The organism is Gammaproteobacteria bacterium (genome assembly GCA_016716465.1).
Lineage (GTDB): Bacteria > Pseudomonadota > Gammaproteobacteria > SZUA-140 > SZUA-140 > JADJWH01.
In genome coordinates this window covers 224,716-282,386 of record JADJWH010000001.1, presented here as the reverse complement: position 1 = coordinate 282,386, position 57,671 = coordinate 224,716, and the positions used below count along the sequence as shown (strand labels likewise).

Here is a 57,671-nt window from a genome sequence, read left to right as displayed (position 1 = left end):
TTGTCCTTACCCAGCAATGGCGGCAATTCCAGCCCGAAAAACGGAATGGGGTTACCCTTCGCACTGAGCACGAGCCAACCCACGATGGGCATGCCGATCATCAGGACATAAAGCGCGATATGCAGGATACCGGCGATGCGCTGCTGCCAGCGCGGCGGTGCCGGTTCGATACGCGGGGCGGGGCCGCTCCCCAGGCGTGCCGCCAGGCGCAATGACACCAGCGCGAGCACGGACAGCCCCAGCATGAAATGCCAGGCCTTCAACGCCTCACGGGGATCGCTACCCTTGGGGAAGAACTCGTGCAATTCGATGCACGCGTACACCGCGACAAGCTGCACCAGCATCAGCCAGTGCAGCGCTATGATCATCGATCCGTAACGGTCCCCGGTATTGCGCCAGCCCATGAAATCCCCCCATGCGTGATTATTCACGAGAAACAGTATATGGTCGTATGCTTATGGCAGCCTTATGTTCAGGCCCCCGTTCCGTACTGGCAGTGTACGGCCCATAAGTATAAATTAAGCCTGTTCCGGTAGCCTACAGATCATCACCGTCATCGACCCGCCTGACAGACGCACATATCCCGGCGCAATTCTGAACAACCCTGCTTCCGGCTCACCGCACGCCCCGCAATGATTCGACAATGAAAAAATCACTGGTATCCTGCGCCCTTTGCCTGTTATTCCTGCCTGCGGCGGCCCAGGCGGAGACGCCCCCCGGCGAGTCCTCCTACTACATGAGCGATCTTGGCGAATATCTGAGCGCTCCTCTGCGCTGGGACAAACAGGACTGGCTGGAACTCGGGGCGATCGCCGGCGGCCTCGTGATCATCTCCGAGACCGTCGATGACAACTGGAAGCAGGAGATGATCTCCGAAGATCACCCGACCTATTATAACCGCCTGACGAGCATCGGCAACAACTGGGGCACCTTGACGCTGGCGGGCCCATTCATGCTGGGTGTCTACGGGTATGGTTACTTCAACAACGACAGCGAGTACCTCAACGCCGCCTACAACATGTTTCAGGCCGGCTCGTACGCGGCGATCTCCACCACCGCGCTGAAGCTGGCGTTCCATCGCGACCGCCCCAACGGGGCCATCGACGAGGCCGGCTGGTTCCAGGACGGCAAATCGTTTCCCTCCGGACACACCAGTTTCGCCTTCGCGATCTCACGGTCCTTCCTCAATTCACTCGACCATCCCTCCCTGGCAACCAAGACGCTGTTCTACGGATTGGCCACGTCGACCGCCTTCGCGCGGACCAAGGACAACAAGCATTGGGTATCGGACGTCGTGGCCGGCGCGCTGCTCGGCATCTACACCGCCGATTTCGTCGAGGCGCAGCACGAAAAGCGCCGCAACAACGGTGTCGTGTACGCCCCCTATACCGACGGTGAAACCGTGGGAATTCTGGCGCGCTGGTAGTACGTCGCGGCGGCGCTCATGCCGCCGCCGGTTCGATCCCCGGCATCCGGATCATGTCCATCACGCCGAAATCGTGACCCAGCCGACTGATCAGGGCGGTCGCCTGCCCCCTGTGATGCGTCTGGTGATTGAACAGATGCGCCAGCACGACCCCGCGCGGCAGGGCGCTCGACCGCCCGCTGCTGATGCTGGTGTAGCGCACCATACCGGATAATTCCTCCGGCGCGAGGCCATGCACGTGGTCGGCGAGCAGGGCATCGGTCTCGGCGCGCTGTGCGCGCAGTTCGGCGAAATCGGCGTACAGCTCCTGGCCAAGCGAGATGACCGGAAACGGCCGTCCCTTCAGGCGCCCCAGCCACACGCAATCCGCCAGCAGGATATGGTTCAAGGTGCCGTGGAGCGAGCGGAAGAAGGCGCCGAGATCGCGTCTGCGCTCGATGTCGTCGATACCCGCGCACACCGCGTAGAGCCGCCCGTTGATCCAGCGGTTGTAATCCGCCTGCAGGCGGAACACATCGATTGCGCCCATGTCCTCTCCCCTCCTGTCGAATAATTCAGCATGATCCCGTCGATACTTCCCATCCTGCTCCGGCGCCCGCGCGTTCATCCCATCTCCCCCTGCACCAGCGCGCGGAAATTCCGTTCCAGCCGGCGATAGACCGGGCCGGGACAGACCGACATGCGGCGGCCGTCGATTTCCGCCACCGGGACCAGTTCCAGCGCCGTGCCGGTCAGGAAGCATTCGTCCGCCGTGTACAAATCGTAGGGCGCGAGCGGAGACTCCATGGCCTCGATCCCGGCCGCGCGCGCCAGCTCCAGCACGACGCCGCGCGTCACGCCCTCGAGTGCGCCCTCCACCGCCGGCGGCGTGAGGATGCGCCCCCTGCGCACCACGAACACATTGTCCGCCGTACCCTCCGCCACCCGGCCGGCCGCATTGAGCAGGATCGCCTCGTCGGCGCCGGCTCGGCTCGCCTCGATGCGCGCGAGCACATGGTTGAGATAGTTGAGACTCTTGATGCGCGGATCGAGCCCGTCCGGCGGCAGGCGCCGCGTCGCGGCGATGATCGCGCGCACGCCGTCGCGCCGCTTCGAGTCCTCCGTCAGCCGCAGTTGCAGCGCGATGATGAACAGCGTCGGTTCCGCGCAGCCGCGCGGGTCGAGGCCCATCGATCCGGCGCCCCGCGTGATCACCACCCGCAGGTAGCCGTCGTCACATCCGCTCGCGGCGATGGTCGCGCGTACCGCGTCGGCCAGTTCTGACTGTGTGTATGGCAGCTCCAGCGCGATCGCGCGCGCGGACAGGGCGAGGCGCTCCAGGTGTTCGTCCAGCCGGAAGGCGACACGCCGGTAATAGCGGATGCCCTCGAACACCCCGTCGCCGTACAGCAGTCCGTGATCGAACACCGACACCGTGGCCTCCGCCGCCGGCACGATCCGCCCGTTCAGCCAGCACACCGCCTGATTCGACATCACATCCCCCGCTCGTCGTGGAAGTGGAAACCGTGGCTTGACTTTATCCGGCGACCGGGGGACAGTACAGATCCAGAAATTACATATTGAACCGGTACAGATATAAAACATCATCATCTGTACCGCACGTCGGGGCGCGCTTCTGTACCGGAGGGGGTCGTGGACACTTTATATAGCGCGCTGGCGCGCGAGATCGTCGAACGGATCGAACAGGGCCTGTACCGGCCCGGCGACCGCATGCCCGGGGTACGTGTCGTCAGCACGCAGCGCGGCGTCAGCATCGCCACCGCCGTCGCGGCCTACCGCCGGCTGGAGGACGACGGCTACATCGAGGCGCGGCAGCGCTCCGGCTTCTATGTGCGCGCCCGCCCGCATCCCCGCGCCGCGGAGCCCGGTACCTCGGCCCCGCGCGTGCGCCCGAGCCCCGTCACCGGGCAGGAACTGGTGCTGCGGCTGGTCAAGGCCACGAACGACCCCGGCATCATCCAGCTCGGCGCCGCCGTGCCCGATCCCGCCTACCTGCCCACGCGCGCCATCGAGCGCGCGCTCACCCGTGCCGCGCGCCAGCGCCTGCGCACCATGGCCTATGAATTCCCGCCCGGCGCGCCGGAGCTGCGCCGGCAGATCGCGCGCCGCATGGCCGAGATCGGCTGCCCGGTCGATCCGGACGAGGTGGTGATCACCAACGGCTGCCAGGAGGCGCTGATACTCGCCCTACGTGCGGTGACGAAACCGGGCGACGTGGTGGCCATCGAATCGCCGACCTTCTACGGCATGCTGCAGGCGCTCGACTCCCTCGGGCTGGAGGCATTGGAGATTCCGACGCATCCGCGCACGGGCATGTCGCTGGAGGCGCTGGAACTCGCGCTCGAGCGCTGGCCGGTCAAGGCCTGCGTCGCGGTCCCGAACTACAGCAACCCGCTCGGCTACTGCATGCCGGACGAGCACAAGCGGCGTCTCACGGCGCTGCTCAAGGCGCGCGACATCCCGCTGATCGAGGACGACGTCTACGGCGATCTCGGCTTCGCGCAGCGCCGACCGTCGATCTGCCGCGCCCTCCCCGGCGCCGACGTGCTGTACTGCGCCTCCTTCTCCAAGACGCTCTCCTCCGGCCTGCGCATCGGCTGGATCGCGCCGGGGAAGCATCTGGAGCGCGTCGAATACCTCAAGTACGTGAACAACCTCGCGACTGCGACCGTGCCGCAGCTCGCCATCGCCGACCTGCTGGAGAGCGGCGGCTACGAGCGCTACCTGCGTCAGGTGCGCGGCGACTACGCGCGCGCCGTCACCCGCATGGTGGACGCCGTGACGCGCCACTTCCCGGACGGCACGAAGATCACCCAGCCGGAAGGCGGCTTCGTGATCTGGATCGAGCTGCCCAAGGACATGGACAGCTTCGCACTCGCCCGCCGCGCGCTGGCGGAGAAGATCAGCATCGCGCCGGGCCCGATCTTCTCGGCGACGCAGAAGTACCGGAACTGTATCCGCATCTCATGCGCCTGCGCGTGGGACACGCGGGTCGAGACCGCGCTGGCGGCGCTGGGCCGGATGATTCGCGATGCGCCGGGCGGCTGAACATGTTTCCGGGCGTGAGGGAACCGCCCCAGATGCGCCGCCGCCCTTTCCATCGATCTCCGACTATTCGCGCAGGGGAGATCACTTGTTACACTAACGCGCATCCCAGGCCACATGCGCCGCCACACCGGACAGGTACGCCCCCGCCGCCAAGATGACCAGACATAAATTCCACTACGCCTATCATTTTGCGGTCTACCTGTTCGTATTCTTCTGCCTGAGGGCGGTGCAATGGGTCGAGATGAAGTTCGGCCCCCTGACCGTCGACCAGATCTTCTTTCACCTGAACTTCGGCGGCGAGATGCTCCTCAAGGTCGATCACTCGCTCGTCATCAGCGCGATCAGGAATGTGCTGCTGCTTCCGCTGGTGCTGGCCTTGCTCGCCCTCGCGCTCGACATCAGGCTCTCCCGTCGCGCCAGGCGTGCCGGCGCACGCCAGTCGCCTGCGCCGGAGGATGCGCCGCCCCACCCCGCCATGCGGTTCATCCGGTTTCTTGCCGCGCGCCGCGCGCCCCTGCTCATCCTGGCGGGCAGCACCTTCCTGTTGTACAGCATCTCGGCGTTCTCCTACCTGCGTGCGCGCTATTCCGACGACGATTATCTGGGAAAGCATTATCTCGATCCGGGGAGCGTCCCGGTCCAGGCGGAACGACCCAGGAACCTAGTGCTCGTCTACGTGGAAAGCCTGGAGGAAACCTATGCCGACAGCACCCTCTTCGGGGACGATCTGCTGAAGAGTCTGCATGGACTCGGCGGCACGAGCTTCGCGCATTACCGCCAGATGCCGGGCACCGGCTGGACCATGGCGGGCATCGTCGGAACCCAGTGCGGCATACCGCTGAAGGACATCCTGGGCGGAGACCGCAACAAGGACGAAGATGCGCCGGACAACCACGCCTTCAATCGTCGCGTGGGACCGAGCCTCAGATCCTTCCTCCCCGGCGCCGTCTGCCTAGGCGACATTCTGAAGGAACAGGGATACACCAATGTCTTCATCGGCGGCGCCTCGCTCCGGTTCGCCGGCAAGGGCACCTTCTTCCTCGGTCATCACTATGATCAGGCCTGGGGCCTGGATGAGCTGGGCCAGGCGGGATTGCATCTCGACGACGCGAACGGCTGGGGCTACCTCGATCATCAGGTCCTGGCCGAGGCCCGCGCCAGGGTCAGGGAACTGCACGACTCCGGCCGGCCGTTCAACCTGACGGTATTGACGCTCGACACCCACGGACCCGACGGGCTGCTCTCGCGGGAATGTCGCGCGCGCGGCGCCGGGGATTACGCCGGCATCGTGCGCTGCACGGCGGACCAGGTCGCGGAGTTCGTGCAATTCATCCGGGACAACGGCTATCTGCGGGACACCCGCGTGGTGATTCTCGGCGACCACCTGGCCATGCGCAATCCGCTGTATGAACGACTGACGCAGGCCGGGAGCCGCGACATATTCAATCTGTTCATCGCCGACACACCGATCCGCATGAACCGCGACACGATCGTTCACTTCGACCTGCTGCCGACGCTGCTCGAATTCCTCGGCTTCCAGGTGACGGGCGGCCGGCTGGGACTGGGCTACTCCGGGATCACCGAACCAGCGAGCGCCATTCCCGACGATCGCATCGAGCGTATGCTGGCCGAGCTTCCGAACCGTTCGGACCGGTACTGGTCCTTCTGGAAGGCGCCGGCATCCGCCGAAGGTCCGCCGGCCACGACGGTACACTAACCCCCGCCCGGCTCCTCGCCGATCACACGCGTCCGGTCCCGCCGGACAATGCCGGAGTCCGTGCGCGTTCAATTGCGGAAAAATTTGGTACGCAGAACTCGCCTGCAACTTCGCGATCAATACCCTAACGCGCTTCCCGATGGATCGGGGTGCGGGGCGCCGGTATACTTCCCCGGGTCAGCGCGATGCCCCTCCCGGCGATTGTCAGAACCCGGCGGCGCGATCCACCACATCCGACTCACCAACCCGCAAACAGGGAGAGAACGCATGCAAATGGCAATCTGGCGCGGACGCATCGAAAAGCTGACCGGGCCCGATCAACGCGGTGCCTCCGAGTGTCGCGTCGGCAGCATGACGGTCCACCTGCCTTCCGACCTGAGCGGAAACCTGTCGAATGACGATATGGTGCTGGTGGCCGGAAACACCGCGAACGAGGTATTGCGGGCGATGGCCGTCCACAACCTGACCCGCGAGAAAATGAGCCAGATCGATCCGACCAACCAGGTGCTGCTCACCGGCCTGTTCGGCTTCATCGGCCTGATGTCGCTGGCCATCGGCTGGCAGTACCCGATGAGCGTGCCGTTCATCGTCCTGAACGCACTCGCGGTCATCGCCGCCGCCGGCGCCCTGCGCAGCATCGCCCGGCTCTTCCGCGTCGCCCGGGCCGCGAGCTGGATCCGATACCCCGACCTCGCCTGATCGCCGGCGGCGTGGTCAGTCGGCCTCGATCCAGCGCAGCGCTTCGGCGAACCCGGCGTTCGGAAACAGACGCACCGGACACGGCACCGCAAACCGGAACAGCCGCACGGCGCCGGCCACCCACTCGGCATCGGTGACCACGGCGATCTTTTCCCAGGCCTTCAGGTGCGCCGCACCCACTTTCAGGTCGTCCCAGAGCGCGCCCGCGGAATAGCCGGTGAACTCCGGACCCAAGTGGTACAACACGCGGATCCGGCCGAAGGCGGAAAGCCGCGCCTCGATGGCCGGAACGAGCACCGTCTCGTAATCCTTCGCCGTCACGACCCCCGAGGCATGCATGCCCACGACTCGGGCGGGTAAATCCGGTATCAGTTCAAGCATGGCGTCATCCTCCCTGCGACTCTCGGGCCGACATCCGGCAAAACACCGGACGAACCCGTACCTCCTTAGGCAGGCCGCCCCGTATTTCGTTCCGCCGGCCGCGACCACGCCGGGCGATTGATAAATTTCAATGCGGCCGATGTCGCGCACGCCGATGCTCATCCGCACCAGCAAACAGGCGAGACACGCATGACGGAATTCCACGACAAACTGAAACGCGTCGAGCAGAAGGCCTGGTTCTATACCAGGCGCACGCTGATCGGCGTCGCCTCAGTGCTGGTCATACTGCTGATGCTGCTGATCGCCTTTTCCGCGGCGCCGTGACCGATGCTGAATAATTCGGGCCGGGACGGAGGGATGTTGCGGTCATCCCCCCGCCCCGTCACCGCATCATTCGACCAGGCTGATCCCGGAACCGCCCATCTCCTTCGGCAGGTCCAGCAGCTTCGGCAGTCCGTCGTGGATGTGAAGCTTCGTTTCCTGATAATTGACGTGCACGCCGGCGTCGTACGGAAACTCCGGGATCACCGCCGCGTAAACGTCGATCAGACTCCAGTGCGGATGGTCGGTGAACAGATGACCGCCGCAGGACTTGCACCACTTCCGGTAACTGCGCGTCGTCTTGTTGTAGGTGCCGATGAGATCCGCGCCCTTCGTGACGCGCACCGCCTCCGGCTTCCACAAGGTGAAGGCATTGACCGGCCCCGCCGACCAGCGCCGGCACGACTCGCAGTGGCAGTACCCCATCGCCGCCGGTTCCCCGCTGACGGTGAACTGGACGGCGCCGCAGAAACAGCTCCCTTTGTAAACGTTTTCTGTATTCATGGTGTCCTCCTGATTATTCACAGAAGCCCCGATTTATCCGTCATTCCCGCGAAGGCGGGAATCCAGTAACTCAAAGACCTGGATGCCCGCCTTCGCGGGCATGACAACCATAGAGTTTCCTCAGAATTGTTTCATCGATGAGCCCTGTCTTAGGCTCGCTCAATTCCGTTGGTTATCACTTCTTCACGATGACGACCTCGAGGTACTCGCCCGGGACCACCAGAAAATCCGGTCCCGCGATGTTCCACCGGTCGAGCAGGGCCGTGATGTCCTTCTCCAGCGCCTGTTGTCCGGCCGCATCGAGCGCCTTGAACGCCATGTGCAGCGGCCCGTAGAAATCGCGGAACACCTGGATCCAGTGCGCCGCCGAGCGGTAACGGAAATTGAAATTCCGGCGCGTCGTGCGGATGTCCACGGCGTCCTTGCCGAACAGCTCGACGATGTGCGGCTCGGTCCCCCACAGTGCGGGCGACTTCAGCCCGGCCGGCGGCGGGATGTATGCCCCCACCACCTTGAACAACTGGCCGATGAATCCCTCCGGCGTCCAGTTCGCCAGCCCGATGCGTCCGCCGCCGCGCACCACGCGCAGCATCTCGCGCGCGGGCCGCGCATGGTCCGGCGTGAACATGGCGCCGAAGGTGGAGAGCGCCACATCGAAACTGTCGTTGGCGAACGGCAGGTCTTCGGCGTCGGCCGGCAGATAATTCACCTCCAGTCCCTCGGCCAGTGCACGGATCCGCCCCTTCTCAAGCAGATCGTCCACATAATCCGTGGAGGTAACCCGCGCAAAGCGGCGCGCGGCGGCGAGGGTCGCATTGCCGTTGCCGGCCGCGACGTCGAGCACACGCTCGCCGGCATTCACCCCGGCGGCCTCGGCCAGTGACTCGCCGACGATCTGCAGGGTGACGCCGATGACGGCGAAGTCGCCGCTGGACCAGGTCGTCTGCTGGCGCTGCTTGATCTTCGCGAGATCACGTGCCATGGGTTGTTCCACCTTGGATACCGCTACGGTGTTCATATCATTAACTCCTCCATTGTCAGGGTTTGTCCGGATACTTCGACGAAGGGAGTATCGGATGGGCGTGCGCTTGACACTTGCCCGGGCGTCGTTCAAATTTGACCTCGCGTCCGGATTTCCCGACTGCCTTGATCGAGCGTCCGCCGCACTTGCCCCACAGTCCGGGAACCCAGACCATGGCCACCGACACGCTGTCCGATGTACTGCGTTCCGTGCGCCTGCGCGGCGCGGTGTTTTATGACCTGAGCTTCGGGAACGACTGGGCGGCCGAAGCGCCGGCCGCGAAGGAGATCGCGGAGGCCGTCATCCCCGGCGCCGAGCATGTGATGGAATATCACGTCATCACGCGGGGCAGCGGCTGGGCGGCGATCGTCGGTGAGCCGCCGATCCGTCTCGAGACCGGCGACATCGTCATGTTCCCGCAGGGCGACGCGCACGTGATCTCGAGCGCACCCGGGATCCGGCCGGTGCGCATGACCGCCTCCTGGGTCCACTCGACTCGCAACGAGCCGAAGCCGATTCCCGTCGTGTTCCACACACCGAACGAGTTCACGCACCAAGCCGCCGCACCGGAGCTGCCGAGCCAGATTGCCTGCGGCTTCCTTGGCTGCGACCTGCGGCCCTTCAACCCGTTGATCGCGACGCTGCCACGCATGCTGCACCTGCCCGCGGCCGGCGACGGCGCCTGGATCAGCCAGGTCATGCAGCAGGCGGTCAACGCCTCGCGCGACCAGCGCCCGGGTGGCCAGGCCGTGCTGGAGCGCATCAGCGAGATGATGTTCGCCGACGCGATCCGGCGTTACGTGGAGACATTGCCCGAACAGAGCACCGGCTGGCTCGCGGGCCTGCGCGACCGCAGCGTGGGACGCGCGCTGGCGCTGATCCACGGCCAGCCCGCCCGCGCCTGGACGGTGGAGGAACTCGCCGCCGAGGCCGCCCTGTCCCGCTCGGCATTCTTCGAACGCTTCGTCCAGGTGATCGGGCAGCCGCCGATGCAATATCTCACGCAGTGGCGCATGCAGGTGGCGTCGAATCTATTGCGGAACAGCCGGGCGCCGATCGTCTCGATCGCGCTGGAGGTGGGTTACGAATCCGAGGCGGCGTTTACGCGGGCGTTTAAGCGATTGGTAGGCGTGCCTCCTGGAGTATGGCGGAAAAATCAAGGTAAAGCGCCGGAGAAATCAGGCTTAGGCGAGGAAGTTTGAATTATAAAAGGGTACTAACCCCGTTTCTCCACGAGACGCGCTCTAGCCAGTTTCTACTCTGACCATAAATATCTGCACGACTAAGCTTCCGACCACGACTTAAAAATATCTTCGATTTCATTAAAAACCCCATGCCCTGCAGCGGAGTTTTTCGCAATATACAGCGCCTTGAGCCGTCCAATCGGTATGCTTGCCGCACCCGCGAAACTGCTGAGCACGGGTTTACCTGGAATTTTTTCCTTCCACGTACCGTCTCGCAATGATGCCTCAAGTTCATTATAGGTAGTTCGCACTAACGTCTCTGTGGCTTGATCATCCATAGCTCCGTTTATCCGTTGACGCTCGCAGGCTTGGATAGCCTTGAACATGAGCGAAAGCTCTTCAGAAGATTTGTTGACACAGCCCTTTGGCATGAGACTGACATTGCCTACGGACAGCCGTACATGTTTCGAAACAATCAGGGAGGTGGCATAACTGAGATACGTGACTGCAATCTCTGACAGCCTAGCCTCAATCGCAGTCTCATCACGCAACCAAGAGCCCGCGGGCTCCTGATCCTCGAAACAAGCCGCCAAGACCTTTGCATTAAGAAAGTAGTTCTCTAGGTGATATCGCTGAAGGACGCGAAACTTGTCACCTGATCTTTGGCGCATCTCTTGCTCTGTAACGTTGATTGGCGCCGCGTCCCGATCAGCTAGCATGTAGAAATCAACCCCCCAAATCGTGCGCCTTAAAATGTTATCAAGGATAGCATCGAAGGATATCAGTTGATCCTTTCCGCCGACCGGCTGTAGAACTATATTGGTATATCTATTCTCTAGAATCTGACCATAAGTCTGCTTATCTAAGCTTGCATCATTACCTTCCACTAGCGCAATTTTATGGCCCAAAGCCACGATCCCGATCGACTGACCTAGCTTATGAAGCGCATTTGAGGTCAAGTCATCCGGCTTCACGACGACCGCTTGATTGGATTCATCAACCTTGGGCGGGGTCAAGAACACAACCGAGTCTTCCAGTGAAGCTGAGATGACAGAAGGTGAATGTGAAATCAGAAAGAATTGATTGTTTGTTCCTACGGAACGCAGGGTAGTTATTAGCTTATGAAGAAGCTCTGGATGAAGGTGAAGCTCAGGCTCATCGAAGAAAACAACGCAATCTGCTGGCTTCCTCAAGAGAAAATCAAAAATTATGTTCAAAACCTCTCGCTCTCCGCTACTCAGGGATGTTATGTCGTCTGTGCGCGCCCCATCAGAGTAGATAAGCTGCTGCTTCTGAACTTCAGCTCCGATCAGTCTCTTAGGGCCAAGCAGCTTTTCGAATGCGGTGCGGAAAGGGTCAAGGGGGTCCGTGAACTCCAAGTTCATTGACGTATGCCCCTCGCCCTTGAGTTGAATTGCTCTAGCAGCGATGGCATTCTTTTGGCTCTGAATTTTTTTAAATATCGCGTGAATAGTATCTTGCCACCGACTCTTAAGCGGGTTGAACGAGATATCTTTACCTATACTCTCCTCCCATGGATCAGCAAATTCCCATTGGAATTTTAACGGCTGTACATTTTGAATACTTCTATCGCTCTCGTAGTAAATAACTGAACTCTTTAAGTTTCTCCGCCTTTGATTCTTTTCGAGCGTCTGACGAAGCTTTTGGGCATCTGAAGCAATCGTAGTGACTAGTCGACTTTTGCCCCAAGAATCCAATTCCTCCTTACATGTCGCGACGACTTCAAAGGAAGTTTGCGGTTGGCTGAATGTGCGAAAGTAGTTCAGGATCGCACTGATTAAGCGGGTCTTGCCAACCCCATTTGGCCCAGCGATAACAACCAAGTCGGAAAGCGCTTCAACTTCGAACACTTTGACAGGTGGAACATTCTTCGAAGTAATCTTTTCTATTCTCATTGCATTCCCTGCTAGTAATGCCGTGGTGAATAACAGTCAATTAGACGAAATCGTTGATATTGATGAAGTGCATTAGGGGACAGACCACGATTATGTCTCCCTCCCCTAGTGAGGGAGACATAATCCCTATTACCCAACCTACACCTGATCATTTTGATTTCAGAGGAAACCGCTCCGGATCTTGGATGATCTCCGGCGTAAGATCGACGTCGAGATCCGGCCAGTAGAAATGGTTGGGCGACGGCTCCTGTACATTTAAGACCTTCCCCACTGGAGCATCCCGAAACCATGGGAAGTCGTCATAAGACATGAACAGCTCTTTACCATGCGCCAGCAGCCAGATGCCATGGCTGGAGACATGCGTGACCTCAACTGCCGAAGTAAGCTTTCCACGCGGACCTGAACTCATCGCGATGCGCCCCGATTATCTGTTCAATCTCCCACAACTGCACGCGGGACAATCCGAAATTCTTGACCAGCTCGACAGCAGGTTCGAGCCAGAACTTGGCCTCCCCATTCCCGTAATGCACGTGAAAAGGATACTGCGAGAAAGGGGTGTGCGCTACCGATGGTCCGGGCATGTAGCCCGGATGACGGCGCGAAGCGCCGTCATCCGGGGATATAAGAATGAATCCCCGGATTCCGCTGCGCTGCATCCGGGCTACGGGCTGGATTCCCGCCTGCGCGGGAATGACGCTACCAGAATGGATTAGCCAGAACGGCCAAGGCTGCTAATAAACAGCACCGTTATTTCCCAAGCAACCCCGCCACCGTCTTCCCCAGTTCCGCCGGCGAGCGCGTCGTCACGACGCCCGCCGCTTCCAGCGCGGCGTACTTCTCCGCCGCCGTGCCCTTGCCGCCGCTGATGATGGCGCCGGCGTGGCCCATGCGCTTGCCCTTGGGGGCGGTGACGCCGGCGATGTAGGCGGCGACCGGTTTGGTAACGTGACTTTTGATGTAGTCGGCGGCCTCTTCCTCGGCGCTGCCGCCGATCTCGCCGACCATCAGGATGGCCTCGGTCTGCGGGTCCTGCTCGAACAGTTGCAGGCAGTCGATGAAGTTCATGCCGGGGATGGGGTCGCCGCCGATGCCGATGCAGGTGCTCTGGCCGAGCCCGAGTTCGGTGGTCTGCTTGACCGCTTCGTAGGTGAGGGTGCCGGAGCGCGACACGATGCCGACGCGGCCGGGCAGGTGGATGTGGCCGGGCATGATGCCGATCTTGCACGCGCCGGGGGTGATGATGCCGGGGCAGTTCGGCCCGATCAGGCGCGCGCCGGCCTCGCGCACGCAGCGCACGGCCTCCAGCATGTCGAAGGTCGGAATGCCCTCGGTGATGCAGACGATCAGTTGGATGCCAGCGTCGACCGCCTCGAGGATGGCATCGAGCCCGAACGGCGCCGGCACGTAGATGACGCTGGCGTCGGCCTGCGTGGCCTTCACCGCGTCGCGCACGGTGTCGAACACCGGCAGGCCGAGATGCGTCTGCCCGCCCTTGCCGGGCGTGACACCGCCGACCATGCGCGTGCCGTAGGCCAGCGCCTGCTCGGTGTGGAAGGTGCCCTGCTTGCCGGTGAAGCCCTGGCAGATGACGCGCGTGTTCTTGTCGACCAGTACGCTCATGATCCGCCCTTCTTCACCGCCGCGACGATCTTCTGCGCCGCGTCGTCGAGGCCCTCGGCGGCGATAATGGTCAGCCCGCTCCTGCGCAGGATGTCGCGCCCGAGTTCGGCGTTGGTGCCTTCGAGGCGCACGACGACCGGCACCTTGATGCCGACCTCCGCCACCGCGCCAACCACGCCATCGGCGATGATGTCGCAGCGGACGATGCCGCCGAAGATATTGACCAGCACGCCCTTCACGTTTTTATCGTCAAGGATGATCTTGAACGCCTCAGCCACGCGCTCCTTGGTGGCAGTGCCGCCGACGTCGAGGAAGTTCGCCGGCCGGCCGCCGTGGAGCTGCACCAGGTCCATGGTCGCCATCGCGAGCCCGGCGCCGTTGACCATGCAGCCGATCGCGCCGTCGAGCGCGATGTAGCTCAGGTCCCACTGCTTGGCGCGCACCTCGCGCGCGTCCTCCTGACGCAGGTCGCGCTGCGCGGCGAGCGGCTTCTGGCGGTAGAGCGCGTTGTCGTCGACGTTGATCTTGGCGTCGAGGCACAGCAGGTCGCCGGTGTCAGTGACGGCGAGCGGGTTGATCTCGAGCAGCGAGAGGTCGCGCTCGCGGAACATCCGCGCGAGGCCCATCGCGATCGCCTGGAACTGCTTCATCTGTTCGCCGGTGAGCCCGAGCCCGAAGGCGAGTTCGCGGCACTGGTAGGGCTGCAGGCCGACCAGCGGGTGGATGGCCGCGCGCAGGATCTTGTCCGGGGATTTCGCCGCGACGGTCTCGATGTCGACGCCGCCCTCGGTCGAGGCCATCAGCACCGCCTTGCGCTGCGCGCGGTCGATGACCATGCCGAGGTACAGCTCGCGCGCGATGTTCGAGGGCTTCTCGATCAGGATCTCGTTGACCGGCTGGCCGTCGGCGCCGGTCTGGTAGGTGACGAGGCGCGTGCCGAGCAGCGCACGGACCGCGCTCAGCGCCGCGGTACGCCCCAGCACGCGCTTGACGCCGCCCGCCTTGCCGCGTCCGCCGGCATGCACCTGCGCCTTGACGACCCAGTCCTCCCCGCCCAGCGCATCGAGCGCGGCGGTGGTCTCGTCCGCATTCGTGACGACGCGATGCGCCGGCACGGCGACGCCGTACTCGGTCAGCAGGGCCTTGGCCTGAAATTCGTGGAGATTCATGCGATCCGGAGCCTGATCATAAAGGCCGTACGATAGCATAAAAAATCGGCGGGGCGCAGATGCATGAATACCTAAGGGGACGGACTTGAAGTCCGTCCCCTTATGTCCCATGTAGCCCGGATAAAGCGAAGCGGCATCCGGGAACGGAATCGGACCGCGCCCCCCGGATTCCGGCGCTGCGCGCCTGCATCCAGGCTACATTTAGATGCCGTAGCGGTTTCGAACGCGGGGACGGATTGGAAAATCCGTCCCCTCTTGCAGTGGGAATCCATGCATGGGGACAGATTTATAAATCTGTCCCCGGCTCTCCGAATCCGTCCCCTATTGACGTGGATGGGGACGGACTTAAGTCCGCCCCCTTTGGTAGATGGGGTCGGGGACAGACTTGAAATCTGTCCCCTTCTTATGTTTATTGGACGCCCGGTGGATGGCCCGGCCGCCGGCGTCGAGCGCGGCCTCGTGCAGGGCCTCGGACAGGGTCGGGTGGGCGAACATGGTGGCGGCGAGGTCTTCGCTGCTGGCGCCGAATTCGAGCGCGAGCACGGCGCCGGCGATCAGCTCGGAGCAGTGCGCGCCGATCATGTGGACGCCGAGCACGCGGTCGGTCTCCGCGTCGGCCAGTATCTTGATGAAACCGCCGGTCTCGCCCAGCGCGCGGGCGCGGCCGTTGGCGGCGAAGGGGAACGCGCCGCTGCGATAGGGCCGGTCGACCGCCTTCAGCGCCTGCTCGGTCATGCCGGCCCAGGCGATCTCGGGGCGGGTGTAGATGACGGACGGGATGGCGTCGTAATTAACGCGCGCCGTGTGACCGGCGATCCGCTCGGCGACCATGACGCCCTCCTCCGAACCCTTGTGCGCCAGCATCGGCCCGCGCACCAGGTCGCCGATGGCGTAGACGCCCGGCAGGCTGGTGCGGCAGTGCGCGTCGACGTGGATGAAACCGCCGCTGTCGATCACCGGCTCGGCATCGGGCGCGCACAGGCCGTCGCTGTTGGGCCGGCGGCCGACGGCGACGATCAGGCGGTCCACCGTTTCAGAGTGCTCGCCCGCGTCGTCCTGATAGGCGATCCCGACCCGGCCGCCTTCCACCGTACAACCGGTGACGCGCGCGCCGAGGCGGATGTCGAGGCCCTGTTTGCGATACTGGCGCAGCGCCTCCTGCGCGACCTGGCGGTCGCACATCGACAGGAATTCCGCTTGCGCCTCCAGCAGCACGACCTCGGCGCCGAGGCGCTTCCAGACCGCGCCGAGTTCCAGCCCGATGACGCCGGCGCCGATGATGCCCAGGCGCCTCGGCACGGCGTCGAAGGCGAGCGCGCCGGTGGAATCGACGATGAGATCTTCATGCAGCGGCGCGACGGCGAGCCGCACGGGCGATGAACCCGTCGCGAGGATGACGTGCCCGGCCTCGAGGATTTGCGGCGCCTGCGATTGATCTGAAGTGATTTCCACACGGCGGCCGGACAAGAGCCGGCCGCGCCCGGTGATGCGTTGGACGCCGTTGGCCTCGAACAGGCCGGCGATGCCGCGCGTCAGCTCGGACACGACGCGGTCCTTGCGCGCCATCATGGCCGCGAGATCGAGCCCGACGCCGTCCACGCTGACACCGTACTCGGCGAATTCATGGCGTGCCTTGTCGTAGAGTTCGGATGCCTCCAGCAGCACCTTGGACGGGATGCAGCCGGCATTGAGGCAGGTGCCGCCAAGCGAATGCCCGCCCGCCGCATCGGTCCAGTCGTCGACGCAGGCCACCGACAGCCCGAGCTGCGCGGCGCGGATCGCCGCCACATACCCCGCCGGCCCGGCCCCGATCACGATGACGTCATAACGGTCGTTCATATTTCTCCGTTGCATGGGGCGAAGTAAGGGGACAGATTTATAAATCTGTCCCCGTTCAACCCAAACAGGGGACGGATTTAGGTAAAGGGGACAGATTTCAAATCTGTCCCCGCCTGCCCACAAAGGGGACGGATTTCAAATCCGTCCCCATTCCCGCTCGATCAGATCTCCAGCAGCATCCGCGCCGGGTCTTCCAGCGACTCCTTGACGGCGACGAGGAACTGCACGGCGTCGCGGCCGTCGATCAGGCGGTGGTCGTAGGACAGGGCGAGGTACATCATCGGGCGCGCGACGACGGCGCCCTCCTCGACCACCGCGCGGTCCTGGATCTTGTGCATGCCGAGGATCGCGCTCTGCGGCGGGTTGATGATCGGCGTGGACAGCAGCGAGCCGAATACGCCGCCGTTGGTGATGGTGAAGGTGCCGCCGCTGATCTCCTCCAGCGCCAGCGTGCCGGTTTCGCCTTGTCGGCATAGGCGGCGATGCGGCGCTCGATCTCGGCCATGCCGATGCGGTCGGCGTCGCGGATGATCGGCACCACCAACCCGCGCGGCGAGGACACGGCGACACCGATGTCGTAATAGCCGTGGTGGACGATGTCCCGGCCGTCGATCGCGGCATTGATTATTGGAAACTTCTTCAGGCCCTCGACCACGGCCTTGATGAAGAACGACATGAAGCCGAGCTTGACCCCATGCTCCTTCTCGAAACGCTCGCGGTAACGCTGACGGAGGTCCATCACCGGCCGCATGTTGACCTCGTTGAAGGTGCTGAGGATCGCCGCCGTCTGCTGCGCCTCGATCAGGCGCTCGGCGATGCGCGCGCGCAGACGGGTCATCGGCACACGCTGTTCGGGACGCCCGTCAGGGTTCCCGGCGGCAAGCGCGATGGCTTGCGCGACAGGCTCCGGCTGCGCATCGGCTTCTGTCGTGCGCGAGACCGGCGCGACTGAGCGTGCTTCGAGCGCGCGCTGCACATCTTCCTTCAGCACCCGGCCGCCCTTGCCGCTGCCCTGAATGGCCTCCGCCGCCAGGCCATGCTCCTCGATCATCCGGCGCGCGGCCGGCATGACGATCGGGGTCACGGGCCGCTCCTCGCCGTTGACGCGCGCGGGCGCCGCGGCTGCCGGCGCCTCCGTGGCCGGCACGATATGTCCCAGCGCCTGGCCCACCCGCACGGTCGCGCCCTCCGGCTGCAGGATCTCGCCGAGGATACCGTCCTGCGGCGCCGGCACTTCGAACATCACCTTGTCGGTCTCGATGTCCACCAGCGACTCGTCGCGCCTCACCCGTTCGCCCGGCTTCTTGTGCCAGGCGGCGACGGTGCCGTCGGTGATGGATTCGGGAAAGCCCGGTACCTTGATCTCGGTATTCATGCGATGTCCTTATGCAGCGGAATCACGTCCCCGCCAGCCGGCGACCCGAAGGCCGCGTCCACCAGCGCGCACAATTGCTTGATGTGGAGCAAGGGATAGCCGACCGCCGGCGCGGCCGAGGCCGGGCGGCCGGCGTAGAGCAGCGGCAACTCGCCCCTGGCCTCGCGCAGGTGGTGTTCGATCGCGTACCACGCGCCCTGGTTCATCGGTTCCTCCTGGCACCACACACAGTCGCGCGCCCGGTCGTAGCGCGCGATCACCGCCGCCAGTTCGCCCTGCGGAAACGGATAGAGCTGCTCGACGCGCACCAGCGCGACGTCGGCGCGGCTGTCGCCGCGCTTCTTCTCCAACAGGTCGTAATAGACCTTGCCGCTGCACAGCACGATCCGCCGCACCCCGGCCGGATCGGGCGTGTCCACGTCGTCGATGACGCGCTGGAAGCCGGCCTGCGTCAGGTCCTCGAGCGCGCTGACCGCGAGCTTGTGGCGCAGCAGGCTCTTCGGCGTCATGACGACCAGCGGCTTGCGGCAGTCGAGCAGCATCTGGCGGCGCAGCAGGTGGAACATCTGCGCCGGCGTGGTCGGCACGCAGACCTGGATGTTGTGTTCGGCGCACAGCTGCAGGTAACGCTCGAGCCGCGCCGAGGAGTGTTCCGGGCCCTGCCCCTCATAGCCGTGCGGCAGGAACATGACCAGGCCGCTCAGGCGGTTCCATTTCTGTTCGCCGGCGACGATGAACTGGTCAATCACCACCTGCGCGTTGTTGGCGAAGTCGCCGAACTGCGCCTCCCAGATCACCAGCGTCTTCGGGTCGGTGGTGGAATAGCCGTACTCGAAGGCGAGCACCGCCTCCTCCGACAGCAGGGAATTGGTGACCAGGAAGTTGCCCTGCGTGTCCGACAGGTTGCGCAGCGGGATATAGGCGGAATCGTCCTTCTGGCAGTACACCACCGCGTGACGGTGGAAGAAGGTGCCGCGCCCGCTGTCCTGGCCGGACAGGCGCACGCCGAAGCCGGCCTCGACCAGCGTCGCGTAGGCCAGGATCTCGGCGCCGCCCCAGTCGATCGGCAGGGCCCCGGCGGCCATCTTGCGCCGGTTGTCGAAGATCTTCGCCACGCCGGGATGCAGCTCGAAACCGGTGGGCAGGTGACCGAGCCGTGCGCTGAGGTCGCGGATCGTCTCCAGCGTGACGCGGGTGTCCACGTCCACGGCGCAGTCGCCGCGCACGAAGGGCTCCCAGTCGATGCTGCCGTGGACGACGATGTCCGTGTCCCGGCTCAGATACGGCACCACGCAGGCGCCGGCGTCGAGCGCGGCGCGATACGCCTCGATCATGGCGCCGTCCGCGGCCGGGTCGAGCACCGCCACATCGATCAGCCGTTGCGCGTAGCGCTCGCGCGTGGTGGGATGGGCGCGGATGCGCTGGTACATCAGGGGCTGGGTCACGGCGGGCTCGTCCGCCTCGCTGTGGCCGTGGCGCCGGTAGCACACCAGGTCGATGACGATGTCCTTGCGGAATTCCATGCGGTAGTCGAGCGCGAGGCGCGCGGCGGCGAGCACGGCCTCCGGGTCGTCGCCGTTGACGTGAAGGATGGGCGCGTTGACCATCTTGGCGACGTCGGTGCAGTACAGCGTCGAGCGCGCGTCCTTCTGGTTGCTGGTGGTGAAACCGATCTGGTTGTTGATGACGATGTGGAGCGTGCCCTTGGTGGAGTAGCCGCGTGACTGCGACATGTTGAAGGTCTCCATCAGCACGCCCTGCCCGGAGAAGGCGGCGTCGCCGTGGATCAGCACGCAGGCCACCTGCGAACCGTCCCGGTCGCGGCGTCGCTCCTGGCGCGCGCGTACCGAGCCCTCCACCACCGGGCAGACGATCTCCAGGTGCGAGGGATTGAAGGCCAGCGCGACGTGCACCGGTCCGCCCGGCGTGTCCATATTGGACGAGAAACCCATGTGGTATTTGACGTCGCCGGAACCGACGCCGTTGTGCGCGGTCTTGCCCTCAAACTCCAGGAACAGGTCGGCGGGCGCCTTGCCCATGATGTTGACCAGCACATTGAGGCGGCCGCGGTGCGCCATCCCGATGGCGATCTCCTGCAGGCCCGCCGCGCCGCCGCGCTGGATCAGTTCGTCGAGGAGCGGGATCAGGGCCTCCGCGCCTTCCAGCGAGAAGCGCTTCTGTCCGACGTACCTGTTGTGCAGATAGCGTTCCAGCGCCTCGGCGGCGGTGAGGCGCTGCAGCAGATGCCGGCGCGTCGCCGCCGGACAGTCCCGGCGGTAGTCCGCGCCCTCCAGGCGCGCGCGTATCCAGTGCATCTCGCGGGTGTCGGCCACGTGGGCATACTCGCTCGCGAGCGGGCCGCAGTAGACCGTGCGCGCCATCTCGATGATCTCGGCCAGGGTCGCCCGCTCGCGCCCGCCGAGACCCTGGCAGGCGAACGCGGCGCCGAGATCGGCGTCGCCCAGGCCGTGGTGCGCATGGTCGAGTTCGGGAACCGGCGGGATCTCGCGCAGCCCGAGCGGATCGCAGGCGGCTGCGAGGTGGCCATGCTGGCGATAGGCGTCGAGCAGCGCGTAGACGCGGGACTGCTTGTTGGCGTAGACGTAATCCTGTGGTGACGCCGACAGCGGCGTCTCGGTCCGGGGGCGGGTTTCATCGCGGGCGGGACCGCGAACGGCGGCGGGGTACGGCGCGACCTCCGGTCCGCCATTGGTGTGCGCGAAAGCGTCGAAATACTGACGCCAGTCGGGCTCCAGTGCGGCGGGATCTTCCAGATAGCGCTGGTACAACAGCTCCAGATAGACGGCATTGCCGGCGCTGAGCGGAGAAAGCGCTCCCCAATCAGGCTTTTTTTTGGATTTTGCCAGATCGCCCATGCAATATCGCCCCACTCCGTCGGGCCGTCTCGGCCCACGGTGCGGCTATCGTCAGGCAATATTGATGCCATGCCCGGGCGCACTCCCGGGTGGTGCGCCGTCACGGCGCGGGGAAAGGGGTGTGAGTACTCGCGGAGGACTCAGTGGGTCATGCGGGCGCGGACCTGCTCGGCCCGGGCGTGATCGCCGCGGCCCTCGTAGATCTTGACCAGCATCTTCAGCACGCGCTGGTTGCCCTCGTCATGGCGCAGGATCTGCTCGCAGCTGCGCAGGGCGTCGTCGTAATGCTTCTGGCACAGATGCAGATTGGCCAGACCGAGCAGCGCGTACTGGTCGTAACCGATGTCGAGCGCCTTCTGGTAATAGAATCGCGACTGGTCGACATCCCCGAGCGTCAACAGGGCGTCGCCCACGCGGGTGTAGAGGTTCTGGTTGTGTGGCTCCTGGCGCAGCACGCGCTGCCACAGCGCGATGGCCTCCTCGAGCTGGGACAGGCCGCGCTTGCAGTTGCCGAGTCCGTACAGGGCGAAGGCGTTCTCCGGGTCCGATTCGAGCGCGCGCTCGAAAAAGCCGGCGGCGCGATGGAACTCCTTGCGGCGCTGGTAGATGTTGCCGATCATCGTCAGCACGGCCACGTTGCCGGAGTCGAATTTGAGGAACTTCTCCAGGTAGATCAGCGCCTGATCGTCGTCGCCGGCCTTGTAATACAGATTGCCGAGTCCGAGCAAGGAGAACTTGTCGTTGCCGCCGTTCTTCAGCGCGATGAGGTACAGCTCCTTCGCCCGCTCCGTCTTGTCCAGCTTGCGCAGCGAGTCGGCCAGCCGCACCATGACGTGGGAATCGTTGGGATTGCACTTGAGGTAGCGCTCCCAGAACAGGATGGCCTGCTCGGGGGACTGCAGGCCGCGGTAGGCGTTGCCCATGCCGCGGAGGGCGAAGACGTTGTTGGGATCGATCTCGAGGATCTGCTGGTAATAGCCGATCGCGTCTTCGAATTTTTTCAGCTTGCGGCAGACGTCGCCCAGCCCCACCAGCACGTAGGCGTTGCCGTTGTCCATCTCGTAGGCCTCGAGAAACGCCTTCTCCGCCTCGCGATACCGGCGCCGCTCCAGCAGAAAATAGGCGCGCTTGGACAGCGATATCAGGTTTTTGACTGTTCCTGTCATCGAAGTCTTCTCATCCATAGAGACCGGGCTGTGCACGGGGATCATCTCACACAATTATCATGAAGTGGAACGGTTTGCCGCATGATTCCCTGTATCGGCTGACCGCCGCAGTGTATTAAGGAATTTTCCGCGGCGGCGGAAACTCGCAACGGCCCGGCCCGATGCGAAGCGGTTCACATTTCCCGCTGAATTTCATGGACATACCCATGCATCCCTGATCCAGCGGCCACCCCCGGGCCTGACTCTACGCAGACCGCGCCGCGCTGTAAATCACCCATAGCGATGAGCTGCGCCGGAGAAGCGCCCGCGAGCGCGACGCGATGCCGGACGCGCACCTGTTTGGATCGCCGGCGCGCGACAGGAACCTAAAGCGGGACATCCGGTCTAATGAAATGTCAGGAGATCAGTCGCGACAGGCGCTTGCAGGCGCTGATATTCCGGCACTCGGCTCTTTATCCTCTGTGCGAATTCACCGGCGGGCGACTCGGGATGTTCCATACTGGAGCAGAAATGCCGCGCGCAAGCGTGTATCGTGTAGAAAATCCCCTCCGGACAGTGAATGCGCGCGGCCGGTCCCGGCGGATCGGGGGATGCAGGCGGTAATACGTCGCGCCCGGAGGATATGGCATAGGCGTTGCATTCTCCTGTTTGCGGGAGATGATGAACAGACGGCAGGATCAACCCTTACACGGTGCGATAGAATAAGACATTGAATTCAAGGTGAGGCAATCGTTACGGGTGCTCCATTCTAGAAGCAGCGAAGTACAGTTTCAGAGAGGGCATTGCTATGACTATCTTCAACCACTACCAGTCCCGTTTCGAAGATTCCAGGGAAGAGGAGTACAGCCTTCAGGAGTACCTCGAGCTGTGCAAGTCCGACCCCTCCGCCTACGCCAGCGCCGCCGAGCGCATGCTGATGGCGATCGGGGAACCGCGGCTGGTGGACACCAAGAAGGATCCGCAGCTCAGCCGCATCTTCTCCAACAAGATCATCAAGATCTATCCCGCGTTCAAGGATTTCTACGGGATGGAGGAGACCATCGAGAAGATCGTCTCCTTCTTCAAGCACGCGGCGCAGGGCCTCGAAGAGCGCAAGCAGATCCTCTACCTGCTCGGCCCGGTCGGCGGCGGCAAGTCCTCGCTCGCCGAGAAGCTGAAGTCGCTGATGGAGAAGCAGCCGTTCTACGCCATCAAGGGCTCGCCGGTGAACGAATCCCCGCTCGGTCTGTTCTCGCGCGATGAGGACGGCCCGATCCTCGAGGACGACTACGGCATCAGCCGGCGTTACCTCAACAGCATCATGTCGCCGTGGGCGGTGAAGCGCCTGCGCGAGTTCAACGGCGACATCAGCAAGTTCCGCGTCGTCAAGATGCGGCCGTCGATCCTGAACCAGATCGGCATCGCCAAGACCGAGCCCGGCGACGAGAACAACCAGGACATCTCCTCGCTGGTCGGCAAGGTCGACATCCGCAAGCTGGAGCAGTACTCGCAGGACGACCCCGACGCCTATTCCTATTCCGGCGGGCTGTGCCTCGCCAACCAGGGACTGCTCGAGTTCGTCGAGATGTTCAAGGCGCCGATCAAGGTGCTGCACCCGCTGCTCACCGCCACCCAGGAAGGCAACTTCAACGGCACCGAGGGCATGGGCGCGATCCCGTTCGACGGCATCATCCTCGCGCACTCCAACGAGTCCGAGTGGCTGAGCTTCAAGAACAACCGCAACAACGAGGCCTTCCTCGACCGCATCTACATCGTCAAGGTGCCCTACTGCCTGCGCACCTCCGAGGAGGTCAAGATCTACGAGAAGCTGATCAAGCACAGCTCGCTCAGCGACGCGCCGTGCGCGCCCGACACCCTGGACATGATGGCGCAGTTCGCCGTGCTGTCACGCCTGAAGGAGCCGGAGAATTCCAGCATCTTCTCCAAGATGCGCGTCTACGACGGCGAGAACCTCAAGGACATCGACCCCAAGGCCAAGTCCTACCAGGAGTACCGCGACTTCGCCGGCGTCGACGAGGGCATGGCCGGCCTGTCCACCCGTTTCGCCTTCAAGATCCTCTCGAAGGTGTTCAACTATGACCACAGCGAGGTGGCGGCCAATCCGGTGCACCTGCTCTACGTCCTCGAACAGCAGATCGAGCAGGAGCAGTACGCCCCCGAGATCGAGGAGAAGTACCTGTCCTACATCAAGGGCTTCCTGGCGCCGCAGTACGTCGACTTCATCGGCAAGGAGATCCAGACCGCCTATCTTGAGTCGTATTCGGAATACGGCCAGAACATCTTCGACCGCTACGTGGTGTACGCCGACTACTGGATCCAGGACGAGGATTACCACGACGCCGACACCGGCGAGAACTTCGACCGCGCGGCGCTGAACGAGGAACTGGAGAAGATCGAGAAGCCCGCCGGCATCAGCAATCCGAAGGACTTCCGCAACGAGATCGTCAACTTCGTGCTGCGCGCCCGCGCGCAGAACAACGGCAAGAATCCGCCGTGGACCAGCTACGAGAAGCTGCGCGAGGTGATCGAGAAGAAGATGTTCTCCAACACCGAGGATCTGCTCCCGGTCATCTCGTTCAACCCGAAGTCCTCCGAGGAGGACATGACCAAGCACCAGAATTTCGTCCAGCGCATGATGAACAAGGGCTACACCGAGAAGCAGGTGCGCCTGTTGACCGAATGGTACCTGCGCGTGCGCAAGTCGAGCTGACTGTGAGGGCGAGTGAACCGGGTTATTGACAGGAGGCTGAACGGAAAGAACAAGAGCGCGGTCAACCGGCGCAGGTTCATCCGGCGTTTTCGCCAGCAGATCCGCGAGGCCGTGGCCGATGCGATCACCGAGCGCAGCATCACCGACATCGACTCGGGCGAGAAGATCAACATCCCGGCGCGCGACATCAGCGAGCCGACCTTCCGCCACGGCTCCGGCGGCGAACGCGAGGCCGTCTATCCCGGCAACACCGAGTATGTCGCCGGCGACAAGATCAAGCGCCCGCAGGAGGGCGGCGGCGCCGGCAGCCAGGCCAGCAACAGCGGCGAAGGCGTCGACGACTTCGCCTTCAACCTGTCGCGCGAGGAGTTCCTCGAATTCTTCTTCGACGATCTCGCCCTGCCCGATCTGGTCAAGACCCAGCTCGCCACCCAGGTCGAGTTCAAGAAGGTCCGCGCCGGCTATTCACGCACCGGCATCCCGGCCAACATCAACGTCATCCGCTCGCTGAAAGGCGCGCTGTCGCGCCGCATCGCGCTGCGCGCGCCGCAGGAGCGGCGGCTGCAGGAACTGGAGCAGGAACTGGAACGGCTGCGGGCGGAGGGCGGCGCCGCCCCGGCGCGCATCGCCGAACTGGAGGAGGAGATCCGCCGCGTCAGCGCGCGGATCAACGTCATCCCGTTCATCGACACCTTCGACCTGCGCTACAACAACCGCATCCGCCTGCCGCGGCCGACCACCCAGGCGGTGATGTTCTGCCTGATGGACGTCTCCGGCTCGATGGACGAGGAGCGCAAGGACATCGCCAAGCGCTTCTTCATCCTGCTCTACCTGTTCCTGACGCGCACCTACGAGCGCATCAAGGTGGTCTTCATCCGCCACCACACCACCGCCAAGGAGGTCGACGAGGAGGAATTCTTCCACTCGCGCGAGACCGGCGGCACGGTGGTGTCGAGCGCGCTGGAGCTGATGCACAAGGTCATCGCCGAGCGCTATCCGACCGCGCTGTGGAACATCTACGCCGCGCAGGCCTCCGACGGCGACAACTGGAACGACGACTCCCCGCTCTGCCGCAACCTGCTGGTCGAGAAGATCATGCCGCTGCTGCAGTATTTCGCCTACATCGAGATCAAGCCGGACGAGCACCAGAGCCTGTGGCGCGAGTACCTGCACGTCAAGACGCGCTGCGCGAACTTCGCCATGCAGCGCATCGACGGCCTGCCCGACATCTACCCGGTCTTCCGCAAGCTGTTCAAGAAGAAGGCGGCCGCATGAGCCGGTATCTGTCCGAGGGGTCCGAATGGACCTTCGACCTGATCGACCGCTATACGCAGGAGATCGGCCGCATCGCGGGCCAGTTCGGGCTCGACACCTACCCCAATCAGATCGAGGTCATCAGCGCCGAGCAGATGATGGACGCCTACTCCTCGGTCGGCATGCCGGTCGGCTACCACCATTGGTCCTACGGCAAGCAGTTCCTCAGCGTGGAACAGCGCTACCGCCGCGGCTACATGGGGCTGGCCTACGAGATCGTCATCAACTCCAACCCCTGCATCGCCTACCTGATGGAAGAGAACACGATGGCGATGCAGGCGCTGGTGATCGCCCACGCCAGCTACGGCCACAATTCCTTCTTCAAGGGCAACTACCTGTTCCGCACCTGGACCAGCGCGGACGCGATCATCGATTACCTGCTGTTCGCGCGCAACTACGTCTCCGAGTGCGAGCAGCGCCATGGCGAGGAAGCGGTGGAGCTGATCCTGGATTCCTGCCACGCCCTGATGAACTACGGCGTCGACCGCTACAAGCGGCCCTCGCCGCTGTCGGCGCGGGAGGAACTGCAGCGCCAGCGCGAGCGCGAGGACTACCTGCAGTCGCAGGTCAACGACCTGTGGCGCACCATCCCGAAGAAGGGCGGCCGCGAGGACGGGCCCGCCCAGCGGCTGTATCCGGCCGAACCGCAGGAAAACCTGCTGTATTTCATCGAGAAGAACGCGCCGCTGCTGCAGCCGTGGCAGCGCGAGCTGGTGCGCATCGTGCGCAAGATCGCGCAGTACTTCTACCCGCAGCGCCAGACCCAGGTCATGAACGAGGGCTGGGCCACGTTCTGGCACTACACCCTGCTGAACCGGCTCTACGACGAGGGACTGGTGAACGAGGGTTTCATGCTGGAAATCCTCCAGACGCACACCAACGTGATCTATCAGCCGCCCTACAACAGCACGCATTTCGGCGGCATCAATCCCTACGCGCTGGGTTTCGCCATGATGAGCGACATCCGCCGCATGTGCGAGGCGCCCACCGACGAGGACCGCCGCTGGTTCCCCGGCATCGCCGGCTCGGAGTGGCTGAAGACCCTGGATTTCGCCATGCGCAACTTCAAGGACGAGAGCTTCATCGCGCAATACCTGTCACCGAAGCTGATGCGCGAAATGAAGCTGTTCACGGTACTGGACGACGACCGCCGCCGCCGGCTCGAGATCACCGCGATCCACAATGACGACGGCTACCGCCACGTGCGGCAGACCCTGGCCGCCCAGTACAACATCGGCGACCGCGAACCGAACATCCAGGTCTACAACGTGAACCGCGAAGGCGACCGCTCACTGACGCTGCGCCACCTGCAGCACCGCCGCCGCCCGCTCGACGCGGACACGGCGGACGAGGTGCTGAAGCACCTGGTTCGTCTGTGGGGGTTCACGGTGCGCATCGAGACCGTCGAGGCCGACGGCCGGGTGGTCAAGACGCAGGAATGCCGGGCGCCGCAGGCCTGAGGCCGGGCACTCAGCCCCTGCACGAGAGGGAGAAGACCGCGTCCTTGTGGCGGGCGTAGCAGCGCGGACAGATGTGCTTGTTGTTCGACGTCACGATCCAGCCGGAGTCCGCGATCTCATCCGGCTCGCCCTCGACCCAGCTGTAATTGTCGGTAAAGCGCCGTCCGGCCGCCGCGCCGCCTTCCCGCCCCTGTTCGCGGCGATCCACCTGATGGATGCACAGGGGGTTGCACAGATCGCAGAATACAAATGTTTTCAGGCTCATATGTGCGCGCCGTGTCTGGTGGCGGGACCTCGGACTCAACTCTGAGCCGGGCGCCGCCTCGTCTACAACGGCCGCCGCGCGCAATCCTGCACCCTGAGAACGGAACTGGGTGGCGAATTTGCGGTAAAATCCCGCGCCGGGTTTCGCGGTATAACGATTGCCGAATCAGCGCGCAAGACCTGTCGTTCGTGTATTCGCGAAAGCACCCCTGAATACTGCTGCGCTTATATGGCAATCGCGTCGGGCCCAGCCCGATCCGCGCTCCCAGTCATCCACAGCGGCGGAAAACCCTGTAATTGCTCCCATAACCGTATGAGCTGCCGATAACGATGCAAGGGTTGTTGCCAGCCTCCCAAGGTTCAGGCCAGGGAGGTCCAGGGTTGTCCACCTCTATTTCAACAGGAGATCGATTCGGATGAAAACACGATTGATGCTGGCGGGCGCGGCCGCCGCGATGGTCCTGGCCTCCACGTCTCATGCCGACGGCTTCGGAGTGGACGCAAAGATTGGAACTCTCGGTTATGGTGTGGAGATCGGTTATCGCTTCAACGACTATCTCGGCCTGCATACGGGGATCAACACCGGCAGCTATGACTTCGACAAAGAGGATGCCGGCATCGATTACAGCTATGGCATGGACTTCGACACCCTGCCGATCCTGATCGACTGGTACGTGTTCGGTGGCGGCTTCCGCCTCACCGGCGGCGTCGTCAGCAACGACAACAAACTCTCCGGCAAGGCTTCCGGCGCTCTCGATATCGGTGACGGGACCTACAACACCACCGCGACCAGCGACATCAGCTTCGACAAGTCGTCCACCTATGTCGGGCTTGGCTGGGGCGGCGTGCCTTCCTCAAGGAATGGATTCGGCATGAGCCTCGATCTCGGCGTGATGATACACGGCTCGCCGAAGGCGACGCTGTCCGCCCCGGGAGTGTCGCCCGACGACCTGGCGCAGGAGCAGGCCAGCCTCAACGACGATCTCAAGGACTTCAAGTACTGGCCGGTGATATCGCTGGGAATCGGCTATACGTTCTGAGGTCCGGCGCGTCACGCCGGGTGCGGCCTGAGATCGCGCTGGCGGTTGGCCACCCGGGCCAGATCCACCAGCTCGCCGGACAGCAGTTCGAGCAGGTCGTCCAGCGTGAGAATCCCGACCAGGGCGCCCTGTTCGTCGATCACCGGCACGCGACGCACCGCGTTCACGCGCATGCGCTGCAGGGTGTCCCACAGGCTGTCTTCCTCGTACGCGGTGATGAGCTCGAAGCTCATGATATCGCCGACGCTGAGCGCGTCGGGCGCCACGCCGGCGGCGATGACTTCCGTCACCACGTCACGGTCGGTCACGATCCCGACCGGCGTCCGCACCCCGTCGCGATCCTCGACCACCACCACGTCGCCGACATGATATTCCCGCATCAGCTGCGCGAGGGAGTGGATGGAATCCTCCGCCCGCGTCACGACGACATCCCGGTTGCAAATCCTCCCGACGGTCATGGGGTATCCTCCCTGGGATTCGCCGGCGCGACGCCGCTGTCCGCCGGCGCATACGTCCGTCACTATAACGCCAAACGTCGCGGCGTCCAACGCGGGGGCTGACGGATTCTCCCGCCGCGGCGTCAGGCATCCGCCCGGCGGCGGGCGATCAGCTTGCGGATCTCCTCCAGCCACAGCACCAGGCTGGCGCAGGCCGCGATGAGCAGCAGATCGGCCGGCGGGATCGGCACGGTGTGGAACGACTCGTTCAGCGGCGGGGCGTAAATCACCGCGAACTGCAACAGGATACCCAGGGCGAGGCCGCCCATCAGCCAGCGGTTGCGCAGCACGCCGAGACGCAGCGTCGAGCGGGTCTCGGACTCGCAGTTGAGCACGTTGAACCACTGGCACATGGCCAGCACGGTAAAGGTCTCGGTCTGCACCAGTTCGAACGGGGCACCGGTCGACAGGCGCCAGACGAAAAAGCCGAAGGTCGACAGCGCCATCGCGGGCGTCATCAGCGCCACCCGCCGCAACAGCCGGCGGCCGAGCAGCGGCTCGGCGAGCGACATCGGCCGCCGCCGCATCTCGTCGCCCTCCGGCGGCTCCATGATCAGGTTCACCGTCACGGTGCCCTCGGTGACGATATTGATCCACAGGATCTGCACCGCCGCGAGCGGCAGCGGGTAGCCCAGCAGCAGGGCGCACATCAGCACCGCGATCTCGGCCATCGAGGTGGCGAACAGATAGAGGATGACCTTCTTCAGGTTGCGATAGACGAGACGCCCCTCCTCCACCGCCTTGACGATGGTGGCGAAGTTGTCGTCGGTGATGATGATCTTGGCGGCGCCCTTGGCGACGTCGGTGCCGGTGAGGCCCATCGCGACGCCGACGTCGGCGCGCGCCAGCGCGGGCGCGTCGTTCACGCCGTCGCCGGTCATGGCCACCACGTTGCCTCGCGCCTGGAAGGCCTCGATGATGCGCAGCTTCTGCGCCGGGTGCACGCGGGCGAACACCGCGATGCGCTCCAGCCCGTCGCGCAGCTCCGGCTCGGGCATGCGCTCCAGTTCGCGGCCGTCGACGGCATGGTCACCCGCGCGCGCGATGCCGAGCAGGCGGGCGATGGCAAGCCCGGTGGCCTTGTGGTCGCCGGTCACCATCACCGGACGGATGCCGGCCGCCTGGCATTCCGCGACCGCCGACTTCACCTCCTCGCGCGGCGGATCCATCTGTCCCACCAGGCCCAGCAGGACGGCGCGTCCGCGGAACTGCGCGAAGCCGCCGCCGTCATCCAGCCCGGAATCAGCCACATCAGCCACGGCCAGCACACGCAAGGCCCGGCCAGCCATCGCCTCGGCCGCCGCAAGCGCCTGCGCCCGGTCTTCGGCGTTCAGGGGCATGGCGCCCGTCCCTTGCCGACCCAGCCCGCACAACTCCAGCACCGCCTCCGGCGCCCCCTTGATGAGCACCCGGCGATGGCCTGCCACGTGACCGTGTCCGGTGGCCATCATCTTGACGCCGGAATCGAAGGGCAACTCGCCCCAGCGCGGCCAGTCGCGGTTCAGCGCCTCCGGATCGACCGCGCCCTTCAGCGCCAGGGTCAGCAGCGCCACCTCGGTGGGATCGCCGAGCGGACGCCAGCGGGAATCCTCGCTGTCCGGCGGCACCAGGCGGGCATCGTTGCACAGGACCACGGCCTCGAGCAGGGCCGTCACCGCGGGATCCTCCGCGCGCATGGCGCGCCCGTCCTCCCGCAGCAGGCCTTCGGGCTGATAGCCGACGCCGTCGACCGTGATATTCCGCTCGCCGGGCAACCACAGCGCGGTCACGGTCATCTCGTTGCGCGTCAGCGTCCCGGTCTTGTCGCTGCAGATCACCGAGGTGGACCCCAGCGTCTCCACCGCCGCCAGCCGGCGCACGATGGCGCCGCGCGCGGCCATGCGCTGCATGCCGACGGCCAGCGCGATGGTCATCGCCACCGGCAGGCCCTCCGGCACCATGGAGACCATCTGGCTGATCGCCACCATGAAGATATCGATGAAGGACAGCCCGCGTGCGAGCCCCAGGCCCAGCACCAGCACGAACATGCCCAGCGCGGCGGCGACCAGATAACGGCCGAACTGAGCGATGCGCAGCTCCAGCGGCGTCTTGGGCTCCTCGGCCGTCGCGGTCAGGCGCGCGATCTTGCCCACCTCGGTCGCGGGTCCCGTGGCCACCACCACCGCGCGCGCACGGCCGGCGGTGACGTGGGTGCCGGAATAGACCATGTTGACGCGGTCGGCGAGCAGGGTGTCCTCCGGCAGCGCGCCCGCCTGCTTGGCCACCGGCAGCGATTCGCCGGTCAGGGCCGCCTCGCCGATCTCCAGCGCGGCGGCCTCGACCAGGCGCGCGTCCGCCCCGACGGCATCGCCCGCGGCGAGCAGCAGCACATCGCCCGGCACCAGATCGCGCGCCTCGATCAGTCGCTCCGCGCCGTCGCGCAGCACGCGCGCGCGCAGCGTGGACAGGCGGTGCAGCGCCGCCATCGAACGCTCCGCGCGCCCTTCCTGGAGGCTCCCGATCAGGGCGTTGACCGCCACCACGATCAGGATCACCACCGCGTCGCCCTGCTTGCCCAGGAACATGGCCAGCAGCGCGGCGATGAACAGGATGTAGATCAGCGGGCTCTGGAACTGGCGCAGTACCAGCCGGATCACCGAACGCCGCTCCGCCTCCGGCAGCGCGTTCGGCCCGCACTCGGCGCGACGCCGGGCCAGATCCTCCGCGCCGAGCCCCCGTTCCGCGGCGACGGCCTGCCGCCGCAGGGCCTCCTCCGCCGTCAGCGCGTGCCAAGCCATCGCCCCGGAACCCGCCGGGCGTACGTCATCCCCCGCTTCAGCTTCCATAGAGATAGAGCGCGTAGCTGTTGACCAGATAGACCGCCAGCAGGAACAGGCTGGCCCAGCCCACCGTCCGGAAGACGCGCCGCCGCGGCCGGTAGAACAGGCCGACGATCGCGATGCCGCTCATCATCATGGCGGACAGGGCCGAGACCGCGTGCACCGGGGAGACTCCCGACAGCAGCGGACCCGGCAGGAAGGCGATGTCGTCGACGGCCAGGATGGCCATGTTGAACAGATTGCTGCCGAACAGGTTGCCCATGGCCATGTCCAGCGCGCCGAGGCGCACGGCGGCGATGGAGACCGCCGCCTCGGGCAGCGAGGTGACGGCGGCGATGAACAGTGTGCCGACGAAGCTCTCCCCCCAGCCCATCGTCTCCGCGATGGCCTTGCCCACGAACGGCAGCCAGACGCCGGCCGCCACCACCACGACCGAGGCCAGCGTGTAGCCGGCCACCGCATGCCGGAGCGTGGTATTCCGGTACCGCCTGTCCTTCTCGTCGACCACCGGCAGATCCTGGATCTGCTCGTAACGGAAGACGGTGCGCATGGCGAGGGCGTAGATCAGCAGGATGGCCGGCGTGTACAGTCCGACATGCCCGAGGGCGGGCTCGATGCCATTGTGCGCCAGCAGCAGGTTGATACCCGCGAACCCGATCAGGATGACGCCGAAGCCGGCCGAGAGCACGTGACCGACGCGCGCGCGGGTATAGACCGACTCCTCCCGATGCAGGAAGTCCAGGATGACGATCAGCAGCAGGTTGAAGACGCAGGAGCCGAGCACATCGCCGGCGGCGATGTCCGGCACGCCGGCGACGGTGACCGCGCTCAGGCCGGTCACCAGCTCGGGCAGCGAGGTGACCGAGGCCACCATCACCACGCCGACCCAGGACCGGGACAGGTTCAGCTTTTCTCCGATCATGTCCCCGTACAGGGACAGGCGATGTCCGGCGACCGCGATCAGGACCAGACAGAGCGCGAATTGAAGCCACACGGTCATCGTCGAGCACATCCCTGCAGTTGAAAAGCCTCAAGGCCGGGACCACGCCCGACCATCGGCGTCTTCCGGGATGGGGAAACCTTAGCCGAGTTCCGGGATTCATTCAAACGGTATCTTCGCGCGCAACCCGATTGCAACGCGGTGGGATTTCTTGACACACTGACGAAGCCCGGCCCAACTCCGACGGGGAACAGCCCATGAGCGAACATACCATGCTTCTGATCGCGGGCATCGGCGTGCTCGCGCTGCTGTGTCAGACGCTGGCATGGTGGCTCAGGCTGCCGGCCATCCTGTTCCTGCTGCTCGCCGGCATGGCGGCGGGTCCGCTGCTGCACTGGATCGATCCGGCTGCCCTGTTCGGCGACCTGCTGTTCCCCTTCGTCAGCCTCGCGGTTGCCGTCATCCTGTTCGAGGGCAGTCTGACGCTCAGGTTCGAGGAGATCCGTGGCACCGAGAACGTCGTGCGCCGCATGGTCACGGTGGGCGTGCTGGTGACCTGGGGCGTGACCGCCGTCGCCGCCCACACGGTGGTCGGGTTCTCCTGGCCGATGGCCTTCCTGTTCGGCGCGATCATGGTCGTCACCGGGCCCACCGTGATCGTACCGATGCTGCGTACCGTGCGCCCCAAGGCCGACATCGCCAATATCCTGCGCTGGGAAGGTATCCTCATTGATCCGATCGGCGCCCTGCTCGCCGTGCTGGTATTCGAATTCATCATCTCCGGCAGCGGCGGTACCGCGATCGGGAACACCCTGTTCGTGTTCGGGAAGACCGTGGCCACCGGGCTGGCCCTGGGGGCGGCCGGGGGATATTTCCTCGGGGTCATCCTGCGTCGGCGGCTGCTGCCGGAATACCTGCACAACATCGCCACGCTCGCCATCCTGCTCGGTCTGTACGCGATATCCAATCTGCTGGCGGAGGAATCCGGCCTGCTCACGGTCACCGTAATGGGCATCTGGCTCGCCAACATGAAGAACGTCCCGGTCGACGAGATCCTGGACTTCAAGGAGACGCTGAGCCTGCTGCTGATCTCCGTGCTCTTCATCCTCCTCGCCGCCCGCATCGAATTTTCCCAGTTCGAACAACTCGGCTGGTCGGCCATCTGGGTCTTCCTGGTCATGCAGTTCGTCGCCCGCCCGCTCAAGGTGCTGATTTCCACCTGGGGTTCCACGCTCGACTGGCGCGCGCGGGCGCTGCTGGCGTGGATCGCGCCGCGCGGTATTGTCGCGGCCGCGGTATCCGCCCTGTTCGCCCTCCGCCTGGAGCAACACGGCAGCGCCCAGGCGGCCCTGCTGGTGCCGCTCACTTTCCTGGTGATCATCGGCACCGTCGTCCTGCAGAGCGCGACGGCACGCCCCCTCGCGCGCCTGCTCGGGGTGGCGGAACCGGAACCGCGCGGCTATCTCATCGTGGGCGTGAATCAGGTCGCCCGTGCCATTGCACAGGGCCTGAAGGAAGCGGGTCTGCGCGTGCTGCTGATCGGCACGAACTGGAACAACATCCGCGCCGCCCGTATGGACAACCTGGAAACCTTCTACGGCAACCCGGTATCGGAATACGCCGATCGCCACCTCGACCTGGTCGGCATCGGGGGTCTGCTCGCCTTGTCCTCGCGCGACGAGATCAACGCCCTGGCGGCCTTGCGCTACCGACCGGAATTCGGCCCCGCGCATATCTTCGGATTGGCGCCGTATGCCTCCGGCGCCAAGAGCGGCGCCGAGGGAAAACACACCGTGGGCAGATTCAGCCGAACCCTGTTCAGTACCGACATGGACTACACCAGGCTGTCCGCCCTCATCGCCGGCGGCGCGGTGATCCGGCGCACGCCGCTGACGGAGAAATTCGGGTACACCGCCCTGCATGAACAGTACGGCGGGAACTTCCTGCCGCTGTTCGCGCTGGATGCGCGCGAAAACATCCATCTGTTCACCACCGACGACGAGGTGAAACCCTCTGCCGGCTGGACCATCTTCAGCCTCGCCCAGCCCGACGCCACAGCACAGGAAAAGTCCGCGGATGGCGATTCAGAAAAGCGGCCCCAGGGGATAGAATAGACCCTATCGCCTCCACGAGGGAACGTCATGAACGCCAAACTCGCCGTCAGCCTGGCCCTGATCCTTATCGTCGTCGTCTTCATCGTCCAGAACACCGCCGTGACCGAGCTCCGTTTCCTGTTCTGGACGCTGGCGATGTCGCGCTCCCTCATGATGTTCCTGCTGCTCGGCATCGGCATCACGGCCGGCTGGTTCCTGCACGCCTATTTTGCGAACAGGAAGGCCCGCTGAACCGCCACTACTCCGACGTTTGCACGCCATGTCAGGCCGCCGCCATCTCATCCTCGGCATATTGCTACTGTTGTCCACCGCCGCCATGGCGGCCGAAACGCCACGGCTCGAGATCGAGATCACCGGCGTGGCCGGCGATCCGCTCGAAAACGTGCGCGCCAACCTCGAACTGTATCAGCAGCGCGAGCACCCGCTGCTCGGCGACGCCCTGATCCGGCGCCTGCACCAGCGCGCCGATGGCGAGATCCGGCAGGCGCTGGAGCCGTTCGGCTATTACCGCGCCCGCGTCGACAGCAGCCTGACCCGAACCGAACAGGGCTGGCACGCGCGCTACGCGATCGATCCGGGCGAGCCCATCCGGCTGGACGAGGTCACCATCACCCTCTCTGGCGCGGGCGCCTCCGATCCGGAGCTGCAACGCTGGCGCGACAACTATCCGCTGCGCGAAAACAATATCCCGCTGCACAAGGAGTATGAAGACGCCAAGCAGGAACTGCTGAGGCTCGCGCGCGAGCGCGGCTTTATCGAGGGAAAGCTGCTAGAACACCGCATTCTCATTGATCTCGAACACTATCGCGCCTCGATCGTCGTAAATTACGAAACAGGACCGCGCTATGTCTTCGGCGACATCAGCTTCGTGCAGCAGGACTTCGACGAGTCCCTGCTGCGCGGCTACCTGCCCTTCGACAGCGGAGACCCGTACGATGCCGCCAAGCTGCTCGAGCTGCGCCGCGCTCTCGCCAACAGCGACTATTTCGAGGACGCCGAGGTCGTCAGCCTGACCGATCAGGCGGCGGAACACCGCATCCCGATCCGCATCGAACTGACTGCGCGCAAGCCCGCGCGCTACTCCGCCGGTATCGGCTACGCCACCGACACCGGGGCACGCGGCATGCTCGGCTACGAGAAGCGTCGCGCGAACTCCTCCGGTCATCGTTATGACTTCGTCCTGCGCCGGTCGGAAATCGACGCCAGCGCGACCGCGCGTTACCGGATACCGCTGCAGCGGCCGGCGACAGACTCCCTCGCCTACCATGTCTCCTGGATCGAGGAAAACACCGACACGGTGCAGCGCTTCACGACATCGACCGGCGTCGACCTGACCGAGCAGAAGGGGCACTGGCTGCGCGGCGTCGGCCTCAGTTACGAGCTCGAGCGTTACCGCCTCGGAAACGAGGACGATTCCACCCTGCTCATCCCGCGCGTCAGCTGGGAACGCGCGAGCACCGCGGACCGCATCCAGGCGCGCGAAGGCTGGCTGTTCAGCATCGAATTCCGCGGCGCCTACGATGAGCTGTTCTCCGACACCTCGTTCCTGCAGACACGCAGCGACGCCAAATACATCCATGCCCTCCGCGAGCACTCGCGCCTGCTCCTGCGCGGCACGGCCGGCGGGACGCTCACGCCGGAATTCACCGACCTGCCCGCCTCGCAGCGCTTCCTCGCGGGCGGCGACCAGAGCATCCGCGGCTACGCCTACAATTCGCTCGGACCGACCAACGCGGAAGGCGAGGTCATCGGCGGCAAGCACCTGCTGGTCGGCAGCGTCGAGGTGGAGCAGGAAATCCGCGGCAATTTCGGTCTCGCTGTCTTTCTGGACGCCGGCAACGCCTTCGACATCGGCGACTTCAACGTCGAGCGCGGCGCCGGCTTCGGTCTGCGCTGGCGCTCGCCGATCGGCGCCATCCGCGTCGATCTCGCCCAGGCGCTCGACAAGGCGGGCAATCCGTGGCGCCTCCACCTGACCGTGGGACCGGACCTGTGAGGCGCGTGCTGCCGGCGATCATTACGCTCGCGCTGATCGCCGTGCTGGCGACGGGGGCGATCGTGCTGCTGTATACCGGGTCCGGACTGCGCTGGACCTTCGATCAGATCCAGCGGCTGACGCCGGGCCAGTTGACGGTGGACGCGTTCGACGGCCGGCTCGCCGGTCCCCTGACGCTGACGGGACTGCGCTATGAAAACGCCGCCATCCGCCTGCACATCGATCGCATCACCTTGCGCTGGAGGCCCGGGCGCCTGTTCGACGGCCGCCTCGTCATCGACGCGCTCGAATTCGGGACGATCGAAGCCACGGTCAAACCCGGCCCCGACACCACGGACCCGCGCGGCGCATTCGACATCCGGGTACCCGTGCCGGTCGAAATCAAACGGCTCACCAGCGGTCGCGTGACGCTGTCGCTGCCGGAGCGGGAAGCGATCGCCATCGACAGCCTGGAGACCGTCCTCCATGCCGAGGGTCCCGGTGTGCGCCTGTCCGGTCTGCGCATCGCGGCACCGCAACTGCATCTGCAACTCGACGGGGAACTGCCGCTCAATACGCGCGCGCCCCTGCGCCTGTCCGCGCAGGGAGAGGCCGCCATCCAGGACCTTACCGTGGCGGGCGACGCCACGCTCGGGGGGACCTGGCGCCAGATCAACGCCGAACTCCACCTGACAGAACCGCTCGACCTCGGCGCCTCCGCGCGCATCGACACCGGTCTCGGCGAAGGCGCCGCCCCGCACTGGCAGGTGCGCGCGACCGCCGAACCGTTCACGCCATCCGCATTGCAGCCACGGGCGCCGCCCGGCCGGATCGACGGGCTCACCGTACAGGCGGAGGGCGACGCGGAAACGCTCAAGGCCGACGGCGAATTCACCTGGCGCGATGCCCGATACGGGAACTGGGCGCTCAACCTGGAACTGGCGCGACAGGGTGAGCGGTGGGAATTCCCCCGCTTCCGCATCACAGCGCTCGAGGGTACGGCGGAACTGGACGGCAACGCGGCACTCCGCCTCGCGGACGGCGCGCCGGGTGATTTCACCCTCGATGCGCGCTGGCGCAACCTCGCCTGGCCGCCGGCGGGTGATCGTACCCTCGTCTCCAGTCCACGCGGCACGCTGCACGCCGCCGGCACACCGGATGACTACGCCTTCACCCTGAACGGCGCGCTGGTCCCGCCGCAGGTGCCGGCGCTCGACATCATGCTCGCCGGCCGCGGGGACCGCGCCGGCGTCAACGTCACGGATCTCTCCGGTGCCTGGCTGGACGGCGCCTGGACCGGACACGGCGCACTGGCGTGGTCACCCGCATTGGGCTGGGATGCCGCGCTCACGGGCAAGGACGTCAATCCGGCCGCCTATCGGGCGGGCTTCGACGGCCGACTCGATGTCGAGGCACAGGTACGCGGTGAAAGCGCCGCCGGCGGATTGACGGTCGGACTCGATATCGACAGCATTAATGGCACGCTGCGTGGCTACCCGCTCGCGCTGAACGGCCGCCTGACCGTACGCGGGGGTGAACTGTTCGTCGACGATCTGCGCCTGCGCTCCGGCGACGCGACGCTCGACGCCAATGCCCGTCTCGGGTCGCAATGGCAACTGGAATGGAAGCTGCGCGCGCCGACCCTGGCCGCGCTCCATCCCGACCTCGACGGCGCCCTGAGCACGGAGGGAAGCCTCAGCGGCCCGCCCGACGCGCTGCGCACACGCATCGCCCTCACCGGTCAGCGGCTGTCCTACCGCGGCGTACGCGCGGACGACCTGCAGATCGATGCCGACATCGACCTGGCGCCCGCCGGACGCTGGAATCTGCGTGCGCGGGCCACCGGCGCAGGCGCGCGTGAATGGTCCGGCGGCCGTATCACGCTCGATGCCGACGGCGGCACGCGTGATCACACCCTGCGCCTGACGGCGGAACGCGCCGGCTACCGGATCGAACAGATCCTGGACGGAACGTTGCGGGAAGAAGGCTGGCAGGCGCGTCTGCACGACGGGCGCGTCACCCTCGGCAGACTGGGGACCTACACCCAGGAGACCGCGACCGACCTGACGCTCTCGCCGGAGTCCTTTGCCATGCAGGACTGGTGCTGGCGCCGGGATGCGGCGCGGCTCTGCCTGTCGGGCTCGGGCGTCCCCGCCGGAGACCGGCTGCAGGGCGAACTGAACTGGCGCGACCTGGATCTCGCGGAGCTCTCCCCGCTGCTGCCCTCCGCCGGCGCGCAACTGGGCGGCAGTGCCACAGGGAAGCTGCAACTGGACTATGCCGAGGGACGCGTGCGCACGCTGGAGGCGCACGCCGGGATCTCCGGCGGCACACTGAGGTATTCCCTGCCGGATGAAGCACCCGGTGAGCCGCAGCATACCCTGGCCTATCGGACGGCGGCGCTCGACATCGGCCGTGAAGGCGACGACCTGGGCGCCCGGCTGCGCATCGACGTGACCGACGGCACCCATGTCGAGGCGACCGCGCGCGTGCCGGAGTGGTACATCGCCGAAACGCCGTTCTCGCCGGCGCAACCCTTTACCGGCCGCGTCGAGCTCGCCCTGAACGACCTGAGTCCGATCACGCTGCTGATGCCCGACCTGCTGCCGGGCCAGGGCCATGTGCAGGCGGGCATCACGCTGTCGGGCACCCTCGAGGATCCGCGCATCGATGGAGAGATCGATGCCGAACTCGCGACGCTCGCCGTCGCCCGTCTCGGCCTCAGGCTGCGCGATCTGAATCTGCGCCTGCAGGCGGCGCAGAACCGCTGGCAGCTCGATGGCGCGCTGACCTCGGGCGAGGGAAAACTCCGGATCGAGGGCAACGGCACGGTGCATGACCGCGCTTCATGGGACGGCATGCTCACCTTGAATGGCGAACACGTCGAGATCGTGCGGCTGCCGTCGGCGGAGGTCACCGCCTCGCCCGCCCTCACGCTGCGCGCAACGCCCGGCGACCTCGCCTTCAGCGGGACGCTCACCATTCCCGCGGCGCGCATCGAACCTTTCATGACGGAACCCGCGACACAGGTCTCCGACGACGTGGTCATCGTCGGCCGGGAGGATTCCGGGACGTCAGCGGGCCCGCGCGTGCATGGCGAACTCCTCGTCATCCTCGGCGATGACGTGAAGGTCTCGGGCAAGGGCCTGGAGGGCCGCCTGGCCGGACGCCTGCACGTGCTGATGAACGCGCCGAACGACATCAACGGCCAGGGCGAGATCCACTTCGTCGAGGGCCGCTACCGCGCCTACGGCCAGAACCTGAACATCGAACAGGGACGCGCGCTGTATGCCGGCGGTCCGATCGACAATCCGGGGCTCGACATCATTGCCGCGCGCCAGCGCGGCGATGACATCAAGGTCGGCGTGCGCGTGACGGGAACGGCGGAACAGCCGCTGGTGCGCCTGTTCTCCGATCCCGCGATGGACGACGGCGACGTGCTGTCGTATCTCGTCCTCGGTCGCCCGCTCGACCAGGCCTCAACAACGGAGGGACGCGCGCTGTACCAGGCGGCGACCTCGCTCGCACTGGTCGGCGGCGAGGCGCTCGCGACCCGCCTCGGCGGCCTGTTCGATCTGAGCGAGGTCAGCATCGAGGCCGGCGAGACCTCCACCGACACCGCGCTGGTGCTGGGAAAATCGCTGTCGCCGCGGCTGTACGTGCGCTACATCCAGGGACTGGTGGAAAACACCGCGGCCTTCCAGGTTAGGTACAAGCTGAGCGAAAAGTGGACCCTGGAAACCGAAAGCGGGACGCGCTCGGGCGCGGGCGCCGACCTGATCTACAGCTTCGAGCGCTGAAGCGGGCCCGACGCGGGGTCGGGACGGCCTAGAGGTTCTGCTGGTGCCGCACGTCGGTGCCGCGCACGATGTAAACGACGTACTCGGCCAGGTTGCGCGCGTGGTCACCGATGCGCTCGAGCGCCTTCATGACGAGCACGGCGTCGATCGCCTGCGCGACCGTGCGGGTGTCGCCCTGCGCCAGGCTGGCCAGCCGGCGCAGGCCGGTCTCGAACTCGCGCTGCAGGCGGCCCTGGTCCGCCAGTATTGCATCGGCGTGTTCGGCGTCCAGGGTGTCGATCAGGCCGAGCGCATCGGACAGCAACTGTTCCGCGCCCCGCCCCATGGCGTAGGCATCGGACAGCAGCGTGTTGTCGTCGAGCTTCACCCCGGTCTGGTACAGGCGGAGGCACAGGTCGGCGATGCGCATCGCCTCGTCACCGATGCGCTCCAGGTGGGTCACCATCTTGGAAAACGAGATGATGATGCGCAGGTCGAGCGCGAGCGGCGCGCGCCGCGCCAGCATCGCCACGATCTGTTCGTCGACCTTGACCTCCAGCGTGTCGACGTCGCGTTCACGCCGCATGACCTTGCGCGCGGCCTCGAGGTCGCGGTCGTGCAGCGCGCGCAGGGCCAGTCGCGCCTGGTCCATCACCAGGCCGGCGATCTCCAGCACCTGGGTGTGGAGGCTGTTGAGTTCGCCGTCGAAACGGCGCACCGAATGTCCTTCCAGCGATTGCACCATGACGTGCCTCCGTTCCATTACCGGTCGATCATCCGCGCGGCGACGGCCATCAGCCGAAACGGCCCGTGATGTAATCCTCAGTGAGCTTGTGCACCGGGTTGGTGAAGATCTGCGTGGTCTCGCCCACCTCGATCAGGTTGCCCAGATGGAAATAGGCGGTGCGCTGCGAAACGCGCGCGGCCTGCTGCATCGAGTGGGTGACGATGACGATGGAATAGAGTTCGCGCAACTCGTCGATCAGGTCCTCGATCACCGCGGTCGCGATCGGGTCGAGCGCCGAACAGGGCTCGTCCATCAGGATCACCTCGGGATTGACCGCGATGGTGCGCGCGATGCAGAGGCGCTGCTGCTGACCGCCGGACAGGCCCGTGCCGGGCTGTTCGAGCCGGTCCTTCACCTCCTCCCACAGACCGGCGCGCTGCAGGCTGGTGACCACCATCTCCTCGAGTTCGGCCTTGTTCTGCGCGAGCCCGTGGATACGCGGCCCGAAGGCCACGTTTTCCCAGATCGACTTCGGAAACGGATTCGGCTTCTGGAACACCATGCCGACCGTCGCCCGCAGCGGCACGACGTCGATCCCGGTGGCATTGATGTCCTGTTCGTCCATGAAGATCTGGCCGGTGACGCGGCAGCCCACGATGGTGTCGTTCATGCGGTTGAGGCAACGCAGGAAGGTCGACTTCCCGCACCCCGAGGGGCCGATCATCGCGATCACCTCATTGCGGCCGATGTCGAGATTGACGCCCATGACGGCATGCTTCTCGCCGTAGTAGACGTTGATGTCGTTGCAGCGGACGCGCGGATCCTCCACCCGCACTTCGCCGACGGTCTCCCGCTGTTCCCGCTTCGTAGTCAGTGAATCCATGCCCTTCGCCGCTTTTCTTACGTTGACCCGCTCCAATTGTACCGCTTCCTCGACCGTATCCACAGATGACATAGCCCAGCCCCCTTGCAGGTAAACATGATCACCATCTGCGCTCGAACCGCTTGCGCAGGACGACGGCGATAGCGTTCATCACAATCAGAAACGCGAGCAGCACCATGATGGCCGCCGAGGTGCGCTCGACGAAGCCTCGCTCGGGGCTGTCGGCCCAGAGAAAGATCTGTACCGGAAGTACCGTGGCGGGATCGAATATGCCGCCCGGGATGGTCACGATGAAGGCCACCATGCCGATCATCAGCAGCGGCGCGGTCTCGCCCAGCGCCTGCGCCATGCCGATGATGGTGCCGGTCAGCATGCCGGGCATGGCGAGCGGCAGCACGTGATAGAACATGGCCTGCATCGGCGAGGCGCCCACGCCCAGCGCCGCCTCCCGGATCGAGGGTGGCACCGACTTCAGCGCGGCGCGACTGGCGATGATGATGGTCGGGAGCGTCATCAGCGTGAGCACGAGGGCGCCGACCACCGGCGCCGAGCGCGGCAGGCCGAAGAAATTGATGAATACCGCCAGACCGAGCAGGCCGAACACGATGGAAGGCACGGCCGCGAGGTTGTTGATATTGACCTCGATCAGATCGGTGAGTCTGTTGCGCGGGGCGAATTCCTCCAGGTACACCGCCGCGGCCACCCCGATCGGGAAGGACAGCAGCAGGGTCAGAAGCAGGGTATAGAAAGAGCCGACGAGCGCCCCGCGGATGCCGGCCAGCTCCGGATCGCGCGAATCGCCCGCGAGGAAGAAATTGGTATTGAAGCGCTTCTCCACGCGGCCTTCCGCGGCGAGCTGGTCGACCCAGGCGATCTGGTCGTCCTTGATGCGCCGGTCGAGTTCGGGAAGCGAGCGGTCGACGTGCCCTTTGATCAGCATGTCGATCTCGTCGTCGGCCACCAGCCAGACCTCCTGCCGCGTCCCGATCAGCCCGGGATCGCCCAGCACCATGTCGCGCAGCTCGAAGCCGGCGCCGTTGCTGATGATGCTGTAGAGCGCGCGGCGTTCGCCGCGCTCGGTCACGGCGGGAAACATCTCGCGCAGCGAGGTCTTGACCAGACCGGCGTAATCGGCGCCGCCCAGCACCTCGGGATCGTGCGTCCCTTCGGGATCGATCACGGCGGAATCGAAATTCACCGGCAGCTTGATGTAGGTCTGCGCGAATGCGGTGTAGCCGTTGCCGACGATGCTGACGAACAGCACCGACAGAAACACCAGCCCGAGCACGATTGCCGCCACTCCGTACAGCCGGAAGCGCTTTTCCGCCGCCTGGCGCCGCTTCAGCCCGGCGCGCACGATCTCGATGGTCCGCCGGGAATCCATCCCGTCGGTCCCGGCGCCGTCCCGCCGCGGTTTCTGGCTATTCATATTGCTCCCGGTATTTGCGCACGATATGCAGGGCGAAGATGTTGAGCAGCAGGGTCGCTACGAACAGCACCAGTCCAAGCGCGAAGGCGGCCAGGGTTTTGGCGCTGTCGAACTCCTGGTCCCCGGTAAGCAGGGTCACGATCTGCACCGTCACCGTGGTGACGGACTCCAGGGGATTGGCGGTCAGGTTCGCCGACAGACCGGCGGCCATGACCACGATCATGGTCTCGCCGATGGCCCGTGACACCGCCAGCAGGATGCCGCCGACGATGCCGGGCAGCGCCGCCGGCAGGATCACCTTGCGCACCGTCTCCGACCGGGTCGCGCCCAGGCCGTAGGCGCCATCGCGCAGCGACTGCGGCACCGCGTTGATGACATCGTCGGACAGGGAGGAAACGAACGGGATGATCATGATGCCCATGACCAGACCGGCCGCGAGCGCGCTTTCCGAGGCCACGTCCAGGCCCAGGCTCAGGCCCGCGTCGCGGATCATCGGGGCCACGACCAGGGCGGCGAAGAACCCGTACACGACGGTCGGTACGCCGGCCAGTATCTCGAGCAGGGGTTTCACATTGGCGCGCAGCCGGCGGCCGGCGTATTCCGAAAGGTAGATCGCGGAAAGCAGCCCGATCGGCACCGCCACCGCCATGGCGATGAACGAGATCAGCAGCGTGCCGGTGAACAGCGGCACGGCGCCGAACGCCCCGGATGAACCGACCTGGTCGGCGCGGAGCGCGGTCTGCGGGCTCCAGTGCGGGCTGAACAGGAATTCGAAGATGGAAACCGACTGGAAGAAACGCAGCGACTCGAACAACACCGACAGCACGATACCGACCGTGGTGAGGATCGCGACGCTCGAACAGGCGATGAGCAAGGCCATGACGATGCGTTCGACGGCGTTGCGGGCGCGGTGCTCCGGCCGGATGCGCGCCAGGCTGAACGAACCGGCGACGATGACCAGCGCGAGCGCAACGACGGTAAGCGCGGCGTGGCTGGTGGCGCGCAGTTCGCGGTAGTGGTCGGCCGCCGCCAGCATGGCCGCGTCGGCCTCGCGCGAGGTGACGTTGCCATGGGCCAGGTTACGGATGTCGTTCAGGACGAGATTGATGTGCCCCTCGTCGAGGCTGCGCACCTCCTGCGGGAGGCTGTCGACCAGCGCGCGGGTAATAAACGCATCCTCGGCGGAGAACCAGATGCCCGCCACCAGCAGGGCGGGAAGCCCGCACCACAGGGCGACGTAATACCCGTAATAGGACGGCAGGGAATGCAGTTTGCGGATCCGGCCCTGGGCGACCGCGAGGGCGCGCCGCCGCCCCACGTAAAAGGCGATCGAGCTGAGGATCAGCAGGACCATGATCAGCATGGAGGTTTGCATGGCCTAGACCGTTCTGTGTCGTTTGTCTTCTTAAACGGCGTGTGACAGAAATTCGGCGGCTGGCCCATGCCAGCCGCCGAAGTATGCATCTTACATCGACATCGGGATCAATTTCACCGCCGCATCGCGGTACTTGGCACGCTCGGCGTCCGGCATGGAGATCAGGCCGCGGTCGGACAGGTAACCCTCGGGGCCCCAGGCCTTCTCGCTGCTGAACTCCTTGAGGAATTCCGCGATGCCCGGAATCACCCCGATATGGGCCTTCTTCACGTAGAAGAACAGAGGCCGTGAAATCGGGTATTTCCCTTCAGCGATCGCTTCATATTCGGCGGCGACGCCGTCCACGATCGAGCCCTGGACATAATCCCGGTTCTGATCCAGGAAGCTGTATCCGAAGACGCCCACGGCGTTGGGATTACTCTCCAGCTTCTGCACGATCAGGTTGTCGTTCTCGCCGGCCTCGATATACGCCCCGTCCTCGCGCACAGTCATGCAGATGCGCTTGAACTGGTCCTCGTCCTTTTTCTTGAGATCCTTGATCCAGCCGAAGGTGGAGCAGCCGCCTTCCAGCGCCAGCTCGGCGAAGGCATCGCGCGTCCCCGAGGTCGGGGGCGGGCCCAGGACTTCGATCTTATTGGCGGGCAGGGCCGGGTTGACATCCTTCCAGGTCTTGTAGGGATTCGGCACCACGCGGTCACCGCCCTTCGGATCCGGGACCTCCTTGGCCAGCGCCAGGAAGATGTCGCGCAGCGACAGCTGCAGCTGAGTCGCCTTCTTGGAGTTCGCGATGGCGATGCCGTCATAGCCGATCTTGATCTCAACGATGTCCTTCACGCCGTTCTGCTGGCAGGTGTCGTACTCGCTCTTCTTGATCGCGCGCGAGGCGTTGGTGATATCCGGATGCTCGACGCCGACGCCGGCGCAGAACAGCTTCATGCCGCCGCCCGTGCCAGTGGATTCGATCTTGGGGGTCTTGAACTTGGTCGCTTTGCCGTACTGTTCCGCCACCACGGTCGAGAAGGGATAGACCGTGGAGGAACCGACGATGCTGATATAGTCACGCGCGGCGGCCTGTACGGACGCGGCGCCGGCCAGCAGGGCCGCGGTGACTGTCGCCATTGCAATCGATTTTCTCACCATTTCATCTTCCTCTAATTAGGGTATGCATTTGACCAGGTTGATCACCCGGACCGGCACGGCGGGTCAGGCTTCTCTCGCCTCGCCGGCCGCTCCTCCAACCACGCCCTGCCCGGGCGGCGTTGTTAACGAACAGGGCCCTTTATAAAGCACGCGTATGACAGTTTAATTACAACCGTAGTGCACGCGCTTCCTGCGGGCCGCGTCCTCCCCGCCGCTGTCACACTTACGTCACAATTCGCCGTTTCCGTCCCGGATCCCGCGACACCCCTGGCGCACACGCGGGATTTGAAATACCGGCTAAGCTCGTGCAGAATCTGGAAATATTTTTCCAGCACCGCCTCGTCCCCCGGCTCACGGACAGGCCGGATGGAATCGCCTGACCTCGCGCGGAGACGGCATGAAGGTCCTGGTCATTCTCGGTCACCCCAATCATGCCAGCTTGTGCGGCGCGCTGGCTGAGGCCTATGCGGGCGGCGCGCGCCAGTCCGGCCAGGACGTCCGGATCCTGCGCCTCGGCGACCTGGCGTTCGACACCAACTACCCCACCCGCCCCGGGGACGCGCAGACCGACGAACCCGACCTGGCGCAGGCCCGCGCCCTGGTCGTGTGGGCGGACCACCTGGTGTTCATCTTTCCGAACTGGTGGGGCATGATGCCGGCCCTGCTCAAGGGCTTCATCGATCGCATCTTCACCCCCGGTTTCGCCTTCCACCTGTACGACGACGGCACCTGGGACAGGTTGCTGACGGGCCGCTCGGCCCAGATCATCACGACCATGGATACGCCGGGCTGGGTCTACCGCTTCATCTACGGTCAGCCGGGCACCAATGCGCTCAAGCGCGCCACCCTGCAGTTCTGCGGCATCACGCCGGTGCGGGTGTTGCGCTTCGGCACCGTGTTCAACTCCACGGTCCCGCAGCGGGGACACTGGATCGAGCTCGCGCGCGCCGCCGGGCGCCGGCTCACGCACGGCGTCCCGGACCGCGGCGAGCGTGCGCGCGCGAAGACCCTGGGCTGGATTCGGGCAATGCGTCTGCAGTTCTATCCCATGACCTGGCTGGCCTATACCCTGGGCGCGAGCGCGGCGCACGGCGGCAGCGTGTTCGGACAACCGGTCTACTGGCTGGGATATCTCGCCGTGTTCCTGCTCGAATTCGCCGCCGTGCTGATCAATGAATACGTCGACTTCGACAGCGACCGCCGCAATCGCAACTTCAGTCCGTTCAACGGCGGCTCCCGCGTGCTCGTCGACGGAACGCTTGGGTTCGCCGAGCTGCGCCGCGGCCTGGCGCTCGCGCTCGCCGGCTTCGCCGCCAGCGGCGCGCTGTTGTACACCCTGGGCAAGGTGCCGGCGCTGACGCTGGGCGCCCTGTGCGCCAGCGGCCTGATCCTCTGCCTGGGCTACACGTCCCCGCCGTTCCGCTTCTGCTGGCGCGGCCTGGGCGAAGTGGTGGTCGCGCTCACGCACAGCTTCCTCGCGGTGGTGTGCGGCTGGCTGCTGCTGGGCGGACACGCCGCGGACCCGCTGCCGTGGATGCTCAGCCTGCCGCTGTTCTGGTCCATACTGCCGGCGATCACGCTGTCGGCGATCCCGGACCTGGAGGCCGATGCCGCGGCCGGGAAACGCACCCTGGCGGCCGAACTCGGGGTCGGGCGCGCGCTCGCCTTCGCCATGGCGGCGACCGCCGGCGCGGCGATCTTCGCCCTGGGGTGGCGCTGGCTGGGCGTGGGCGGCGACCTCTATTCCGGGATCGGATGGGGCGTGCTGCCCCACGCCGCGCTGTTGATCGTCCTGCTGTGGCGCTACCGGCGCGGGTACCGCGGCCCAACGCGCATCAACGGCCTGATGGCCGCCGCACTGAGTTACATCCTGTGGTTCGTCGCGGTACCGTTCGCGCATGCGCTGTGAGCGGGCGACCCACCCGGCGCGGGAAATATGCGATAATGCGCGGGCTCGATTTCGAACCCTGCCCGACAACACAACCAAGGTGAGATCCCATGGCAAGCGCAGTCAAATCACCCTGCATCAGTGTGTGCATCATGGAGGATGGCATCTGCACCGCGTGCGGGATGACGGAGAAGGAATCCAATACCTGGTACAAGCTCTCCGATGAGGAGCGCCTGAAAATCGTCGAACGCCTGGCGGCCGGAAAGAACGCCCCCGCGGGCGGCGACAAGCAGGCGTAACCCCTCCCCGCACGCCGCCCGGCGCGCGGGCGGCGCATCACCCATGAAACTCGTCACGCTCCGGGGAGTCTCGCTCGCCTACGGCCATCATCCCCTGCTCGATCACGTCAACCTCGAGATCGCCGCCGGCGAGCGGGTGTGCCTGATCGGCCGCAACGGGACGGGAAAGTCCACCCTGTTCCGCGTGCTCAGCGGCCAGGCCCAGCCGGACGATGGCGAGATCTGGCGGCGCGACACCCTGCGCGTCTCGCATCTGGAGCAGGAAGTCCCGCTCGACATCGACGCGAGCATCTATGACACCGTCGGCGCGGGCCTGGGCGAGCTCGGCCGCCTGCTCGCCGACTACCATCGCGCGACGCGACAGCTCGACACCGCCGCGCCGGGCGCGCTCTCCGGCCTGGCCGCGCTGCAGCAGCGCATCGAGGCGCGCGACGGCTGGAATATCGCCCGGCAGATCGAGACCGTGCTGAGCCGCCTCGATCTGCCGCCGGACCAGGCGGTCAGCGCCTGCTCCGGCGGGGTGCGCCGCCGCGTGATGCTGGCGCAGGCGCTGGTCAGCGCGCCCGACCTGCTGCTGCTCGATGAACCGACCAACCACATGGACATCGCCGCGATCGGCTGGCTGGAGGATTACCTGCTGTCCTTCAACGGCGGACTGGTCTTCATCACCCACGACCGCAGCTTCCTGCGCCGCCTCGCCACCCGCATCATCGAACTCGACCGCGGCCAGCTCAGCTCGTTTCCGGGCGATTACGCCAACTATCTTCGCCGCAAGGACGAGATGCTCGCGGCCGAGGAACAGGCCAACGCCCGCTTCGACAAGAAGCTCGCCGAGCACGAGGTGTGGATCCGCCAGGGCATCAAGGCCCGGCGCACGCGCAACGAGGGCCGCGTGCGCCTGCTGGAACAGATGCGCCGCGACCGCGCGCGCCGGATCGAGGTCGTCGGCAAGGCCAGCCTGGCGGTGGACACCGGTGAATCGTCCGGCCGCCGCGTGGTCGACCTGCGCCACGTCGGCTTCAGCTACGCCGGGCGCTGCATCATCCGCGATTTCTCCACCAGCATCGTGCGCGGCGACCGCATCGGCATCATGGGCCCGAACGGCAGCGGCAAGAGCACCCTGCTGAAGCTGATCCTGGGCGAACTGCAACCCGACAGCGGCGAGGTGATCCAGGGCAACCGGCTGCAGATCGCCTATTTCGACCAGCAGCGGGAGCTGCTCGACCCGGACAAGACCGTGCGCGAGAACATCAGCGCGGGCAGCGATTTCGTCGAGGTGCGTGGCCGCCCGCGCCATGTGGTCGGCTATCTGAGGGACTTCCTGTTCCCGCCCGAGCGCATCGATTCGCCGGTGCGCATCCTGTCCGGCGGCGAACGCAACCGCCTGCTGCTCGCGCGTCTGTTCACGCGTCCCGCCAACATGCTGGTGCTGGACGAGCCGACCAACGACCTCGACGTCGACACGCTCGAATTGCTGGAAGATCTGCTGTCCGATTACGACGGCACCCTGCTGATCGTCAGCCACGACCGCAGCTTCCTCGACAATCTCGTCACCAGCACGATCATCTTCGAGGGCGACGGCCGCGTCAGCGAATACGTCGGCGGCTACGACGACTGGCTGCGCCAGCGCCGCCCGCCGCCAGAACCGCGCGCGGAGGCCAAACCGGCCGCCGCGCCGGCGCCCGCACCCAGGCCGGCGCAACCCGTGCGGCGCAAACTCGGCTTTGCGGAAAAACGCGAGCTCGAATCCCTGCCCCGGCGCATCGAGGCGCTGGAGGCCGAGCAGCGGAAACTGGAAGGCGACGCCGGCCGCCCCGAGTTCTATCAGCAGGACAAGCCCGCCATCACCGCCGCGCTCGCGCGTCTTGCCGAATTGGGCAGCGAGCTGCAGTCGGCCTACGACCGCTGGGAAGCGCTCGACAAATTGGGGTCAGAGTAAAAACTCCGTTCACTATCCCGGCGCCTGGGTCCCCGTTTCAACAAGCTGACGCGTCGCCCTGCCAGATCTTCAACCGTTTTCTTGAATCGATTGGTGCCCAGGACCATCCCCTGATTGGTCGCCTGACGGATGTCATGAAGCCTGTCATCACCGAGGTGTCCAGCAAACATCGCCCGATATGCCGCCATACGTTCGCGCGGCGTTTTCCCAAGATCTTGGTAGAGTTGATGCGGAGACCAGAGTCGTGTCGGGCAACCGAAGCCATGCGCGCGGTAACTCGACCATGCATAGTCCTCCGGCGCCGAGACCATGCCAGCCCGCACCGGATTTGACTCGATATACCGCTGGCAAATCAGCAAGTACTCGTCCGCGTCCACAACGCACGATTTGAATCGCCCTTCCCAGAGAGTGCCTGTCCTTAGATTGACGTGGTTAAAGTATCTGACATAACGCCGACCAAGCATCTGCATCAGATCAGATACGCCGTGTTCGGTTCCGGGCGTGACCAGCAGATGAACGTGATTAGTCATGAATACCCAGGCGTGGATAGCTACCACGCATTTCCGCGAGTATTCCTCAAGCCAGTGGGCGTAGGCAGCGTAATCAGCTTCTGAAGCAAAGCATCTCTGACGATTATTACCGCGCTGAATGATGTGCAACGGTAACCCGGGCAGGCAAATCCGCGTTAGTCTGGCCATTGCTCATCCTTGATAATGGCTGATTTCGATCAGTCTAACCGGAACTCCTGCGGGATGCTAAAAGTTGTATACGACCCTTGATATTTGGGGTCAGAGTAAAAACTACTCTACCGCCGGGTCGAATGACACCTAGACTGGAGAAAGTTTTTACTCTGACCCCAAATATCAAAAGTTTTTACTCTGACCCCAAATATGCCAAATATGGCCCCAACTATGGGGCGAGATCGGCGGCCTCTGCGACAATATGCCGCATTTACATCGGCCCGGGCCGCGCGCAGAATCCGTTGCGACCCGAGCCGTGAAGGATGTCTCTATCCCCCCTCTCGCTTGGCGATATCCGATGTGCCGTGGATTCACCCTCCGCTCCACACGGTTCGGGTCTTCTTCAAGGCATGATGTAGCCATTCCGGGCAAGCCGTGCTTGCCCGTCTTTTTTTCGCCCTCTATTTTCCCGCGCACTCGACCCGCCACCAGCGATCGATAGCAGAGATCCGTCATCCCGCGTCGCTGAACCGGCTGAGGTGGCCGCCGCAACGGCGGCAATGATAGCTGGCCACGCCGCGCAGGATCAGATTGTGGCGTCGCGTCGACAACTGATGAACCAGACAGTCGCAGCGGTAGGTGTAACGGCGTTGCCTGCGCATGGGGATGCCATCCAGGTCGTATCGCGTCGTGGCGCTGGTGTTCACGCCGAAGGCGTTCATCACCGCACGCCATTCGGGTCCGTGCGGGCGCACGCGGTGCAGGCCGTACAGGCAATCGACGATGTAGTGCGCGACTTCGTGCGGCACGGTCACCGCCAGGCTGTCCTCCGGATAGCGCGCAAACAGCCAGGGGTTGTAGCGGATGACGCGTATGCCCCGCTGGACGCGGTACATGCCTGAGGCGCGTCCCTTCAGATCGAACAGCACCGGCACCGACTCGAAGCGATCTCCGTAGTACGCGCCGGCACGCGCGATCCACCTATCAGTCGCTTCCACGACAAGCGCACGTCGCACCGCGTCGATCGGCACGACCGCATCCGGCGCGGTGTGCGACATTGCGCTGTCCCGGTTCACGGCAGCGCCACCACCGCGGCTTCATACGGATGCCGCCGCGAGATCAATCCGCTGTAGAGAAACACATCGAGCAGGCGTTCATAGGATTCGGGCGAGATCGCCGGATCGGGGGTCCAGCAGCCCAGACGCTGATAGGCCGCCACCGTACTCGCGAGTACGGCCGGATCGATGGCGGGAAAGAAGCCCGCCGCGCGCAGCAGCGCGGCGATCTCGCCGGCCGGCGCCGCGATGGCCTGTTCGCGCGCGCGGCGGTAGGCGCGCATGAAGGCGCGCGCCATGTCGGTGCCGAGCCAGGCGCGGTTCGCGCACAGGCTGCTGAAGGCGACCGGACCCACGGCGTCGCCGACCGCGGCGACCACGCTGGCGACGCCCTCGTGTTCGAGCTGCTGCGGCACCGGCCCCTGCAGGTGGACATAGTCCCCGCTGCCGTTCCGGAACGCGCGCTCGATCGAATCCACATCGCCCGCGTCGATGACCTCCAGCGCACCGAAGTCGACACCCATCCGCCGCAGTCCGTAGCGGAGCATCGCGAGCGGCTGGAAGAAGTGGTCCACCAGCACCGTGCGGTGACGCAGGCGCTCCCAGGTGAAGTCCGGCTCGGGACGGCGCGCGGCGAGGAAGAATCCGTCGCGTTCGTTGATCTGCGCGAAGTGCACGACATCGACGCGCTCGCCGCGCTCGAGTGCGGCAAAGCTGGTCGCCACCGCCGACTGCGCCACCTGACAGCCGCCGTCGGCAAGGGCCTCCGCGACGGTCCGCCCGGGGGTCGCCGGGGCATACGTCGGCTCCAGCCCCTCCGCGCGCAGGTGCCCGCCCGCCATCGTCAGCAGGAACGGGCTATAGAAGGCGGAATGCCTGAGGGCCATCAGATGGATGCGCGTCACGTCGGAAACCCTGCTCCAAACTCTTGATCCGTCGGATTATGACAGCCCCGCCCCGGCCTGCAAACCGGACCCGCGCGGCGGGATCCTCGCAACCGGCATCTTTCCTTATAATGGACGGCAGGCCCGCGATGCCGCGCAACTTTGCCCCGGCCGGGAGGTCTCAGAAATCATGAAACACGCATCGACATTCGCCGGCCTGCTGTGCGCGATCCTGCTCGCGGGATGCGCCACCAACGTCCCGAAGGCCATCAAGGAGGAGCCGCCCGGCAATCCCATGGTCGCCGAGGTGCGCTCGGACACCCAGCGCTTCATCGGCACGCATGTGCGCTGGGGCGGCACGATCGCGACGCTGGACAATCAGGCGAGCGAGACCTGGGTCGAGATCGTCGCGCGCGAGCTCGACCGCTCCGGCCAGCCGCGCCTGACCGACCGCAGCGCCGGCCGCTTCATCGCCGTCATCGATGGCTTTCTCGACCCGGCGCTCTACGCCGAGGGGCGCGAGATCACCGTCTCGGGCGTGATCGAGGACGAAATCACGCGCAAGATCGGCGACTACGATTACACCTTCCCGCGCGTGCGGGTGAACGATTACCTGTTGTGGCCACAGCGCCTGGAACACGATCCGCGGGATTATCCCCCCTACTGGTACTATGATCCCTGGTACCGGTGGTACCCGTATTACTATCCCCCGCGTTACTATCACCATCCTCCGGCGAAATAACAGGAGAAAATACCGCATGCATCCCCTGACCCTGCCCATGCTGGCGGCCACGCTGCTCGGACTGGCGGCCTGCGCCACCACCCAGCGCTTCGACACGGCCCGCTACGATGCCAAGACGAATCCGGCCGAGGTCACCGAGAACCCGGAGTTCTACACCGACGCGGCCTTCCTCTGGGGCGGTGTGATCGTCAACAGCGTGAACACCCAGAACGGTACCCAGATCGAGGTGCTGGCCTATCCGCTCGATTCCTCCCAGCAGCCCGACACCGACCGCACGCCGGGCGGGCGCTTCCTCGTGACCGACGAGCGCTATCTGGAAACCCTGGATTACGCCCCCGGGCGCCTGTTGACCGTCGGCGGCTCCCTGACCGGGACCCGCGAGGGGCAGATCGGCGACGCGAGCTACGTCTATCCCGTCATCCGTCCCGACGGCCTGCGCCTGTGGCCGAAGGACAGCCAGCGCAACGATCCGCAGTTCCATATCGGCATCGGCGCCGTCTTCGGCCGCTGAGGCCTTTAATGGGGACGGCCTTAATGGGGACAGATTTATAAATCTGTCCCCGAGGACATCATTAGTATTGCCGTCCCACATGGATTAAAATCCCCACTACCTGACTCTGTCTTTGAGGGGAAACGATCCATATGAGCGAAAAGGTTGATGCCAAGCGACTCCGCGCCTCGGCGGTCGGAGAGGATCTCAGCGATCAGGAGTGCCAGATCCTGGCCGGGATCATGCAGGCCCGCCAGCTGCAGGACGGCGAGCGCCTCGTCGCCGAAGGCCAGGCGGACAACACCCTGTTCATCCTGATCGACGGCCGGCTCGCCGTGACGGGCAACGTGCTGGGGCAGGAGATCGTGGTCTACACCATGAAGGTCGGCGAGGTCGCCGGCACCCGCGCCTTCGTTGATCGTACGCCGCGCAAGGCCACCCTGCGCGCGGTCGGCCCCGCCATCGTCTACAGCATGAAGCCCGATGCCTTCGAATCCCTGCTCGACAAGCACCCGCACATCGTCTACGGCGTCATGCGCGCGCTGTTCCGCATCACCCACGCCAACCTGATGCGCATGAACCAGGAAAGCCAGGAACTCGTCAACTACGTCTCCAAGGTCCGCGGTCGCTACTGACCGCTGCAAGAGGGGACGGATTTCACAATCCGTCCCCGGATTCTGAATCCGGCGTCATATTCAAAACAGCCACACCACGAACCAAGCGGTCGGCGGTTCGAATCCTTCAGGGCGCGCCACATCTATAACTATTTGATTATTTACAAGACTTGTAAGCATCTGAGAGGATGGATCTGGGCACTTGATTCTAATAATCTCGATGAATGTAGCAATTCCAGTCATCCTCGCGTTATGTTCATTTTTTGTGGCGGGCTGTTCGCAATCTTTTTTGCAAATCCTAACAGGTGAAAACAAAACTGGGGCGAGTGAAGCGTGCCCAATGATTCTGACTACAACATATGATGAATTCAATCGTACGTTGAAGGCCTGCGAATCTAATCCAGCCTGCGAGGTTGTGCCCGATAGTCCATGCTACTGCCCACCAGGCCATCTGTGTTTTCTTCCTTGTGAAGGAGGTCTACCACCAAGATGTGTCGCAAAACAGTCGTTAGGTACTAGCCCATAACGGAATCGAGCGTTAAACAGATAGCGGGTGGTGGCCGAATGGAGTCGTCATGTAAGTTGCAACTGCAACTCCCAGTGCCCAGATTCATCCTCCAAAGCGCGCCACTAAGTCAAAGGTGACACTACCCGATACTGCCAATACCTACAAACGTAACTTTTTCCCCCAGTCTTGTGTCGTCTTCAAGAACCTGAATACTCCAGCCGATTGCTGAGTATGGTAAAAGGGCGCTTATGCTTGGCGAAGATTTGCATTGGGGATTCTACGCGACAGCCATAATAGATATGCGCCGATAACAACATCAACCGAGAAACAGAAAACGGGATACCAACCAGGAACGCCAATGTTTGTTAAAAATTGACTATGCGTCAAGTCATACAGCCCGTGAAATTTCCAGCATGCGCCGACCACTATTGCCGAATAACGGACGCTTATCAATGCGAAGACTAACCCAACTACGATAAACGGAACACCATAGATCATTTCTGTGAATCCCACCGCCGGATCACCGACGCGTAGAGCAAAGAATGCATACAAGCTTGGGAGAGTGAGTAGGCCTAACGAGTACAGCCAACGTTGTCCGCGTATCATCACGGCAAAGACTATCGTAAGTACACCCACCGCGACACCAAAGAGGGCCCCAATCAAGACTCTCTCCTTTCTTTAGACGAGTAATGGTCAATAGAGATAGAAAGTTATTCTTTATAACGTAGCAGCTTTACTGATAGTACGCATCGTCCAACAAAGACTCAGCGGACGTTGGCGTGCTCTGGCGAGCGTGAAGCGATGGGGGGCAGTTAACTTTCTGAATATTATTATTTAGTTGTCGGCCCTACGAACCAGGCGGTCGGAAGTTCGAATCTCTCCTTGGGCGCGTCATAAATTCATAGGTACACTACCCAAGCAAGCAAAGATCGCAAGACCTGCACCAACGTTGTGTTTACTACAGACCTGGGGACAGTTTGTGAAATTTGTCCCTTCATTTTTCCGAGGAACTATTCCTCCGGCGTGAACCCGGACTCCGTGCCGAGCACAGAGCGCAATTTCGCTGCGACTTCATCGAGCCTGCCGGCCCGATACTCCGCCGCGGGTATCCGGCCCCACACCGGCGCCGGCCAGGCGGGATCGTGGCGGTAGCGCACGATATGGTGGACGTGGAGCTGCGGCACCACGTTACCGAGCGCGGCGATGTTGAGTTTGTCGGGTCGAAAGACCTGCATCAGCGCCTTCGACAGCGCCACCGATTCCCGCATCAGCTGCATCTGGTCCTCGGCCGCGAGCTGGCAGATCTCGGTGATTTCCGCACGATCCGGCACCAGGATGCACCACGGGTAATTCGCATCCTTGCTCAACAGCAGGCGGCACAAGGGGAAGCGGCCGATCTCGACCGAGTCGGCCTGCAATTGCGGATGCAGTTCAGCCACGTCCGGTGCGTCCGCGGTTGCGGCGCCCGCCCGTCCCGGCCTCGGTTCGCGTCGCACGCGTTGACGAACCGCGCCGCCCCCGCGCTGCGCGCGGCTGCGGCGGCAGGCCGGTGTGCTGGGTCAGAAACGTCCCCTTTTTCGCGGTCGCCGGCGTGCGCCGCCCTTCCCCGCCCTCACCGGTGCCGGCCGGCTGCCAGGCCGGCACGAGATGGCGCTTGCCGTTGCCGATCAGATCGGCCCGGCCCATGCGCTTCAGGGCCTCGCGCAGCAGCGGCCAGTTGTCGGGATCGTGATAGCGCAGGAAGGCCTTGTGCAGGCGGCGCTGTTTCAGCCCGCGCGGTATCGGGACCGACTCGCTCTTGCGCGTCACCTTGCGCAGCGGGTTCTTGCCGCTGTGATACATCG

The 57,671-nt window shown here is 64.7% G+C and carries 47 protein-coding genes and 1 pseudogene (2 of these 48 only partly in view); 19 read left to right on the top strand and 29 right to left on the bottom strand.

Going from position 1 to position 57,671, the window contains the following annotated elements; genetic code table 11:
• Positions 1 to 404, bottom strand: the 5' portion of a protein-coding gene (locus IPM20_01380; GenBank protein ID MBK9130284.1) for a cytochrome b. The gene continues 187 nt to the left of window position 1, outside the view; the window shows 404 of its 591 coding nt (coding positions 1–404); its start codon is at positions 402 to 404; its stop codon lies off the left edge, out of view.
• 239 nt (positions 405 to 643) lie between these two features.
• On the opposite strand from IPM20_01380, the gene IPM20_01375 reads away from it, so the two are divergent.
• Entirely contained in the window at positions 644 to 1,426 is a 783-nt protein-coding gene (locus IPM20_01375; GenBank protein ID MBK9130283.1) for a phosphatase PAP2 family protein, read from the top strand.
• Between the two features lie 16 nt (positions 1,427 to 1,442).
• Here IPM20_01375 and IPM20_01370 read toward each other — a convergent pair whose 3' ends face one another.
• The gene (locus IPM20_01370) at positions 1,443 to 1,955 is read right to left on the bottom strand and encodes a damage-inducible protein DinB (protein MBK9130282.1); all 513 of its coding nucleotides are present in this window, start codon (positions 1,953 to 1,955) and stop codon (positions 1,443 to 1,445) included.
• 74 nt (positions 1,956 to 2,029) lie between these two features.
• Positions 2,030 to 2,899 (bottom strand): branched-chain-amino-acid transaminase, encoded by an 870-nt coding sequence (gene ilvE / locus IPM20_01365; GenBank protein MBK9130281.1) that lies wholly within the window; start codon positions 2,897 to 2,899, stop codon positions 2,030 to 2,032.
• A 159-nt stretch (positions 2,900 to 3,058) separates the two neighbouring features.
• On the opposite strand from ilvE, the gene IPM20_01360 reads away from it, so the two are divergent.
• The 3 genes from IPM20_01360 to IPM20_01350 all read left to right on the top strand — a co-directional run bounded on the left by IPM20_01360 (position 3,059) and on the right by IPM20_01350 (position 6,890).
• Positions 3,059 to 4,474: a PLP-dependent aminotransferase family protein gene (locus tag IPM20_01360; GenBank protein MBK9130280.1), complete on the top strand. Its 1,416-nt coding sequence runs from the start codon at positions 3,059 to 3,061 to the stop codon at positions 4,472 to 4,474.
• Positions 4,475 to 4,628: 154 nt separating this feature from the next.
• A complete protein-coding gene (locus IPM20_01355; GenBank protein ID MBK9130279.1) occupies positions 4,629 to 6,191 on the top strand; it encodes a sulfatase-like hydrolase/transferase in 1,563 nt (520 codons plus the stop codon).
• A gap of 267 nt (positions 6,192 to 6,458) precedes the next feature.
• The gene (locus tag IPM20_01350) at positions 6,459 to 6,890 is read left to right on the top strand and encodes a hypothetical protein (GenBank protein ID MBK9130278.1); all 432 of its coding nucleotides are present in this window, start codon (positions 6,459 to 6,461) and stop codon (positions 6,888 to 6,890) included.
• Between the two features lie 15 nt (positions 6,891 to 6,905).
• Here IPM20_01350 and IPM20_01345 read toward each other — a convergent pair whose 3' ends face one another.
• The 3 genes from IPM20_01345 to IPM20_01335 form a co-directional block, all read right to left on the bottom strand.
• On the bottom strand, positions 6,906 to 7,271 hold the full coding sequence (locus IPM20_01345; GenBank protein MBK9130277.1) for an STAS/SEC14 domain-containing protein: 366 nt from the start codon (positions 7,269 to 7,271) through the stop codon (positions 6,906 to 6,908).
• A 390-nt stretch (positions 7,272 to 7,661) separates the two neighbouring features.
• The gene (locus IPM20_01340; protein MBK9130276.1) at positions 7,662 to 8,096 is read right to left on the bottom strand and encodes a GFA family protein; all 435 of its coding nucleotides are present in this window, start codon (positions 8,094 to 8,096) and stop codon (positions 7,662 to 7,664) included.
• Positions 8,097 to 8,271: 175 nt separating this feature from the next.
• The gene (locus IPM20_01335) at positions 8,272 to 9,114 is read right to left on the bottom strand and encodes a class I SAM-dependent methyltransferase (GenBank protein MBK9130275.1); all 843 of its coding nucleotides are present in this window, start codon (positions 9,112 to 9,114) and stop codon (positions 8,272 to 8,274) included.
• 176 nt (positions 9,115 to 9,290) lie between these two features.
• On the opposite strand from IPM20_01335, the gene IPM20_01330 reads away from it, so the two are divergent.
• Positions 9,291 to 10,319 carry an AraC family transcriptional regulator gene (locus tag IPM20_01330; protein MBK9130274.1) on the top strand — a complete coding sequence of 343 codons (1,029 nt, stop codon included), beginning with the start codon at positions 9,291 to 9,293 and terminating at the stop codon, positions 10,317 to 10,319.
• 80 nt (positions 10,320 to 10,399) lie between these two features.
• Here the strand turns inward: IPM20_01330 and IPM20_01325 are convergent, their stop codons facing one another.
• The 9 genes and pseudogenes from IPM20_01325 to IPM20_01285 form a co-directional block, all read right to left on the bottom strand.
• The gene (locus IPM20_01325; protein MBK9130273.1) at positions 10,400 to 12,217 is read right to left on the bottom strand and encodes an AAA family ATPase; all 1,818 of its coding nucleotides are present in this window, start codon (positions 12,215 to 12,217) and stop codon (positions 10,400 to 10,402) included.
• 148 nt (positions 12,218 to 12,365) lie between these two features.
• Complete coding sequence (locus IPM20_01320) at positions 12,366 to 12,626, bottom strand: DUF2442 domain-containing protein (GenBank protein ID MBK9130272.1); 261 nt, start codon at positions 12,624 to 12,626, stop codon at positions 12,366 to 12,368.
• On the bottom strand, positions 12,586 to 12,798 hold the full coding sequence (locus IPM20_01315; GenBank protein ID MBK9130271.1) for a DUF4160 domain-containing protein: 213 nt from the start codon (positions 12,796 to 12,798) through the stop codon (positions 12,586 to 12,588). The genes IPM20_01320 and IPM20_01315 overlap by 41 nt, the downstream gene beginning before the upstream one ends.
• A 166-nt stretch (positions 12,799 to 12,964) precedes the next feature.
• Positions 12,965 to 13,837, bottom strand: a complete 873-nt coding sequence (gene sucD / locus IPM20_01310) for a succinate--CoA ligase subunit alpha (protein MBK9130270.1) — start codon at positions 13,835 to 13,837, stop codon at positions 12,965 to 12,967.
• Positions 13,834 to 15,006 (bottom strand): ADP-forming succinate--CoA ligase subunit beta, encoded by a 1,173-nt coding sequence (gene sucC, locus IPM20_01305; protein MBK9130269.1) that lies wholly within the window; start codon positions 15,004 to 15,006, stop codon positions 13,834 to 13,836. Before sucC ends, sucD begins: the two co-directional genes overlap by 4 nt.
• Before the next feature lie 345 nt (positions 15,007 to 15,351).
• Positions 15,352 to 16,845 (bottom strand): dihydrolipoyl dehydrogenase, encoded by a 1,494-nt coding sequence (lpdA, locus tag IPM20_01300; protein MBK9130268.1) that lies wholly within the window; start codon positions 16,843 to 16,845, stop codon positions 15,352 to 15,354.
• 161 nt (positions 16,846 to 17,006) lie between these two features.
• A pseudogene (gene odhB, locus IPM20_01295) lies at positions 17,007 to 18,220 on the bottom strand (2-oxoglutarate dehydrogenase complex dihydrolipoyllysine-residue succinyltransferase).
• Positions 18,217 to 21,096, bottom strand: a complete 2,880-nt coding sequence (locus IPM20_01290) for a 2-oxoglutarate dehydrogenase E1 component (protein ID MBK9130267.1) — start codon at positions 21,094 to 21,096, stop codon at positions 18,217 to 18,219. The pseudogene odhB and the gene IPM20_01290 overlap by 4 nt, the downstream one beginning before the upstream one ends.
• Positions 21,097 to 21,236: 140 nt before the next feature.
• Positions 21,237 to 22,262, bottom strand: a complete 1,026-nt coding sequence (locus tag IPM20_01285) for a tetratricopeptide repeat protein (GenBank protein MBK9130266.1) — start codon at positions 22,260 to 22,262, stop codon at positions 21,237 to 21,239.
• Positions 22,263 to 23,049: 787 nt separating this feature from the next.
• On the opposite strand from IPM20_01285, the gene IPM20_01280 reads away from it, so the two are divergent.
• Genes IPM20_01280 through IPM20_01270 form a run of 3 tightly spaced genes read left to right on the top strand, consistent with a single transcriptional unit; the run spans position 23,050 to position 27,746 of the window.
• Positions 23,050 to 24,972 (top strand): PrkA family serine protein kinase, encoded by a 1,923-nt coding sequence (locus tag IPM20_01280; GenBank protein MBK9130265.1) that lies wholly within the window; start codon positions 23,050 to 23,052, stop codon positions 24,970 to 24,972.
• Positions 24,973 to 24,984: 12 nt separating this feature from the next.
• Positions 24,985 to 26,247 (top strand): YeaH/YhbH family protein, encoded by a 1,263-nt coding sequence (locus IPM20_01275; protein MBK9130264.1) that lies wholly within the window; start codon positions 24,985 to 24,987, stop codon positions 26,245 to 26,247.
• Complete coding sequence (locus IPM20_01270) at positions 26,244 to 27,746, top strand: SpoVR family protein (protein ID MBK9130263.1); 1,503 nt, start codon at positions 26,244 to 26,246, stop codon at positions 27,744 to 27,746. The genes IPM20_01275 and IPM20_01270 overlap by 4 nt, the downstream gene beginning before the upstream one ends.
• Before the next feature lie 10 nt (positions 27,747 to 27,756).
• Here IPM20_01270 and IPM20_01265 read toward each other — a convergent pair whose 3' ends face one another.
• Complete coding sequence (locus IPM20_01265; protein ID MBK9130262.1) at positions 27,757 to 28,011, bottom strand: hypothetical protein; 255 nt, start codon at positions 28,009 to 28,011, stop codon at positions 27,757 to 27,759.
• Between the two features lie 415 nt (positions 28,012 to 28,426).
• Between IPM20_01265 and IPM20_01260 the strand changes: the two genes are divergently transcribed.
• Entirely contained in the window at positions 28,427 to 29,050 is a 624-nt protein-coding gene (locus IPM20_01260) for a hypothetical protein (GenBank protein ID MBK9130261.1), read from the top strand.
• 11 nt (positions 29,051 to 29,061) lie between these two features.
• On the opposite strand, the gene IPM20_01255 is transcribed toward IPM20_01260, so the two are convergent.
• The 3 genes from IPM20_01255 to IPM20_01245 form a co-directional block, all read right to left on the bottom strand.
• Complete coding sequence (locus IPM20_01255; protein MBK9130260.1) at positions 29,062 to 29,508, bottom strand: CBS domain-containing protein; 447 nt, start codon at positions 29,506 to 29,508, stop codon at positions 29,062 to 29,064.
• Between the two features lie 122 nt (positions 29,509 to 29,630).
• The gene (locus IPM20_01250; protein ID MBK9130259.1) at positions 29,631 to 32,324 is read right to left on the bottom strand and encodes an HAD-IC family P-type ATPase; all 2,694 of its coding nucleotides are present in this window, start codon (positions 32,322 to 32,324) and stop codon (positions 29,631 to 29,633) included.
• A 37-nt stretch (positions 32,325 to 32,361) separates the two neighbouring features.
• The gene (locus IPM20_01245) at positions 32,362 to 33,378 is read right to left on the bottom strand and encodes a sodium:calcium antiporter (protein MBK9130258.1); all 1,017 of its coding nucleotides are present in this window, start codon (positions 33,376 to 33,378) and stop codon (positions 32,362 to 32,364) included.
• A gap of 185 nt (positions 33,379 to 33,563) precedes the next feature.
• Here IPM20_01245 and IPM20_01240 point away from each other — a divergent pair, with 185 nt between their 5' ends.
• From IPM20_01240 to IPM20_01225, 4 genes are read left to right on the top strand one after another with little or no spacing between them, the layout of a single operon-like run.
• On the top strand, positions 33,564 to 35,420 hold the full coding sequence (locus tag IPM20_01240) for a sodium:proton antiporter (GenBank protein ID MBK9130257.1): 1,857 nt from the start codon (positions 33,564 to 33,566) through the stop codon (positions 35,418 to 35,420).
• Positions 35,421 to 35,447: 27 nt separating this feature from the next.
• Complete coding sequence (locus tag IPM20_01235; GenBank protein ID MBK9130256.1) at positions 35,448 to 35,651, top strand: DUF1049 domain-containing protein; 204 nt, start codon at positions 35,448 to 35,450, stop codon at positions 35,649 to 35,651.
• Positions 35,652 to 35,679: 28 nt separating this feature from the next.
• Positions 35,680 to 37,416, top strand: coding sequence for an outer membrane protein assembly factor (locus IPM20_01230; protein MBK9130255.1), 1,737 nt, complete (start codon positions 35,680 to 35,682; stop codon positions 37,414 to 37,416).
• Positions 37,413 to 41,195: a translocation/assembly module TamB domain-containing protein gene (locus tag IPM20_01225; GenBank protein ID MBK9130254.1), complete on the top strand. Its 3,783-nt coding sequence runs from the start codon at positions 37,413 to 37,415 to the stop codon at positions 41,193 to 41,195. Before IPM20_01230 ends, IPM20_01225 begins: the two co-directional genes overlap by 4 nt.
• 28 nt (positions 41,196 to 41,223) lie before the next feature.
• On the opposite strand, the gene phoU is transcribed toward IPM20_01225, so the two are convergent.
• The 5 genes from phoU to IPM20_01200 form a co-directional block, all read right to left on the bottom strand.
• Entirely contained in the window at positions 41,224 to 41,919 is a 696-nt protein-coding gene (gene phoU, locus IPM20_01220) for a phosphate signaling complex protein PhoU (GenBank protein ID MBK9130253.1), read from the bottom strand.
• Between the two features lie 49 nt (positions 41,920 to 41,968).
• Positions 41,969 to 42,856 (bottom strand): phosphate ABC transporter ATP-binding protein, encoded by an 888-nt coding sequence (locus IPM20_01215; GenBank protein ID MBK9130252.1) that lies wholly within the window; start codon positions 42,854 to 42,856, stop codon positions 41,969 to 41,971.
• Positions 42,857 to 42,884: 28 nt separating this feature from the next.
• A complete protein-coding gene (gene pstA / locus IPM20_01210) occupies positions 42,885 to 44,168 on the bottom strand; it encodes a phosphate ABC transporter permease PstA (protein MBK9130251.1) in 1,284 nt (427 codons plus the stop codon).
• 37 nt (positions 44,169 to 44,205) lie between these two features.
• Entirely contained in the window at positions 44,206 to 45,588 is a 1,383-nt protein-coding gene (pstC, locus tag IPM20_01205; GenBank protein ID MBK9130250.1) for a phosphate ABC transporter permease subunit PstC, read from the bottom strand.
• 90 nt (positions 45,589 to 45,678) lie between these two features.
• Positions 45,679 to 46,728 carry a PstS family phosphate ABC transporter substrate-binding protein gene (locus tag IPM20_01200; protein ID MBK9130249.1) on the bottom strand — a complete coding sequence of 350 codons (1,050 nt, stop codon included), beginning with the start codon at positions 46,726 to 46,728 and terminating at the stop codon, positions 45,679 to 45,681.
• Positions 46,729 to 47,125: 397 nt separating this feature from the next.
• Here IPM20_01200 and IPM20_01195 point away from each other — a divergent pair, with 397 nt between their 5' ends.
• The 3 genes from IPM20_01195 to IPM20_01185 all read left to right on the top strand — a co-directional run bounded on the left by IPM20_01195 (position 47,126) and on the right by IPM20_01185 (position 50,854).
• Positions 47,126 to 48,637: an NAD(P)H-dependent oxidoreductase gene (locus IPM20_01195; protein ID MBK9130248.1), complete on the top strand. Its 1,512-nt coding sequence runs from the start codon at positions 47,126 to 47,128 to the stop codon at positions 48,635 to 48,637.
• 89 nt (positions 48,638 to 48,726) lie between these two features.
• Positions 48,727 to 48,915 carry a DUF1289 domain-containing protein gene (locus IPM20_01190; protein MBK9130247.1) on the top strand — a complete coding sequence of 63 codons (189 nt, stop codon included), beginning with the start codon at positions 48,727 to 48,729 and terminating at the stop codon, positions 48,913 to 48,915.
• A gap of 43 nt (positions 48,916 to 48,958) precedes the next feature.
• Positions 48,959 to 50,854 carry an ATP-binding cassette domain-containing protein gene (locus tag IPM20_01185; GenBank protein ID MBK9130246.1) on the top strand — a complete coding sequence of 632 codons (1,896 nt, stop codon included), beginning with the start codon at positions 48,959 to 48,961 and terminating at the stop codon, positions 50,852 to 50,854.
• Here IPM20_01185 and IPM20_01180 read toward each other — a convergent pair.
• From IPM20_01180 to IPM20_01170, 3 genes are all read right to left on the bottom strand, one after another.
• Positions 50,812 to 51,552, bottom strand: a complete 741-nt coding sequence (locus tag IPM20_01180) for a transposase (protein ID MBK9130245.1) — start codon at positions 51,550 to 51,552, stop codon at positions 50,812 to 50,814. The two genes, IPM20_01185 and IPM20_01180, sit on opposite strands and share 43 nt — an antisense overlap.
• A 494-nt stretch (positions 51,553 to 52,046) precedes the next feature.
• The gene (locus IPM20_01175; GenBank protein ID MBK9130244.1) at positions 52,047 to 52,592 is read right to left on the bottom strand and encodes a SprT-like domain-containing protein; all 546 of its coding nucleotides are present in this window, start codon (positions 52,590 to 52,592) and stop codon (positions 52,047 to 52,049) included.
• A 14-nt stretch (positions 52,593 to 52,606) separates the two neighbouring features.
• Positions 52,607 to 53,494, bottom strand: a complete 888-nt coding sequence (locus IPM20_01170; protein ID MBK9130243.1) for an ABC transporter substrate-binding protein — start codon at positions 53,492 to 53,494, stop codon at positions 52,607 to 52,609.
• 169 nt (positions 53,495 to 53,663) lie between these two features.
• On the opposite strand from IPM20_01170, the gene IPM20_01165 reads away from it, so the two are divergent.
• From IPM20_01165 to IPM20_01155, 3 genes are all read left to right on the top strand, one after another.
• On the top strand, positions 53,664 to 54,215 hold the full coding sequence (locus tag IPM20_01165) for a Slp family lipoprotein (protein MBK9130242.1): 552 nt from the start codon (positions 53,664 to 53,666) through the stop codon (positions 54,213 to 54,215).
• Positions 54,216 to 54,231: 16 nt separating this feature from the next.
• Positions 54,232 to 54,726: a Slp family lipoprotein gene (locus IPM20_01160; GenBank protein ID MBK9130241.1), complete on the top strand. Its 495-nt coding sequence runs from the start codon at positions 54,232 to 54,234 to the stop codon at positions 54,724 to 54,726.
• A 131-nt stretch (positions 54,727 to 54,857) separates the two neighbouring features.
• Positions 54,858 to 55,340 carry a cyclic nucleotide-binding domain-containing protein gene (locus tag IPM20_01155; protein MBK9130240.1) on the top strand — a complete coding sequence of 161 codons (483 nt, stop codon included), beginning with the start codon at positions 54,858 to 54,860 and terminating at the stop codon, positions 55,338 to 55,340.
• Between the two features lie 1,497 nt (positions 55,341 to 56,837).
• Here IPM20_01155 and IPM20_01150 read toward each other — a convergent pair.
• Together IPM20_01150 and IPM20_01145 are read right to left on the bottom strand one after the other, a co-directional pair.
• On the bottom strand, positions 56,838 to 57,266 hold the full coding sequence (locus tag IPM20_01150; GenBank protein ID MBK9130239.1) for an HIT domain-containing protein: 429 nt from the start codon (positions 57,264 to 57,266) through the stop codon (positions 56,838 to 56,840).
• Positions 57,259 to 57,671, bottom strand: the 3' end of a protein-coding gene (locus tag IPM20_01145; GenBank protein ID MBK9130238.1) for a YgiQ family radical SAM protein. 1,822 nt of this gene lie beyond the right edge of the window; the window shows 413 of its 2,235 coding nt (coding positions 1,823–2,235); its start codon lies off the right edge, out of view — the gene reads right to left on this strand; its stop codon occupies positions 57,259 to 57,261. The genes IPM20_01150 and IPM20_01145 overlap by 8 nt, the downstream gene beginning before the upstream one ends.

Excerpts from the sequence above, each read along its gene's own strand:
- IPM20_01240 (MBK9130257.1), top strand. The coding sequence starts at position 33,564 with ATGAGCGAACATACCATGCTTCTGATCGCGGGCATCGGCGTGCTCGCG.
- IPM20_01340 (MBK9130276.1), bottom strand. The coding sequence starts at position 8,096 with ATGAATACAGAAAACGTTTACAAAGGGAGCTGTTTCTGCGGCGCCGTC.
- IPM20_01215 (MBK9130252.1), bottom strand. The coding sequence starts at position 42,856 with ATGTCATCTGTGGATACGGTCGAGGAAGCGGTACAATTGGAGCGGGTC.
- IPM20_01290 (MBK9130267.1), bottom strand. The coding sequence starts at position 21,096 with ATGGGCGATCTGGCAAAATCCAAAAAAAAGCCTGATTGGGGAGCGCTT.
- IPM20_01235 (MBK9130256.1), top strand. The coding sequence starts at position 35,448 with ATGAACGCCAAACTCGCCGTCAGCCTGGCCCTGATCCTTATCGTCGTC.
- IPM20_01180 (MBK9130245.1), bottom strand. The coding sequence starts at position 51,552 with ATGGCCAGACTAACGCGGATTTGCCTGCCCGGGTTACCGTTGCACATC.
- IPM20_01345 (MBK9130277.1), bottom strand. The coding sequence starts at position 7,271 with ATGCTTGAACTGATACCGGATTTACCCGCCCGAGTCGTGGGCATGCAT.
- IPM20_01255 (MBK9130260.1), bottom strand. The coding sequence starts at position 29,508 with ATGACCGTCGGGAGGATTTGCAACCGGGATGTCGTCGTGACGCGGGCG.
- IPM20_01335 (MBK9130275.1), bottom strand. The coding sequence starts at position 9,114 with ATGAACACCGTAGCGGTATCCAAGGTGGAACAACCCATGGCACGTGAT.
- IPM20_01265 (MBK9130262.1), bottom strand. The coding sequence starts at position 28,011 with ATGAGCCTGAAAACATTTGTATTCTGCGATCTGTGCAACCCCCTGTGC.
- IPM20_01355 (MBK9130279.1), top strand. The coding sequence starts at position 4,629 with ATGACCAGACATAAATTCCACTACGCCTATCATTTTGCGGTCTACCTG.
- IPM20_01155 (MBK9130240.1), top strand. The coding sequence starts at position 54,858 with ATGAGCGAAAAGGTTGATGCCAAGCGACTCCGCGCCTCGGCGGTCGGA.
- IPM20_01350 (MBK9130278.1), top strand. The coding sequence starts at position 6,459 with ATGCAAATGGCAATCTGGCGCGGACGCATCGAAAAGCTGACCGGGCCC.
- IPM20_01250 (MBK9130259.1), bottom strand. The coding sequence starts at position 32,324 with ATGGCTTGGCACGCGCTGACGGCGGAGGAGGCCCTGCGGCGGCAGGCC.
- IPM20_01230 (MBK9130255.1), top strand. The coding sequence starts at position 35,680 with ATGTCAGGCCGCCGCCATCTCATCCTCGGCATATTGCTACTGTTGTCC.
- IPM20_01160 (MBK9130241.1), top strand. The coding sequence starts at position 54,232 with ATGCATCCCCTGACCCTGCCCATGCTGGCGGCCACGCTGCTCGGACTG.
- lpdA (MBK9130268.1), bottom strand. The coding sequence starts at position 16,845 with ATGAACGACCGTTATGACGTCATCGTGATCGGGGCCGGGCCGGCGGGG.
- IPM20_01190 (MBK9130247.1), top strand. The coding sequence starts at position 48,727 with ATGGCAAGCGCAGTCAAATCACCCTGCATCAGTGTGTGCATCATGGAG.
- IPM20_01260 (MBK9130261.1), top strand. The coding sequence starts at position 28,427 with ATGAAAACACGATTGATGCTGGCGGGCGCGGCCGCCGCGATGGTCCTG.
- IPM20_01245 (MBK9130258.1), bottom strand. The coding sequence starts at position 33,378 with ATGTGCTCGACGATGACCGTGTGGCTTCAATTCGCGCTCTGTCTGGTC.
- IPM20_01315 (MBK9130271.1), bottom strand. The coding sequence starts at position 12,798 with ATGCCCGGACCATCGGTAGCGCACACCCCTTTCTCGCAGTATCCTTTT.
- IPM20_01200 (MBK9130249.1), bottom strand. The coding sequence starts at position 46,728 with ATGGTGAGAAAATCGATTGCAATGGCGACAGTCACCGCGGCCCTGCTG.
- IPM20_01375 (MBK9130283.1), top strand. The coding sequence starts at position 644 with ATGAAAAAATCACTGGTATCCTGCGCCCTTTGCCTGTTATTCCTGCCT.
- IPM20_01370 (MBK9130282.1), bottom strand. The coding sequence starts at position 1,955 with ATGGGCGCAATCGATGTGTTCCGCCTGCAGGCGGATTACAACCGCTGG.
- pstC (MBK9130250.1), bottom strand. The coding sequence starts at position 45,588 with ATGCAAACCTCCATGCTGATCATGGTCCTGCTGATCCTCAGCTCGATC.
- pstA (MBK9130251.1), bottom strand. The coding sequence starts at position 44,168 with ATGGATTCCCGGCGGACCATCGAGATCGTGCGCGCCGGGCTGAAGCGG.
- ilvE (MBK9130281.1), bottom strand. The coding sequence starts at position 2,899 with ATGTCGAATCAGGCGGTGTGCTGGCTGAACGGGCGGATCGTGCCGGCG.
- phoU (MBK9130253.1), bottom strand. The coding sequence starts at position 41,919 with ATGGTGCAATCGCTGGAAGGACATTCGGTGCGCCGTTTCGACGGCGAA.
- IPM20_01270 (MBK9130263.1), top strand. The coding sequence starts at position 26,244 with ATGAGCCGGTATCTGTCCGAGGGGTCCGAATGGACCTTCGACCTGATC.
- IPM20_01280 (MBK9130265.1), top strand. The coding sequence starts at position 23,050 with ATGACTATCTTCAACCACTACCAGTCCCGTTTCGAAGATTCCAGGGAA.
- IPM20_01285 (MBK9130266.1), bottom strand. The coding sequence starts at position 22,262 with ATGACAGGAACAGTCAAAAACCTGATATCGCTGTCCAAGCGCGCCTAT.
- sucD (MBK9130270.1), bottom strand. The coding sequence starts at position 13,837 with ATGAGCGTACTGGTCGACAAGAACACGCGCGTCATCTGCCAGGGCTTC.
- IPM20_01325 (MBK9130273.1), bottom strand. The coding sequence starts at position 12,217 with ATGAGAATAGAAAAGATTACTTCGAAGAATGTTCCACCTGTCAAAGTG.
- IPM20_01165 (MBK9130242.1), top strand. The coding sequence starts at position 53,664 with ATGAAACACGCATCGACATTCGCCGGCCTGCTGTGCGCGATCCTGCTC.
- IPM20_01185 (MBK9130246.1), top strand. The coding sequence starts at position 48,959 with ATGAAACTCGTCACGCTCCGGGGAGTCTCGCTCGCCTACGGCCATCAT.
- sucC (MBK9130269.1), bottom strand. The coding sequence starts at position 15,006 with ATGAATCTCCACGAATTTCAGGCCAAGGCCCTGCTGACCGAGTACGGC.
- IPM20_01320 (MBK9130272.1), bottom strand. The coding sequence starts at position 12,626 with ATGAGTTCAGGTCCGCGTGGAAAGCTTACTTCGGCAGTTGAGGTCACG.
- IPM20_01195 (MBK9130248.1), top strand. The coding sequence starts at position 47,126 with ATGAAGGTCCTGGTCATTCTCGGTCACCCCAATCATGCCAGCTTGTGC.
- IPM20_01330 (MBK9130274.1), top strand. The coding sequence starts at position 9,291 with ATGGCCACCGACACGCTGTCCGATGTACTGCGTTCCGTGCGCCTGCGC.
- IPM20_01175 (MBK9130244.1), bottom strand. The coding sequence starts at position 52,592 with ATGTCGCACACCGCGCCGGATGCGGTCGTGCCGATCGACGCGGTGCGA.